General features: G+C 57.1%; 43 protein-coding genes. 27 read left to right on the plus strand and 16 right to left on the minus strand.

What is annotated here, in order from left to right; genetic code table 11:
- Positions 1-180: 180 nt before the first annotated feature.
- Positions 181-891, minus strand: coding sequence for a Crp/Fnr family transcriptional regulator (locus VFU50_00435; protein HEU5231294.1), 711 nt, complete (start codon positions 889-891; stop codon positions 181-183).
- Positions 892-987: 96 nt separating this feature from the next.
- On the opposite strand from VFU50_00435, the gene VFU50_00440 reads away from it, so the two are divergent.
- Positions 988-1671 carry a chemotaxis protein CheB gene (locus VFU50_00440; protein ID HEU5231295.1) on the plus strand — a complete coding sequence of 228 codons (684 nt, stop codon included), beginning with the start codon at positions 988-990 and terminating at the stop codon, positions 1669-1671.
- Positions 1672-1836: 165 nt separating this feature from the next.
- Here VFU50_00440 and VFU50_00445 read toward each other — a convergent pair whose 3' ends face one another.
- Positions 1837-3585 (minus strand): thiamine pyrophosphate-dependent enzyme, encoded by a 1749-nt coding sequence (locus VFU50_00445; GenBank protein ID HEU5231296.1) that lies wholly within the window; start codon positions 3583-3585, stop codon positions 1837-1839.
- A 63-nt stretch (positions 3586-3648) separates the two neighbouring features.
- Here VFU50_00445 and VFU50_00450 point away from each other — a divergent pair, with 63 nt between their 5' ends.
- Together VFU50_00450 and VFU50_00455 are read left to right on the plus strand one after the other, a co-directional pair.
- Positions 3649-4065: a DUF3147 family protein gene (locus VFU50_00450; GenBank protein HEU5231297.1), complete on the plus strand. Its 417-nt coding sequence runs from the start codon at positions 3649-3651 to the stop codon at positions 4063-4065.
- Positions 4062-4544 (plus strand): DUF3147 family protein, encoded by a 483-nt coding sequence (locus tag VFU50_00455; GenBank protein HEU5231298.1) that lies wholly within the window; start codon positions 4062-4064, stop codon positions 4542-4544. The genes VFU50_00450 and VFU50_00455 overlap by 4 nt, the downstream gene beginning before the upstream one ends.
- Positions 4545-4561: 17 nt before the next feature.
- Here the strand turns inward: VFU50_00455 and VFU50_00460 are convergent, their stop codons facing one another.
- On the minus strand, positions 4562-4774 hold the full coding sequence (locus VFU50_00460) for a hypothetical protein (protein HEU5231299.1): 213 nt from the start codon (positions 4772-4774) through the stop codon (positions 4562-4564).
- Between the two features lie 308 nt (positions 4775-5082).
- Between VFU50_00460 and VFU50_00465 the strand changes: the two genes are divergently transcribed.
- The 9 genes from VFU50_00465 to VFU50_00505 all read left to right on the plus strand — a co-directional run bounded on the left by VFU50_00465 (position 5083) and on the right by VFU50_00505 (position 13850).
- The gene (locus VFU50_00465) at positions 5083-6021 is read left to right on the plus strand and encodes a diacylglycerol kinase family protein (protein HEU5231300.1); all 939 of its coding nucleotides are present in this window, start codon (positions 5083-5085) and stop codon (positions 6019-6021) included.
- A gap of 143 nt (positions 6022-6164) precedes the next feature.
- Positions 6165-6602, plus strand: coding sequence for an arginine repressor (gene argR / locus VFU50_00470; GenBank protein ID HEU5231301.1), 438 nt, complete (start codon positions 6165-6167; stop codon positions 6600-6602).
- Positions 6602-7639 (plus strand): N-acetyl-gamma-glutamyl-phosphate reductase, encoded by a 1038-nt coding sequence (gene argC / locus VFU50_00475; protein ID HEU5231302.1) that lies wholly within the window; start codon positions 6602-6604, stop codon positions 7637-7639. Before argR ends, argC begins: the two co-directional genes overlap by 1 nt.
- On the plus strand, positions 7636-8424 hold the full coding sequence (gene argB / locus VFU50_00480) for an acetylglutamate kinase (protein HEU5231303.1): 789 nt from the start codon (positions 7636-7638) through the stop codon (positions 8422-8424). Before argC ends, argB begins: the two co-directional genes overlap by 4 nt.
- Positions 8421-9710, plus strand: coding sequence for an aspartate aminotransferase family protein (locus tag VFU50_00485; GenBank protein HEU5231304.1), 1290 nt, complete (start codon positions 8421-8423; stop codon positions 9708-9710). Before argB ends, VFU50_00485 begins: the two co-directional genes overlap by 4 nt.
- Positions 9707-10732, plus strand: coding sequence for an ornithine carbamoyltransferase (argF, locus tag VFU50_00490; protein HEU5231305.1), 1026 nt, complete (start codon positions 9707-9709; stop codon positions 10730-10732). The genes VFU50_00485 and argF overlap by 4 nt, the downstream gene beginning before the upstream one ends.
- Complete coding sequence (locus VFU50_00495; protein ID HEU5231306.1) at positions 10725-11948, plus strand: argininosuccinate synthase; 1224 nt, start codon at positions 10725-10727, stop codon at positions 11946-11948. The genes argF and VFU50_00495 overlap by 8 nt, the downstream gene beginning before the upstream one ends.
- A 2-nt stretch (positions 11949-11950) precedes the next feature.
- Positions 11951-13348: an argininosuccinate lyase gene (gene argH, locus VFU50_00500; GenBank protein ID HEU5231307.1), complete on the plus strand. Its 1398-nt coding sequence runs from the start codon at positions 11951-11953 to the stop codon at positions 13346-13348.
- Entirely contained in the window at positions 13335-13850 is a 516-nt protein-coding gene (locus VFU50_00505; protein ID HEU5231308.1) for an N-acetyltransferase, read from the plus strand. The genes argH and VFU50_00505 overlap by 14 nt, the downstream gene beginning before the upstream one ends.
- Here the strand turns inward: VFU50_00505 and VFU50_00510 are convergent, their stop codons facing one another.
- Entirely contained in the window at positions 13851-14102 is a 252-nt protein-coding gene (locus tag VFU50_00510) for a type II toxin-antitoxin system Phd/YefM family antitoxin (GenBank protein HEU5231309.1), read from the minus strand.
- Positions 14103-14286: 184 nt separating this feature from the next.
- Complete coding sequence (locus tag VFU50_00515) at positions 14287-15198, minus strand: LysR substrate-binding domain-containing protein (GenBank protein ID HEU5231310.1); 912 nt, start codon at positions 15196-15198, stop codon at positions 14287-14289.
- Between the two features lie 293 nt (positions 15199-15491).
- On the opposite strand from VFU50_00515, the gene VFU50_00520 reads away from it, so the two are divergent.
- The 4 genes from VFU50_00520 (at position 15492) to leuD (ending at position 20078) form a co-directional block, all read left to right on the plus strand.
- Complete coding sequence (locus tag VFU50_00520; protein ID HEU5231311.1) at positions 15492-16688, plus strand: 2-isopropylmalate synthase; 1197 nt, start codon at positions 15492-15494, stop codon at positions 16686-16688.
- An 18-nt stretch (positions 16689-16706) separates the two neighbouring features.
- Positions 16707-17813 (plus strand): 3-isopropylmalate dehydrogenase, encoded by a 1107-nt coding sequence (leuB, locus tag VFU50_00525; protein HEU5231312.1) that lies wholly within the window; start codon positions 16707-16709, stop codon positions 17811-17813.
- Between the two features lie 253 nt (positions 17814-18066).
- Complete coding sequence (gene leuC / locus VFU50_00530) at positions 18067-19482, plus strand: 3-isopropylmalate dehydratase large subunit (GenBank protein HEU5231313.1); 1416 nt, start codon at positions 18067-18069, stop codon at positions 19480-19482.
- Entirely contained in the window at positions 19479-20078 is a 600-nt protein-coding gene (leuD, locus tag VFU50_00535; GenBank protein ID HEU5231314.1) for a 3-isopropylmalate dehydratase small subunit, read from the plus strand. Before leuC ends, leuD begins: the two co-directional genes overlap by 4 nt.
- A gap of 16 nt (positions 20079-20094) precedes the next feature.
- Here the strand turns inward: leuD and VFU50_00540 are convergent, their stop codons facing one another.
- The gene (locus VFU50_00540; GenBank protein ID HEU5231315.1) at positions 20095-21030 is read right to left on the minus strand and encodes a YihY/virulence factor BrkB family protein; all 936 of its coding nucleotides are present in this window, start codon (positions 21028-21030) and stop codon (positions 20095-20097) included.
- Between the two features lie 349 nt (positions 21031-21379).
- On the opposite strand from VFU50_00540, the gene VFU50_00545 reads away from it, so the two are divergent.
- From VFU50_00545 to VFU50_00555, 3 genes are all read left to right on the plus strand, one after another.
- Positions 21380-22597, plus strand: coding sequence for a S41 family peptidase (locus tag VFU50_00545; GenBank protein ID HEU5231316.1), 1218 nt, complete (start codon positions 21380-21382; stop codon positions 22595-22597).
- A 141-nt stretch (positions 22598-22738) separates the two neighbouring features.
- Positions 22739-24991, plus strand: a complete 2253-nt coding sequence (locus VFU50_00550) for a PBP1A family penicillin-binding protein (protein ID HEU5231317.1) — start codon at positions 22739-22741, stop codon at positions 24989-24991.
- Positions 24992-25033: 42 nt separating this feature from the next.
- Positions 25034-25798 carry a PASTA domain-containing protein gene (locus tag VFU50_00555; protein ID HEU5231318.1) on the plus strand — a complete coding sequence of 255 codons (765 nt, stop codon included), beginning with the start codon at positions 25034-25036 and terminating at the stop codon, positions 25796-25798.
- Positions 25799-25814: 16 nt separating this feature from the next.
- Here the strand turns inward: VFU50_00555 and fmt are convergent, their stop codons facing one another.
- From fmt to VFU50_00570, 3 genes are all read right to left on the minus strand, one after another.
- Positions 25815-26744 carry a methionyl-tRNA formyltransferase gene (gene fmt, locus VFU50_00560; GenBank protein HEU5231319.1) on the minus strand — a complete coding sequence of 310 codons (930 nt, stop codon included), beginning with the start codon at positions 26742-26744 and terminating at the stop codon, positions 25815-25817.
- 150 nt (positions 26745-26894) lie between these two features.
- Positions 26895-27275: a hypothetical protein gene (locus VFU50_00565; GenBank protein HEU5231320.1), complete on the minus strand. Its 381-nt coding sequence runs from the start codon at positions 27273-27275 to the stop codon at positions 26895-26897.
- Positions 27276-27477: 202 nt separating this feature from the next.
- The gene (locus VFU50_00570; protein ID HEU5231321.1) at positions 27478-28824 is read right to left on the minus strand and encodes a sugar porter family MFS transporter; all 1347 of its coding nucleotides are present in this window, start codon (positions 28822-28824) and stop codon (positions 27478-27480) included.
- 396 nt (positions 28825-29220) lie between these two features.
- Here VFU50_00570 and pgeF point away from each other — a divergent pair, with 396 nt between their 5' ends.
- Positions 29221-30120, plus strand: a complete 900-nt coding sequence (gene pgeF, locus VFU50_00575) for a peptidoglycan editing factor PgeF (protein HEU5231322.1) — start codon at positions 29221-29223, stop codon at positions 30118-30120.
- Between the two features lie 61 nt (positions 30121-30181).
- Here the strand turns inward: pgeF and VFU50_00580 are convergent, their stop codons facing one another.
- Positions 30182-30523: an HU family DNA-binding protein gene (locus VFU50_00580; protein ID HEU5231323.1), complete on the minus strand. Its 342-nt coding sequence runs from the start codon at positions 30521-30523 to the stop codon at positions 30182-30184.
- Between the two features lie 717 nt (positions 30524-31240).
- Between VFU50_00580 and VFU50_00585 the strand changes: the two genes are divergently transcribed.
- The 3 genes from VFU50_00585 to VFU50_00595 all read left to right on the plus strand — a co-directional run bounded on the left by VFU50_00585 (position 31241) and on the right by VFU50_00595 (position 35419).
- Positions 31241-32230: a hypothetical protein gene (locus tag VFU50_00585; protein ID HEU5231324.1), complete on the plus strand. Its 990-nt coding sequence runs from the start codon at positions 31241-31243 to the stop codon at positions 32228-32230.
- A complete protein-coding gene (locus VFU50_00590) occupies positions 32230-33291 on the plus strand; it encodes an LLM class flavin-dependent oxidoreductase (GenBank protein HEU5231325.1) in 1062 nt (353 codons plus the stop codon). The genes VFU50_00585 and VFU50_00590 overlap by 1 nt, the downstream gene beginning before the upstream one ends.
- 289 nt (positions 33292-33580) lie before the next feature.
- Positions 33581-35419 (plus strand): TonB-dependent receptor, encoded by a 1839-nt coding sequence (locus VFU50_00595; protein HEU5231326.1) that lies wholly within the window; start codon positions 33581-33583, stop codon positions 35417-35419.
- 552 nt (positions 35420-35971) lie between these two features.
- On the opposite strand, the gene tnpA is transcribed toward VFU50_00595, so the two are convergent.
- On the minus strand, positions 35972-36406 hold the full coding sequence (gene tnpA, locus VFU50_00600) for an IS200/IS605 family transposase (GenBank protein ID HEU5231327.1): 435 nt from the start codon (positions 36404-36406) through the stop codon (positions 35972-35974).
- Between the two features lie 200 nt (positions 36407-36606).
- Entirely contained in the window at positions 36607-37149 is a 543-nt protein-coding gene (locus VFU50_00605) for a YsnF/AvaK domain-containing protein (protein HEU5231328.1), read from the minus strand.
- A gap of 217 nt (positions 37150-37366) precedes the next feature.
- Between VFU50_00605 and VFU50_00610 the strand changes: the two genes are divergently transcribed.
- Both VFU50_00610 and ispG read left to right on the plus strand, forming a co-directional pair.
- Entirely contained in the window at positions 37367-38227 is an 861-nt protein-coding gene (locus VFU50_00610) for a YsnF/AvaK domain-containing protein (GenBank protein ID HEU5231329.1), read from the plus strand.
- Positions 38228-38730: 503 nt separating this feature from the next.
- Positions 38731-40002 (plus strand): flavodoxin-dependent (E)-4-hydroxy-3-methylbut-2-enyl-diphosphate synthase, encoded by a 1272-nt coding sequence (gene ispG, locus VFU50_00615; protein HEU5231330.1) that lies wholly within the window; start codon positions 38731-38733, stop codon positions 40000-40002.
- A 601-nt stretch (positions 40003-40603) separates the two neighbouring features.
- Here the strand turns inward: ispG and VFU50_00620 are convergent.
- Complete coding sequence (locus tag VFU50_00620; GenBank protein HEU5231331.1) at positions 40604-41206, minus strand: hypothetical protein; 603 nt, start codon at positions 41204-41206, stop codon at positions 40604-40606.
- A gap of 111 nt (positions 41207-41317) precedes the next feature.
- Complete coding sequence (locus tag VFU50_00625) at positions 41318-41698, minus strand: hypothetical protein (protein HEU5231332.1); 381 nt, start codon at positions 41696-41698, stop codon at positions 41318-41320.
- A 161-nt stretch (positions 41699-41859) separates the two neighbouring features.
- Here VFU50_00625 and VFU50_00630 point away from each other — a divergent pair, with 161 nt between their 5' ends.
- Positions 41860-42603: a response regulator transcription factor gene (locus VFU50_00630; GenBank protein HEU5231333.1), complete on the plus strand. Its 744-nt coding sequence runs from the start codon at positions 41860-41862 to the stop codon at positions 42601-42603.
- Between the two features lies 1 nt (position 42604).
- The gene (locus VFU50_00635) at positions 42605-43954 is read left to right on the plus strand and encodes an ATP-binding protein (protein HEU5231334.1); all 1350 of its coding nucleotides are present in this window, start codon (positions 42605-42607) and stop codon (positions 43952-43954) included.
- 3 nt (positions 43955-43957) lie between these two features.
- Here the strand turns inward: VFU50_00635 and VFU50_00640 are convergent, their stop codons facing one another.
- Together VFU50_00640 and VFU50_00645 are read right to left on the minus strand one after the other, a co-directional pair.
- The gene (locus tag VFU50_00640) at positions 43958-44545 is read right to left on the minus strand and encodes a hypothetical protein (protein ID HEU5231335.1); all 588 of its coding nucleotides are present in this window, start codon (positions 44543-44545) and stop codon (positions 43958-43960) included.
- Between the two features lie 181 nt (positions 44546-44726).
- The coding region (locus VFU50_00645; GenBank protein ID HEU5231336.1) for a hypothetical protein at positions 44727-45068 on the minus strand (342 nt) is incomplete at its 5' end.

Raw genomic sequence — 45068 nt, forward strand, 5'->3', positions numbered from 1 at the left:
CGCGGGAGCGGCGGCGCATAGTTGCACCTCGATTCGGCGCATCCGCTCCCGACCGATGGGTCGTGGGGCGAGATGAAAGCAGAGAGAGAATTGAATTGTCAAGTGTGAGCCGTGGAAAACGTGTTCGGGGGTTGGGGCAGGGTGAGAGTGTGGTGAGAGGTTGGGCAGGCCCGCTTGAACTCAACTCGAACCGGTGAGGCGTTCGTATTCTTGCCTGACGATGAAATAGCACTCGCATGAAACGCGCTCCAGCTTGCGCCGGTTGGTAATCTCGATCTGGCCTTGCTTGTATGCGACCATGCCGCGCTGCTGGAACCTCTGCAGAATCTCATTGACGCCAGGGCGGCGGACGCCAAGCATCTGAGCTAGAAATTCCTGCGTCAACTTGAAGCGGCCGTCTTTGACGCGGTCGGCAGTCATGAGGAGCCATCGGGCACAGCGCTGTTCAATCGAATGGAAACGATTACACGCCACGGATTGCGAAAGCTGCGTGAACAATGCCTGTGTATAGCGTTCAAGCAGCCGCCGTAAACCGGTTCCGTTGGCGAGCTCGTGCCTGAAATCAGGAGCGCTCATTTTCAATGCATGGCCTGGCACTTGCGCAAAAGCCTGCAGCGGACTGGAATCAGCGCCCAAAAGAACCGGCACGCCGACCATACCTTCTTTGCCTACTGTGGCGATCTCTAACGCTGCTCCTTCCTTCATGGTGCTCACCAGCGAAATGACGCCCTCTTCCGGGAAGTAGACGTGAGCAATGGCCTGGTTGGGATCGTAGAGGACCTTGCGAGGAACCAATTCGACGCGATCCATCTTGGACAAGAGCTGCTTCTGAGTTCGCTCGGGAAGGCTGCCAAGCAAATGGTTAGCACTTTGGCGCTTCGGCCGCTTCATGGGGCATTCCTTGCCGGGGGAAAAACCCCGGTGTACAGTATGAGATGTACGGTACCGTACATTGGAGCGAGCGTCCACGGTGCGCCAAATTGCGCCATGGAAAACCATCTCATTGACCATCCGGAACACCCGTGGGCCGCGCGCCAGAGCGATATTGGCCTGATCGCCCTGGTGGGTTCAGCCGGCGCACTACAGTCTTTCCGGACGATTCTCCGTGCATTACCCCCGCATTTTTCAATTCCGGTTTTAGTGTGTCAGCACAGAATGACGCGGAATTCACCGCGGGACATACTGGTTCAAATCCTCCAGTCGGCCTGCTCGTTGCCGGTGATGCAGGCGTGTGATGACATGCTGCTCGCCGGCGGGATGGCATATGTCGCGCCGCCAGACCGACAGCTCACGGTGATCAATCGGCGAACATCCGTTCGAGAATCCCGGCCAACCGACAACTTCAGGCCATCATTCAATTTGCTTTTCGAGTCGTTAGCGGCCGACTACGGCAGCAGGCTGATCGTCGTGGTTTTGAGCGGCTCGCTGAATGATGGAGCGGTCGGCGTCGTAAAGGTAAAAGCGAATGGAGGCAGGGTAATCGTTCAAGATCCTGATGGCGCATCGCACCGCGGCATGGCGAACGCCGCGATTTCGACTGGCTGCGCCGACTTTGTTCTCCCACTGGAAAATATTGCCAGCGCCCTTACAGCCATCGCGATGGTACCGGGCGCAACGGACTTGTTTACGGCAACGTCGCCAGCCTGGACTGGCCGGCGAAGGTCGGTGTGAACTAACCGGTAAGGCGGGGCGGCCTCGCCTGGTGGCCCTGAGGGCCACCCGCCCGAAAATACCCCACTCAAACGAAAACCGCTGGGCCACCCCTCCGTGCGCCGCGATGCTTTAGCACGCGGCGTCGGCGCGATAGGGTTCCCTCGCTACGCTCGGGATGTAAAACTAAACCAACTGTCTGGCGCGATCCTTAAACGCTTCCTGCGCGATTTTTACTGCGTCAGGCTCGCCGCGAACCAGCGATTCGGCAAAATGCAGTGCCTGGCTAGCTTTGATCTTGCCGGGCATGGGCGCGGTCAGCGGATCAACTTGCGCTTCTAACAGAGCGGGCCCGGGAGTGTTCAGCCATTGCTCGACGGCGTCGCCGCAATTTTTGGGATCGTCAACGAAGAAGCCGACGCCGCCGCAGGCACGCGCGTACGCAGAGAAATCAATCGGGTGGAGACTGACACCAAATTCAGGATTGCCGAGAAAGACCATCTGCTCCCATTTGATCTGCCCCAGCACATTGTTCTTGATGACAACAACGCGAATGGGAAGCTCGTATTTCACGGCAGTCACAAAATCTGCCATTAGCATCGAGAATCCGCCATCGCCGACGAAGGCGAAGACCGGACGATCTGGATGTGCGGCCGCTGCGGCAATTGCATAAGGCAATCCGCAAGCCATCGTCGCCAAGTTCCCAGAACAGGAATGCATCTGGCCGCGCTTTGCGGGAATGTGACGCGCCCACCAGGTGGTAATCGTTCCGCTGTCGGAGGTAACAATCGCATTCGAAGGCAGGCGCTTGCCGAGTTCGTGCGCGATCACCTGCGGGCGCATCGGCTTGTCCTTGATCGTGGCGCGCTCCTGCATCAGCTTGTTCCATTCTTTCATCCCTTTTTGGGCTTTCTGGAGGAAGCTGCGGTCAGACTTGCGTTTGAGCAGCTTATTGAGTTCCGCGAGTGAATTCGCGCTGTCGCCGACCATTCCAACTTCCACTGGATAGCGCAAGCCAATGCGCTTAGGATCGAGGTCGATTTGAATCGCCTTCACCTCTCCCGGTTTGGGATAGAACTCGATGTATGGAAATGACGTGCCCACGATGAGCAGCGTGTCGCAGTTCTCCAGCGCTTCCTGCGAGGGTTTGGTGCCAAGCAGGCCGATGCCGCCGGTCGTGTAGGGACTGTCATCAGGAACGCACGCTTTTCCAAGCAGCGGCTTGATTATGGGTGCCGCGAGCAGCTCAGCAGCTTCTTCGAGTTCGTCGGTTGCATGCAGCGCACCCTGGCCGGCCATGATGGCCACGCGTTTGCCCTTATTGAGAATCTGCGCGGCCGCTCTCAGATCGGCTTCCATCGGCAGACGCGCGCTGCGCGAGTAGATGTCCATCGAGTGATGCTTGATGTTGCGCTTCGAGCGCTCTTCGTGCGAGATGTCCTGGATGTCGCTGGGAATGGTTATATGTGACACGCCGCGGTAGGCGAGCGCCGTGCGCACGGCGAGATCAACTGTGCCGACTACATGCGATGGCCCCATGATGCGGTTGTTGTAAACCGTCACGTCCATGAAGAGCTTGTCGAGTTCGACATCCTGCTGCGTGTGTGTGTTGATCAGGTCGTGATACGCCAATCCGGTGATGGCAAGCACCGGCTGCGAATCCAGCTTGGCGTCGTACAAACCATTCAGCAGGTGAATTCCGCCCGGGCCCGACGTGGCGAGACACACGCCTATTCTGCCGGTGAATTTCGAATAGCCGCACGCCATGAACGCCGCCGATTCTTCGTGCCTGGTCTGGATGAAGCGGATATGCTCCTGGCGCTGGCGCAGCGCTTCCATGATGCCGTTGATTCCATCGCCGGGAATTCCGAAGATTGTGTCCACACCCCACTCGATCAGCCGATCAATCAGAATCGCTGCCGCCGTCTTTGCCATGTACTCCTCCTGATGTGTCTGATGCGAGGCGTCAGCGCTATGTGGTCACGCGGAAGACGTGAGATGCAACCCCCGGTACACGGCCCAAAATGGCGGCATCTTACCGATGGTGACGCTTGCAATGCGCAGGAGTACGCAGTGACGCAGCTCATTATTCGATTCATCGTTGGCGGCCTATTCGTTTCGGCATTCGCCCTGATCGGGTCGATGCTGAAGCCGAAGAGCTTTGCCGGATTATTCGGAGCTGCTCCTTCGGTCGCGCTTGCGACTCTGGCGCTCACGATTTCCAAAAATGGAAAGCCGTACGCCGCGATGGAAGCCCGGTCCATGATAGCCGGAGCTGCTGCTCTGCTTATTTACTGCGTCGTCGTGCTGTTTCTGCTGAAGCGCACGCGCATGCGTACGCTCGCTGCCACAAGCTCGGCGCTAGCTGTCTGGCTGGGAGTTGCGCTTGCGCTCTGGTGGGGATTCCTGACGTGAACAGATTCGGAATCAAATTTCATGTTGGCGCACTGAAGACGACCTCGTGGTGGGAGCACGCGATCCGCTTCATCTTCGGCGGAGCCATCACCGTGATTGCCGGGCTGCTTGCGAAGAAATATGGTCCAGCATTTGGTGGATTGTTTCTGGCTTTCCCTGCGATCTTTCCCGCGAGCGCCACAATGCTCGAGCGCCACGAGCGCATGGAGAAGGAAGAGAAAGGCGTGGATCCAGGAAATCGCGGATGCGATGCAGCAGCTCTCGATGCTCGCGGTGCAGCTATGGGGAGTTTGGCTCTGATGATCTTCGCGGTGTTTGTCTGGTTGCTGCTCCCCGGCACGTCGGCGTGGATAATCGCCGGAGCCGGAGCATCATGGTTGGTTGCGGCAGCCACGTTTTGGGCGATGCGCAAATATCGCCGCCGCATTTTTGGAATCTTCATGCCGGCAAAGCAGGCGAAGTCTTCCGCGCTGCTTTAGGGCTGAGAGCTGCAGTCTTACCGCTTGCCTCCCTGCACCGCATTCAGACACTTTGCGTAGAGTTCAAGCAATTGTGCCGCATGATCCTCAGGCTTGGCCGCGTTTGCTCCGGTAAACCCAGGTGTGCCAGATGTGCGGCCATACTGAGTGCTGGAAGCGATGAACTTCATCATGTCGAGCGCAATGTCTTCGTTGCGGCGTGAACCAATCACTGCAGGCATTCCTTCCATGAAACTTCTCCTCAAAAAAGACGTAGCAAATTCGATGCTACCACGCAGTTCTTCACGCGCTCTGTCACGCTACATTCCTCAATCATCAGTTACGAATCGCCCACTCCGTCCACGCATTGTCATGTTGAGCGGAGGAGGCTCCCGCGCGTTTCCGGGGACCCGCGAGCGCGTGGTTTGCGCTCGTGGGTCGGGCGCGGGAAACCGAAGTCGAAACATCTTGTGTTTTTTCTGGCGAGTGATCCGAGAAACTAACTCTCGACCGCTCTGTATTTTTCGGAAATACTGACCTTCTAGAACGAAAGCCTGGAATGCGCAAAGCGCTCCTCATTTACAACCCGTTCTCCGGATTTCGCCGGCATCGCCGCGCGCACCAGGTCGAAGCAGCGGTTCAGGAACTTCGCCGTGCCGGAGTGGACGCGGAAAGTATTCAATCGCGCGGGCCTTCCGCCGCAGGAGCTCAGGCGCAAGAAGCCATCGCTCACGGCTATGACACGATTTTTGCTTGCGGCGGCGACGGCACCGTTCATGACGTGCTGCAGGGGATGGTGGGTGAGCACCGGGCAGCGCTCGGCGTAGTTCCTCTCGGAACTGCGAACGCGTTGGCAGCGGACTTGAAAATCCCGCGCGATCCCGTGCTCGCAATCCAGCGACAGCTCACGTATAAGCCGCGTACCATCGCGGCCGGAGTGATCGAGCACTTCCGACAGGAGACTCCGAAGCTGCAGCGTTATTTCACCGTCATGGCAGGAGTTGGTCCAGACGCTCTGCTCGTATACACGCTTTCGGGTAACACAAAAGCCCGCTTCGGAGTTGCTGCTTATGCTGCTAACGCTTTTTGGGAATATATCCGCTACCGCCACGCTCCTTTTTCAGTAACCATCACCGATGCTGCAGGCACGAACGAAGCGGTTGAATCCGCTCAAATCATGGCAGTCCGCATCCACAATTTTGGCGGCCCGCTCAAGAAGTTCGCGCGCGGAGCGGACCTGACTCGCAGCGATCTGCGCGTGGTCGTCTTTCGTGGGAGCGTTCGGCTCTCCTATCCGCTCTATCTCATGGCAGCTCTGTTCGGCTTACGAGTGCGTATCCCAGGAGTGGAGCTGATCGATGCGACCGAGATCACGTGTCGTCCTCTGCCGGGCAGAGAAGATCACCGGATCTACTGCGAGGCAGACGGCGAATGCCTTTGGCGTTTGCCCGTTCGCCTATCCATCGTTCCCGATGCCTTCAGATTGCTGATGCCCTGAGGACACGATCGTCCCCTCGGACTGTGACGCTAAGCCCTGCCGAACCTGAGACTTGGGCGTACTCACTTTTCCACTGTTGCCGCAAAAACTATTTGACACAGGCGGGTTGTATATTTATACATATAGATGCATATTCATGCATCATGTCCAAGCTTACGAGGCAGCAATTGATATTGCAGCTTATTGAAAACGGGAACGTAGCGAGCCAGGAGGATCTCCGGCGCGGATTAGTGCGTCACGGGCAAAAGGTCACTCAGGCGACGCTCTCCCGCGACATACGTGAGCTTGGAATTGTGAAGACTGCAAACGGCTACGCTCGCGCAGACGTCAACGCCGAAGCGGCGCTGCCCGCGGCCGAGCGGCTGGTGCGGGAGTTCGTGCTCAGCGTGCGCGAAGCGCAGAACCAGCTTGTGATCAAGACGAGCGTTGGCAGCGCGCAGCCCGTGGCTGCGGCCCTCGACGCCGAAGGCTGGGAAGAGATGCTGGGGACGATCGCCGGCGACGACACCATCCTCATTATTTGCGAGAACAGCCGCGACGCCGAGCGCGTCGCCGGCCGCATACGGGAGATGCTTGCTTAATGGGACAGCAACTCCAAACCGCGGTCGTTGGCGCGACCGGTTATGCCGGATTTGAACTCGCGCGCCTGCTCGGCAAACATCCTCGACTCGCTAAGCCTCTACTCTTCACGCGAGAATCGGGTTCTTCCTCCGATCTGACGGACTACTACCCGCACGTTCTCGGCAACGGACAGCTCCGCGTGTATCCCTTCGATTGGCAGAAGCTGAGTGACAGCGGTGTGGATGTGTTGTTCCTCGCTACTCCACACGAGACCTCGCGCGAGTGGGCTCCGGAAGCTCTGAAGCGGGGAATTCGCGTAATCGATCTGAGCGGCGCGTGGCGACTGAAGCAGGAACAGCACCGGACTGTTTACGACTTTCACGACGCGAATCCCGCGGTTGCTAGTCAGGTAAGCGATGCCGCCGTTTATGGGCTTCCCGAGCTGCGGTCGAAACAGATTTCGGGATCGAAGCTCGTCGCAAATCCTGGTTGTTACGCAACGTCGATCATCGTTCCACTAGCGCCCCTCGTCGCAGCAAAGGTGATCGATCGCAAGGCTGGCATAATTTGTGACTCGAAGTCCGGCGTTTCCGGTGCGGGCAAGCATCCCACGGCGACGACTCACTTCGTGGAAGTCGCCGACAATCTCTCGGCGTATGGCGTCTTCACGCATCGGCATCTGGGAGAAATTCTCGAACAGCTCGACTTGCAAGATGACGAGCTGACGTTCACGCCGCATCTGCTGCCGATTCCGCGGGGAATTCTTTCGACGATCTACGTCCGTTTCGAGCAGCCGATAACGCCTGCCGAAGTCGAGTCGATCTACAGGAAGTTCTACGCGAACCGCCCATGGGTGCGACTCTTCGGCACGAAGCTGCCGCAGATTCGCTACTCGCTGTACACGAATTTCTGCGACGTAGGCTTCAACTTGAGCGCCGACGGCAAGCGCGCTGTGATCGTCTCGTGCCTCGACAACTTGATGAAAGGCGCTGCCGGACAAGCAGTGCAGAACCTGAACGTGATGTGCGGATTTGAAGAGCGGGAGGGCCTGAATTGAGAGTCGTCGTAAAAATCGGAGGCGCTGCGCTCGACAACCGCGAACTGGTGAAGAAATGCGCGCGGGCCATCGTCGATCTCGCCGATGGCAATCACCACCAGGTTGCTGTCGTTCATGGCGGCGGCACGGAGCTCACGCGCACACTGCATCAACTCGGCAAAGAAAGCAATTTCATCAATGGCCTGCGTGTGACCGATTCGGAAACGCGCGATGTTGCGTTGATGGTACTGGCAGGCAAGGTAAACAAAGCTCTGGTCGCAGAGATTGCCGCTTTGGGAAAGCCTGCGATCGGCATGTGCGGCGCCGACGGCATGAGCTTCCGCGCGCGCAAGAAGAAGACCAATGGCTGCGATCTCGGGTACGTGGGCGAGATCTGCTCGGCAGACTCGCGCTGGATCGAAGCCATCTGGACTGCTGGCGGCATTCCGGTGATCTCGAGTGTTGCGCTCGGCACTGATGGTCAGTATTACAACGTGAACGCTGATCAAACGGCCGCTGCCTGCGCGGTGGCTTGCAAAGCGCATGCGCTCATCTTCCTGACCGACGTTGCCGGGGTGAAGAGTGCCGATGGCTCCGTCATTCGCTGGCTGCAGATGAAACAGATTCAGGATCTCGTCAAGACCTCGGTGGTTAACGGCGGCATGCTTCCCAAATTGGAAGCCTGCCAGGAGGCCTTGCGCCGTGGCGTTGGACGCGTGCGCATCCTGCCGGCGAGCGAAGCAAATCTTCTTCCCGATTTCTATACCTGCAAGATCGATTGCGGTACTGAGGTGATGGTGGCATGAAGCTGGCGAAGGTGAAAGAGAAAGAGGCACGGCTGCTGCTGCCGACCTACGACCGTCAACCGCTGCTGCTCGAACGTGGCAAAGGTGTACATCTCTACGACTCCGACGGCAAGAAATATCTGGACTTCGTGAGTGGTATCGGCGTGAATGCGCTCGGCTATGGCGATCGTGCGGTGCTGAAGACGATCGCGAAACAGTCGGCGAAGCTGATTCACACGTCCAATCTCTATTACCACGAGTTCACAGCAGAGATCGCGGAGAGGCTCACTCGCATTTCTGGACTCGATTGCGTCTTTCTCTCGAACAGCGGCACAGAAGCGTTTGAAGCAGCGCTCAAGATCGCGCGGGCATACGCGAAGAAAACCGCGAGTTCCGGATCGGAACCGAAGTGGCGAGTGCTGGCGATGGAGAACTCGTTCCATGGCCGCACGTACGGCGCGATGTCCACTACAGGGCAATCGAAGTATCGCGATGCCTTCGCGCCCGTTGTTCCTGGCGTGGAGTTCGTGAAGTTTAACGATGTCGAAGACCTCAAGCAGAAGTTCAACGAGAGCGTCTGCGCCGTCGCGCTGGAAGTAGTACAGGGTGAAGGTGGAATTCAGCCGGTTACGCGCGATTTTCTCGAAACCGCGCGCGCTCTTACTGCAGGCAGCGGCGCGCTGCTGATCATCGATGAAATTCAGAGTGGGATCGGGCGCACGGGCGAGTGGTTTGCATTTCAGCATTACGGAATCAAGCCTGATGTGCTTACGGTCGCAAAGCCAATCGCAGGCGGACTCGCACTTGGTGCGGTTCTCACCACGAACGAGGCCGCGAGCTGTCTCAAACCGGGAATGCATGGAAGCACCTTCGGTGGAGGTCCGCTGGCGTGTGCTGTGGCGTGCACCGTGCTCGACGAGATTGAAAAGCGGAAGCTGGTTAAGTCGAATCGCGAACTGGGCAAGTACTTCGTCAAGCAGCTTGAGAAGTTGAAAAAGAAGCACAGCTCACTCCGCGTTGTGCGGGGACTTGGATTGATGGTTGCGGCGGAACTCGACGACGCAGAGCTCGCCAAGGCAACGGTCTCTACCATGCTGGAGCGGGGCATCATCATCAATCGTACGCATGACACTTCGCTGCGTTTTCTGCCGCCGTACACGATTGGCAAGAAGCACATCGATCAGGTTGTCGATGCGCTGGATGCGACCCTGAAGCAGCTTGGGAAGACGCAGAAGAAGTCGCAGAAGAAATCACACGCGCAGCACGCGCCGGAGCCGGAGCTGGTTGCGCAAGGGAGCGCACGTTGAGCACTCGACCTATGCAGTCCGTTTCCACCGGTCCGCTGCCGGTTATGCAGACCTGGTGTGAGGACCTCATCTCCATCAACGATCTCGGTCCGAGCGGCGTAGCCGCCGTACTTGATCTCGCCGCGCTGGTCAAGGCGCGTCCGGAAGATTTCCGTGGCGCGCTCGCCGGCAAGCAGGTCGTGATGTTCTTCGAGAAACCCTCGCTGCGCACTCGGCTCACCTTCGAGGCTGGAATCACCAGCCTCGGCGGACACGCTTTCTTTGTCGATCAGACAGCCTCGCGCATCGATGCGCGCGAGAGTTTGAGTGACATCGCGCACAATCTCGAACGCTGGGTTGATGGCATCGTTCTGCGTACTTTTGCGCACGCAACTGTCACCAGCATGGCCGAGCACGCCAGCATTCCGGTTATCAACGCCCTCAGCGAACTGGAGCATCCGTGCCAGGCGCTGGCCGACTACCTCACGCTGCAGGAGAAATTCGGCGATCTACACAACGTGAGGCTTGCTTACGTGGGCGACGGAAACAACGTTGCGCATTCTCTGCTGCTTACGGCTGCTTGTCTCGGCAGCACGATTCGTGTAGCAACGCCGGAAGGCTACGGCCCAAATCCGGAAATCGTCAAGCAAGCGAAGGCGATTGCCGCAACCACCGGCGCGACAATCCAAGTCCTTACCGATATCACGAAGACAGTCGCTGGAGCGGATGCGGTCTACACCGACGTTTGGGCCAGCATGGGACAGGAGAGCGAAGCCGCACAGCGCAAGCAGATCTTCGGCGGATATCAGGTGAACGACAAGCTATTCGCCTCTGCCGCGCCGCATGCGCTCTTCATGCACTGTTTGCCTGCGCATCGCGGCGATGAAGTTACTAACGACGTAATCGATTCAGCGCGCTCGGTGGTCTTCGATCAAGCTGAGAATCGCCTTCACGTTCAGAAAGCAATCTTGCTGATGCTGCTCGGCGGCAGCATCCATCGTTTCAACGCCGGGTTGAAGAATCCAAGGAGAATTCATGCCTGAGAAAGTAGTACTCGCATATTCAGGGGGCCTCGACACCTCCATCATCATTCCCTGGCTCAAGGAGAACTACTCCTACGACGTAATCGCCATGGTCGCTGGCGTCGGCCAGGGCGAGGACCTCGACGCCGTTGTCGCCAAAGCGAAGAAGACCGGCGCATCGAGGGTCGTGGTGCGTGACATGCGCGAGGAGTTCCTCACCGATTACGTCTTCCCAGCGATCGCTGCTGGAGCGGTGTACGAGCACAAGTATCTGCTCGGAACTTCGCTTGCGCGTCCTGTGATCGCGAAGCATCAGGTAGAAGTTGCACTGCAGGAGAATGCCACCGCAGTCGCTCATGGCTGTACCGGGAAGGGAAACGATCAGGTACGCTTCGAGCACGCGTATCAGGCTCTCGCTCCGCAGCTCAAGGTCATCGCTCCGTGGCGCGAATGGGATCTGAAGTCGCGTGAAGACTGCCTCGCGTATGCCGAGAGCCGCGGTATTCCTGTGGCTGCGAGCCGCGAGAAGATCCACAGCCGCGACCGCAACCTGCTGCACATCAGCCACGAAGGCGGAGAGCTGGAAGATCCGACCAATGCGCCGCTCGAGACAACGTGGCAGTGGACCAACTCTCCGCAAGAAGCGCCGAACGAGGCCGAGCAGGTTGAGATCGGCTTCGCTCAGGGCGTTCCCGTTTCGGTAAACGGCAAGAGCCTGTCACCGGTCGCGCTGCTGGAAAAATTGAACGACATCGGAGCCAAGCACGGTGTTGGCCGCGTCGATCTCGTCGAAAACCGTTTTGTTGGTATCAAATCGCGCGGCTGCTATGAAACGCCTGGCGGCACGCTGTTGCTGACTGCTCATCGCGAGCTCGAAGCGCTCTGCCTTGATCGCGATCTCATGCACTTCAAGCAGCACCTCGCGCTCAAGTACGCCGAGCTGGTTTACTTCGGCCTCTGGTTCACGCCTTTGCGCGAATCGCTAGATGCCTTCGTGACCAGCACACAGAAGGACGTCACTGGCACGGTCGGGCTAAGCCTCTACAAAGGCAATGTCTCGGTCACGAGCCGCAAATCGGAGTACTCGCTCTATCGCACCGATCTGTCATCGTTCACGATGGGCGAGAGCTACGACCAGAAGGACGCGGCCGGATTCATCCGTATCCTTGGCCTGCCGGCGCGCTCGCGTGCGATCCTGCGCAAGCAGACTCCAGAAGAAGAGGCGGTCTCGGCGTGAAGATGTGGTCAGGCCGGTTCCGCCGGCCGTTGAATCCGGACTTCGAGCAGTGGCAGCGGTCGTTTCCGTTCGACAAACGACTTCTCCCGCAGGAGATCGCCGCCAGCAGCGCGCACGCACGTGCGCTCGCGCGCGCAGGTGTGCTCTCCGCCGCGGAGCTGAAATCGCTGCTGGAGGCGCTGGACCACATCAAGCACGCGGCGGTGAGCGATCCGCAATTCGTACAGGACAGCGAGGCTGAGGATGTTCATCACTTTCTCGAGCGTCGTCTGGTCGAGCTTGCCGGTGAAGTTGGACTCAAGCTGCACACTGGCCGCAGCCGAAACGAGCAGATCGCGACCGACCTGCGCCTGTTTGTGCGTGACGCCATCGACGAGCTTCAGAGCAAGCTGGTTGAGTTTGTCGAAGCGATTGCCGAGAAGGCGACAGCAGCAGGCAATGCCGCGATGCCGGCGCACACGCACTTGCAAGCGGCTGAGCCGGTACTAGTCGCTCATTGGCTGCTGACGTACGCCGAAATGCTGTTGCGCGATCACTCGCGCCTCGGTGACTGCCGCGCGCGCTTGAACTTCTGTCCGCTCGGTTCCGGTGCAGTCGCGGGAGCGACGCTTACGCTCGACCGCGAAGGCATGGCTGCGGAACTCGGCTTCACGGCTCCCACTTTCAACAGCATCGACGCGACCAGCGATCGTGATTTCGCCATCGAGTTCGCGCAGGCTGCTTCCATTTTGGGAATTCATCTGAGCCGCTGGGCGGAGGAGACGATCCTTTTCTCCACTCGCGAGTTCGGATTCGTGCGCTTGCCCGAAACGTACTCGACCGGCAGCAGCGCCATGCCGCAGAAGATGAATCCTGATGCGCTGGAGCTGGTCCGTGGTAAAGCCGGACGGCTGGCAGGAGCTGCGACAACGCTGCTTATGACTGTTAAAGGCCTGCCGCTCGCCTACAACAAAGATCTGCAGGAAACGCAGGAACCGGTCTTCGATGCCGCTGATACTTCATTGCAGTGCGTGAAAACGGCAATCGGCGTTATGCGCGACTGCGAGTTTGATTTTACGCGCATGGGCGCAGCAGCCGAGTGCGGATTCATGAACGCTATGGCTGCGGCAACGTATCTGTCATCAAAAGGAGTTCCATTTCGGTCTGCTCATGAGGTTATTGGCAAAGCAGTCAGCTTTTGCCTGGATCGTGGCTGCGAATTATCTGATGTGACGCTCGACGAGCTCAAGCAGTTCAGTCCAGCGTTTGATCAGGATTTCTATTCCGCCGCCACTCTCGATGCCGTCCTGGGTTGTCATGATGTTCAGGGCGGCACTAACCCCGCGCGCGTGCGCGCGGCGCTAGTTCATCTCGATGAGCGCGTTCGCGCGCTTCAGGAGGCACTCCATGCTCACGCGTAGAGCGATCCTGCCGGATGTTGAGCAGATCCATAAACTCATCGCGAATTACTCACCTGACGGCACGCTGCTGCCGCGCACCCTTGCCGAGCTTTCGGAAAACGTGCGCGATTTCACTGTCGTCGAAGAAGACGGCGAGATCATCGCCTGTGGCGCGCTGCACTTCTATGGCCGCCACCTCACTGAGATCCGCTCGATCGCAGTCTCGCCCGAGCACAAAGGGAAAGGCGCCGGCCGCGTGCTGATCGAGGCTCTGCTCGAGGAAGCCGAGCACCACAAGATCCGGTGCGTGTGCCTGTTCACACGTATTCCGGAATTCTTCGCTAAGTTCGGATTTGACTATGCGAGCAGAGAAGTACTGCCCGACAAGATCTACAAGGATTGTCTGAAGTGCCCGCGACTCCACGCGTGCGATGAAGTCGCCATGTATCGGGGATCGCTACCAAAGGTGGCGCCGGTGAAACTTGAGGATATTCAAGTGCCGCTGCACGCGTTGCGGGCTTGATCATCTACGGCCGACGTCGCGCTCCGATTTCCACTTCTCCCAGTCAAACGGGCCGAGTTTCAGTGCCTCGGCTCGCTTTCGAATGCGTACCATCGCTTCCTCAGCATTACTCGTCTGCGCCTTTCGAATAGTGGGCACCAGCCGCGCGATTGATTTGCTATTGCGAGTAATCAGTATCTCCTCGCCTTGGCAAACGTCATCCAGAATCGCCGAGAACCTCGTTGCAGCTTCTGCCTCATCAATCTCTCGCATGGGAATAGCTGCCTCGCCGAAATCCTTATTTCTTTTTCTGGGTGCCAGCCAATTTTGCCTTTAGCGCCTCGCGCTTCTCGCGCATCTTCACGAGTTTCTTGCGGCGTCGGTTATCGCGAGCCTTATCTCCGTTGATTAATGACATGAGTGCTCTCCTTTGGTTTGAAGAACTGTATCAGATTGACTAGCGCTCCACCGCGTACATGTAGTCCTCACGCGAGTGCGCGAATGACTGCGCCACTCGCAGGAAGGCCTTCGCGGCATGCGAAAGCTGCGAGCGCTTGCGATAGACGATACGCAGCTTGCGCTCGAACTGCAGTTCCGGAACGGGAACGTTGACAAGCTTCGTTCCAAGATCTTCCTCAACAGAAATGCGCGGCAGAAGCGCGACTCCATTTCCCATCGCCACAAATTTCTTGATCGATTCAATCGTCGGCAGCTCGACATTCATGTTGAGCGGCGTCTTCGATTTGCGGAACGCGTCGATGACCTTGAGCCGATATGGAGACTGTACGTTGTGGGCGATGAAGACTTCGGCTCCTAGCTGCTGGATCTTTACTCGCTCCTGACCTGCGAGCGGATGCTTGCGGTGAACAATGAACGTAAGCTGGTCGGAATAGACCGAGATCGATTGCAAATCCGGCGAATTGGGCCTGAATGAGACCACACCAAGCTCAGCGTTGTGGTTGAGCAATTCGTCGGGAATCCGGCTCGCGAGCGAACGCTGGACAGCGATCTTGATGGTTGGATATAACCGCCGAAATTCATCCAGAACCGGGAGGAGATATAGGCACGTGAACTCGTTCGCCGCGATACTAAGGCGGCCTCGATTCAGCTCTCGGAGTTCGGTGAGTGCTCCCTGAGCCTCCAAGCGCAAATTGACGAGTTTCTGCGCGTACTCGAATACGACTTGTCCGGCATCCGTAAGCGTGCCGTCGCGCGACGAGCGATCGAGCAGCGCCTCACCCAATTCCTCTTCGAGCTTACGAATGGTCTGGCTGATCGCCGGCTGGCTGCGGTTCAGCTTGTGCGCGGCGCGCGAAAAGCTGCCTTCCTGAACGACGGCAATGAAGGTTTGGAGTTGGAAGAGGTCCATGGGGTGCGGCAGTCAGCATTCAGCAGTCAGCACTCAGCATTGGCGATTGTCTGTATGTTGCCCATTTCTGATTCCCTACAGTTTCGGCGCGGGTACGTTTAAAGCGATCGGCAAGACCATTTGTCGGTGTTGCTGATTGCTGACCGCTGATTGCCGAATGCTTATATTCCCATAAGCTTCTCAAATACTACCATTCAGCATTATGATTCCATAAAAATTATAAGCTTGGATTATAATTATCCGAGTCGTAGAACAGTGGGTTGGCTGTACGAAACCCGACCTGAGGAAGGCCTATGGAACGAATCACGATCTTCGACACGACGTTGCGCGACGGCGAGCAATCCCCTGGATGCAGCATGAACATCCCCGAGAAGTTGCGGATGGCACAGACACTCGATGCTCTCGGTGTGGACATCCTCGAAGCCGGATTCCCAATCGCCTCCGATGGCGACTTTTCCGCCGTGCAACTGATCGCGCGCGAGATTCGTCGACCCACGATCGCCGCGCTAGCCCGTTGCAAGAAAGAAGACGTGGAGCGTGCGGGCGAAGCTCTACAGGATTCCGAGCGCAGCCGCATCCATCTGTTCCTTGCTACCTCCGACATCCATCTCGAGTACAAGCTGAAGATCTCGCGTGAAGAATGCGTGAAGCAGGCGCGCGAGGGCGTGTCTTTGGCCAGGACTCTGGTGGATGAGGTCGAGTTCTCGCCCGAGGACGCGACACGTTCGGAATTCGACTTTCTATGCGAAGTCATCGAAACGGCGATTGAATGCGGAGCGACGACCATCAACATTCCCGATACGGTCGGCTACACGCTGCCTGCAGAGTACGGAGCGCTGATCGCGAGTCTCCGAACCAAGGTCAGCAGCATGGATAAAGCCGTACTCTCCGTGCACTGCCATGACGATCTAGGGCTGGCGGTCGCGAATACCATTGCGGGAATCGACGGCGGCGCGCGGCAGGTGGAGTGCACAATCAACGGCATTGGCGAGCGCGCAGGCAACGCGGCGCTGGAAGAAGTCGTGATGGCAATGCGCGTTCGCTCCGATCGTATGCCGTATGAGACCGCGATCAATACCAGGCTGCTCTATGCAGCCAGCCAGCAGCTTGCGCGGACGATCAGCTTCGGACCGCAGCCTAACAAGCCCATTGTGGGAGAGAATGCCTTTGCGCACGCGGCCGGCATTCATCAGCACGGTGTTCTTTCCAACCCACTCTGCTACGAAATCATGACGCCGGAATCAGTCGGCGCTCCGGGAACCAAGCTGGTTCTTGGCAAACACTCGGGACGGCACGCGCTCAAAGCACGTTATTCCGAATTGGGATATGAGCTCAGCTCGGCCGAATTGCAGGAAACATACCTTCGCTTCATCGAGCTGGCAGACCGCAAGAAGAGCGTTTATGACCAGGATCTACTTGCGTTGCTGCCCGCGGATCGTAGATCTATGCGCGCCAATGTATCCGCAGGTCAGGCAGCTCAGGCAGTGTAAGAGAGGAACACGGGACGAATGAGATTGAAAGTCGCAGTTTTGCCGGGAGATGGAATCGGTCCTGAAGTTATGCAGGTAGCCGTCAAGCTGCTGCGTACGTTGGCAGATATCGGCGGCTTTGAACTCCAGACCCAGGAGTATCCGATTGGCGGTGCCGCGATCGACGCAACCGGCTTTCCACTTCCCAAAACGACACTCGATGAATGTCTCGACAGCGACGCCGTGCTACTCGGCGCTGTAGGCGGTTCGAAGTGGGACAAGCTTCCACAGGACCGTCGTCCCGAGGCAGGATTGCTGCAGTTGCGCATCGGGCTTGGCGGCTTTGCCAATCTACGTCCGGCCATTGCGTATAACGCTTTGACCGAGTGCTCTCCTCTTCGCCCAACGATTGTTGCCGGAGCGAACGTACTGTTTGTCCGCGAACTTCTCGGCGGCCTCTATTTTGGTGAGCCGCGCGGTTGTGATGCATCTGGTGCGCGCTCGGCATGGAATACCATGCGCTACAGCGAGGCGGAGATCGAACGTGTCGCACGTGTTTCTTTCGAGCTGGCAAAGCAACGCTGCTTCAAATTGACATCGGTGGATAAGGCCAACGTATTGGAAACGTCCCAGCTTTGGCGGAGCGTGGTCACTCGCGTTGCGGAGGCGTATCCGGAAGTCTCACTTGAACACGTGTATGTCGATGCATTTGCAATGCATCTGGTCTCGAATCCGCGGCGATTTGATGTAGTGCTTACAGAAAATTTGTTCGGCGACATTCTTTCAGACGAAGCCGCCGCCATTACGGGCTCGCTTGGGATGCTCCCCTCGGCCAGTGTTGGCGGGGCGGTGAATCTGTATGAGCCAGTACATGGTTCCGCTCCCGACATTGCTGGAAAGAACATTGCGAATCCGCTTGGCGCAATTGCGTCGGTCGCGATGATGCTGCGTCATACCTTTGCTATGCACCGCGAGGCAGAGGAGGTCGAACTGGCGATTCGTTCCGTTCTGGAACAGGGATATCGCACGTCAGACATTCATCGTGCGCCAACTGAGCAGCAGGTCTCGACGACCGAAATGGGAAGCCTGGTGGAAGAGGCGCTTGCAGGGGCGGTGATTCGGCGTCAGGCGTATCACGCGGTATAGGGTGCAAGAGCGACCTTTCGAGGGGCAGGAAGCCTTTTAAACTGTCATCCCTCGCGCCGCCGCGTCTTGTGCGGAAGCCAGGAAAACCTGCTTTGCGGCGGGGGGGGGATCTGCTGTTTCCACTGCATGGGCGCACAGCAGGTCCCCCAGGGCCGCAAAGCTGAATTTCTCAGAGCCCTTTGAGCTTCGCTGCGGCCTGAGGGATGACAGTGTCCAGAGAAACGCAACGGTGGTTATTCACTAGTCGACAACAATGCCCAAAACTTTATTTGAAAAACTTTGGGAGCGGCACGTCGTTCGGCAGAACGATGACGGACGCGCTCTGCTCTACATTGACCTGCATCTCGTGCACGAAGTCACCTCGCCGCAGGCTTTTGAAGGACTGCGATTGAATGGACTCCGTTTGCGCCGCCCGGAACTGACAGTGGCCACAGTCGATCACAACGTTCCCACGACAGCGAACCGAGCTGTCATCGCCGATCCGATCGCTGCGCAGCAGATCGAAACGCTGCGGCGCAATTGCCGCGATTTCGGCGTTCGTTTCTTCGATATCGACGCGGCAGAGCAGGGGATTGTTCACGTGATCGGCCCGGAATTGGGACTCACGCAGCCGGGCATGACGATCGTCTGCGGCGATAGCCATACCAGCACTCACGGCGCATTCGGGGCGCTGGCTTTCGGAATTGGGACCTCTGAAGTCGAGCACGTCATGGCTACGCAGTGTCTTTGGCAGAAGAAGCCAAAGACGATGCAGATCGTTGTTGACGGCGAGTTGCCGCTGGGTGCGACTGCGAAAGACATCGTTCTCGGCATCATCGGACGCATCGGCTCGGACGGCGCGACTGGGTACGTGATCGAATACCGTGGCTCCGCGATCCGCGCGCTCTCGATGGAAGGCCGCATGACGATCTGCAACATGAGCATTGAGGCTGGTGCGCGCGCCGGCATGATCGCTCCCGACGAGACCACTTTCAACTACGTGCGTGGACGCCGATTCGCTCCAAAGAACTTCGACAGGGCCGTCGAGCATTGGCAAACGTTGCGCACAGATGAGGGCGCGCCGTTTGATCGAACGGTCACTATCGACGCCGCGACACTGGAGCCTTACGTGACGTGGGGGACCAATCCGGGAATGGTCGCTCCCATCACAGGACGCGTTCCCGACCCGAACGCCGCGCAATCGGAAGCTGATCGTGCGGCGACAGCTCGGGCACTCGAATACATGGATCTGAAGCCGGGCACAGCAATGCAGGACATTGCGGTCGATCGCGTTTTTATCGGCTCATGCACGAACGCTCGTATCGAAGACCTCCGCATTGCAGCCGAATATGCGCGCGGATATCGTGTGCATCCCCGCGTGCAAGCCATGGTCGTTCCGGGGTCGCAACAGGTAAAGCGCGCCGCCGAAGCGGAAGGGCTCGACCGCATCTTCCGCGCTGCCGGCTTCGACTGGCGAGAGTCCGGCTGCTCGATGTGCCTTGGCATGAATCCGGACATCCTCAAGCCGGGCGAACGCTGTGCTTCCACCAGCAATCGAAACTTCGAAGGACGCCAGGGACGCGGAGGCCGCACCCATCTCGTCAGTCCACAGATGGCTGCGGCAGCGGCGATCACCGGACACTTTACTGACGTCCGCAAGTGGCAGTTCAAGGAGGCGCAGTCGGCATGAAACCATTTCGGGAACACACCGGAGTCGTAGCTCCACTCGACCGCAGCAACGTCGATACCGATCAAATCATCCCTAAGCAATTCCTGAAACGGATCGAGCGGACAGGCTACGGCGAGTTTCTCTTTTACGACTGGCGCTACACGCCTGAAGGCAAACCTCAGCCCGACTTTCTCCTGAACAAGCCCGAGTATTCAGGCGCGTCGATTCTGGTTGCGGAGAAGAACTTCGGTTGCGGTTCTTCACGCGAGCATGCTGCATGGGCTCTGCTCGACTACGGTTTTCGGGTGGTGATCGCGCCTACGTTTGCGGATATCTTCCATACCAACGCCGGTAACAACGGCATTCTGCTCGTCAAGTTGTCGGAGGCTCAGGTCGACGACCTGCTGCAGCGCGCAAAGCGCACGCCGGGATACAAACTCCATGTCTCGCTAGTCGACAAAATCGTAAAGGATGACCAGGGGTTCTCAGCCAAGTTCGATATCGACGATTTCCGGCGCACTTGCCTGCTCGAAGGACTCGACGAAATCGGCCTCACCCTCAAACACGACGCCGAAATAGCAGCTTTCGAGCAACTTCGCGCGGAACGAGCCTGGTAATTGCAGGCTATTTGTTTTACGCAGCCTGCAAGTCTTTCTGAAATTCCTGGGCTCGCTGTTTGTCTCGTTCCTCCTGCTTGGCTTTTTCAATCTCGGCGTGCGCGATTGCCGAGTTCACCTCTCCGCCCAGGAGGAGAGCGAATCCGGAGACATAGAGCCAGAGCATCAGAATCGCGACTCCCGCTAGAGAGCCGTAGGTGTTGCTGTAGGAGTTGAAGAAGTGCAGGTACACGCGCACCGCGAATGACGCTGCCAACCAGATGACCAAACCTGCGCCCGCACCTGGCGAGATCCATGTCCAGTGTGGCTCTTCCAGGTTCGGCCCAAAATAGTACACAAGGGCGAAGGCCAGCAGCATGGCTCCGAGCAAGACCGGCCATTGCACGATTTTCCAGAGATACACCAGCGCGACGCCGATTCCTACGTGAGCGGCAACCACGTCTGCCAGCTTGCCGCCATACGTCACGAGCACGATGGCGAAGATAACCAGAGCCGAAGAAGCGATGGTCAGCCCGATCGACGTCAACTTCTGACGGACGTACGAACGTGTTTCTTTTACGTGATAAGCGCGGTTGAGGGTGTCAATGACCGCGCTCATGCCGCTCGATGCCGACCAGAGCGCAGCCAGCGCGCCAATGATTACTTTTCCGCTTCCCCGAGCTTTGATTACTTCATTCAACGTTTTCTGAACCAATTCGCTGGCCGAGGATGGCACCGCGCGGGCGAGATTTGCCATAAGATCGGTACGAATTTGCGTGCCTGCCGCGGCGAAATAGCCGAGGACGGAGATAAGGAAGATCAGCAGCGGAAAGAGGGCGAGAAAGAAGTAGTAGGCCAGCTCTGCTGATTGTCCTGAGAGGTCGTCTTCTGAGACGCTCTTTCCAACCTGCTTACCCAGGCTAAGCGGCGTGAGTCCGCCGAACTTCCATTGTGAAGGTCTGGTCTCTTTCATAATTGTCCTGATTGTGTTCCTAGGGAAAGATGCGGGGCGGTTTGGGGCTGTTGGCGGGAATCGCAAGCTGGCGGGGGAAGAGCGTGAAGGTGGACGGGGTGGACGGGGCGGACTGCGTGGACCAGGTGGACAGAATAGGACGCTGTTAAAGTTGCGAACCTTGTGCCTGGGTAACCTACTTGTAATCAGGCACTTGCGAACGCTCTACGGTTGCGCCTTCTGAGCCTTGCTCAGCTGCTGCTGCTAGCTCCCGTAGCAAAAAAGCAGAAGAGACCTGCTCAAATCCGGGAGCATCCAAAGCTATAATGAACAGTGCGAGCCGCTGAAGTTCGGTTTGCAAGAAGGTTAAATGTCGAAGCAGCTCAAGATTGGTGTTCTTTCCCTGTCGTTTTTCATTGTTCTCGTCGTCGTGCTCGGTGGACTTGGTGTTCATGCCTCCAGCAACGACGGAGCTTACCGCCAGCTGGGCGTTTACAGCGAAGTGCTTTCCCGGATTCGTACTGAGTACGTGGAAGAGCCAAACTTTTCCGCTGTCACCAGCGGTGCTCTGCATGGACTGCTCGAGTCGCTCGACGCGGATTCCAGTTATCTGAATGCTGACGAGTACAAGTTCTATAAGACGCACCAGAATGAAGGACGCGCGAACATCGGCGCGACTATTTCGAAGCGTTTCGGCTATGCGGACGTTGTTTCGGTAATTCCCGGTGGCCCGGCGGACAAGGCAGGGGTGCAGCCAGGAGACATCATCGAGGCTATCGAAGGCAAGAGCACGCACGAGATGTCCCTAGCGACCATCGAGGAAGAGGTTTCGGGCAAGCAGGGATCGAACATCAACTTCGCTATTGTGCGTCCGGGTAAGGCTGAGCCGCAGAAGATTACGGTCACGCGCGACAACGTCGTGATTCCGGTTACGACCGACAAAACGGTGGAAGACGGAATTGCGGATATCACGCCAGTAACGCTAACCAAGGGCAAGGCGCAGGAGATCGCGGCGAAGATTCGCGACGAGCAGAAGAAGGGCGCGAAGAAGCTCATCCTCGATCTGCGCAATGTTTCCGACGGTGATGTGAACGAGGCCGTGGCGGTTGCGAATCTGTTCCTCAATCACGGCGTGATCACTTATCTGCAAGGACAAAAATATCCCAAGCAGACCTTCACCGCTGATCCACAGAAGGCAGTTACGAACCTGCCGCTTGTGGTTCTCGTGAACCGCGGGACCGCGGGTCCGGGAGAGATCGTTGCCGGCGCAATTCTTGATAACAACCGCGGCGATGTAGTCGGGGACAAGACCTTCGGCAGCGGTTCGGTGCAGAAGGTGATCGACATTCCAGATGGCTCAGCACTGATCCTCTCTGTCGCCAAGTACTACACGCCGAGCGGGAAGGTGATCGAGGATCCGGATCCGCAGCATGCGGGCATCACTCCAAACGTTCTGGTTGCGAGCAGCCTCGACGATCTTTCGATCGACGATGAAGACGTTACGCCAGCGGCACAGGAGAAGCCGAAGCAGCCTAAGGATGATGATCAGCTTCGCAAAGCCGTCGAGTTGCTGAAGACGCGCAGCTAAGCAAAACATTCGAGTTCTACAACCATCGTGCGCCGGAGACCTTCCGGCGCATTTCTTTTCTGGCCCATTTTTGTACTGCGTTTCCTCGCTATCCGGCGATAATAAGCAGAACAGCTCAGCAACTTTGAATCAGCGTAGCGGATGAAGATTGAAATCAATCTCGCGACCAGCCGGGAATCTGCCCTTACAACGGTGGTTAAGTCTGGCGGGGTCGGATTCCTGTTCATGGCCGTGATTGCGGCGATGGTGGGGACTTTTGCTGGATTGTTTCTCGTCTACACCACCGATCTTCCTCAAATCGATCAACTCGAGCGTTATCATCCGAGTGCCACAACGGTACTCTACGACGACAAGGGCCGCGAGATTGGCTCATTTGCGCTGCAGCGGCGCGTGATCGTCACGTATAACGACATTCCCAAAGTTCTGCGCGAGGCCGTGATTTCGATCGAAGACAAAGACTTCGAGCGCCACTGGGGCGTGGACCTCTGGCGAGTGCTCGGCGCAGCCTACCGCGACTTCCGCTCCGGCGGGCGCGTGCAGGGAGCGTCGACGCTCACTATGCAGCTCTCGCGCAATCTTTTTCTCTCCGCCGACAAGAACCTCGGCCGCAAGATTCAAGAAGCCATGTTGGCGGTCCAAATCGAGCGCCGCTTCACAAAGCAGCAGATCTTTACCATGTACGCCAACCAGATATTCCTGGGACATGGCGTGTATGGATTCGAGGCCGGCGCGGAGTTCTATTTCGGGAAGCATGCGAAAGATCTGACGCTGGACGAAGCGGCGCTGCTCGCCGGCATTCCCAAAGGGCCGAACATCTATTCTCCGCTGCGCAATCCGGAGCGTGCGCTCCACCGGCGGAACATCGTAATTAACTCGCTGCTGGAAGATGGCAAGATCACCGCCGCCGAGGCTGCGAAAGCAAAGGCTGCTCCCGTTCGTCTGCACATCCAGAATGCTCCGGGTACGATCGCGCCGAATTTTGTCGAAGAAGTCCGGCGGTATCTCGAAGCAAAATACGGTACAGAAGAGGTGCACGAGGGCGGATTGCGCGTGTACACATCGCTCGACCTCGATTATCAGAAGGCCGCAAATCGCGCCGTGCTGGACGGACTCGCCGCATACGAACATCGCCACGGCTGGAAGACTGGGCATGGCAGCGTTTTCGATTTGGGACAAACAGTCTCGAACTATACAAACCCAGATTGGGACCAGCCGATAGAGGCCGGTAGCTATGTCCATGGAGTGGTGGTTGCAAAAGCTCCTGGATTCTTTTTGGTGAAGCTCGGCCATTATCTCGGTCGATTGACGGCACAGGACCTTGCGTGGACGAAAACCAAAGATCCCGCCAGACTTTTCAAGCCCGGCGACATCGTCTATGTGCGCGCGCTCGAAACTCCGCCGGCAAAGCCCGAATTGGGATCGCCTCCATTGCGGCTCGCGCTCGAAGAGGAATCGGGAATCGAGGGCGCGCTGATTGCCATCGACAATTCGACCGGCGATGTAAAAGCGCTGGTTGGCGGCAGGGATTTTGACGAGTCGAAGTTTGATCGTGCAACCCAGGCTTTACGTCAGGTTGGGTCTTCGTTTAAGCCGTACGTCTACACGGCAGCGATCGACCGCGGGGCCAAGCCCGATGACACGATTCTTGACGCGCCCGCCAGCTTCTCGGCTGCTTCCGGACCGTGGTCTCCTCACAACTACGACAACAGATTCGAAGGCGAAATCACGCTGCGTCATGCACTGGCAGAATCGCGCAATATTCCTGCAGTGAAACTCGCAGCGCAGGTCGGAATGCCCGAGGTGATCTCGTATGTTCGCCGCTTTGGTATCAGTTCCAGAATAGAACCGTACCTGCCTGTTGCCCTTGGAGCGGCGGAAGTCACACTGGAAGAGCAGGTTTCGGCTTACACCACATTTCCCAACGACGGCGTCCGCGCAATGCCGCGCTTCATTCGCAAGGTCGTCGATTACGAGGGCCACACGCTAGAGGAGAACTATCCAGAGGTAAAAGACGTGATCAGCGTGGATACGGCTCGCACCATGACCAGCATGCTGCAAACCGTGATGCGGCATGGAACGGCAGCTGCTGCCGGCGCAAGGTTGAAACACCCGCTCGGGGGCAAGACCGGCACCACCAATGACTATACCGACGCCTGGTTCATCGGCTTCTCCCCGTCGATTACATGCGGAGTATGGGTAGGCTTTGATGAAAAGAAATCTCTCGGAGAAGGCGAAACCGGCTCGCTCGCGGCTCTTCCAATCTGGGAAGAGTTCATGCGAACTCCGATTGGAGAACGTCCACAGGAGAGCTTTCCTGGCAAATCATTGCATGTACCGGTTGTGATGAAAGCTCAGACGGCAATAACCAAGGCTGTTCCCACTCTGGCCAGATGAAGAGCTGCTTGATATTCCTTAGCTATTGGTCAATAAGCTGAGATGCTGCGTTTCTTAAAGCTACTCACGCAATCGCTGCTGCTCTTGCTGATTGCGCTGTTCTCCGCCCTAGCAGCTATGCGGCTTGCGATTCACGGCAGGGAAGTGCGCGTCCCCGATCTGCGGAATATGTCGATGGTGCGAGCAGAGGCAGCCGCCAATAGCAGTGGGCTCATCGTTTCAGTCGAAGACAGGTTTTACAGCCCGTCTGTGGGCGAAGGGGAAGTGATCTCGCAATTTCCCGCACCGGGAAGTCGAGTGCGGCGAGGATGGCGAATTCGCGTGGCCGAGAGCCTCGGACCGCAGCGCGTAACGATTCCCGATCTGAAAGGCCAAACTGAGCTGGCGGCAACGTTGAACCTGCATCAACGCGGTCTTGAACTGGGAACGATCTCGCCCGTTGCGTCCACGACAGCTCCACCCGGCGAAATTATCGCGCAATCACCTCCACCGGATGCCACGGAAGTCGCAGAGCCGAAAGTGAACGTGCTAATCGCCGAACCGCCGGCAAAACCCTCGTTCGTAATGCCCGACTTCGTCGGACGGGATTTATCCCTCGCCAAACAGAAGATCGCGAACGCCGGATTGGCGCCGGCGCAGGTCTCAGTGATTCCTGCAGTTCCGGCCACCGCAGACGAAGTCCCGGCTGTAAGCATGCCGACGGCTCCAGTGAGAGTTCCCAACTCAGGAAAGATCGTGAGTCAGAGTCCCGCTCCAGGCGCTCGTGTGACCGCAGACACTCAGATTCGCCTACGGATCGGCAGATAGCGCAAGGATTTGCGCATCACGATCCGAGCTTTTCTCTTTCCTGCGGTCGATAACCGCGGACAAAATCGCCGACCGACATCTTGCGCTTTCCTTCCGGCTGTACTTCGAGCAGCTCAAGCGCACTCTCGCGGCAACCGATCAGCATTCGATCGCCTTCGGCTAACATTTCGCCGGGAGAAAGATTTTGCAATTCCCGAATTGGTTTTGCCGCAGCAATCGTGAGCTTCTTGCCGCGAAGGCTGGTGAAGCATCCTGGCCAAGGCTGGAAGCCGCGCAGCCGGTTGTAAATCACCTCGGCGGAAACCGTGAAGTCTGCTTTTCCATCTTCTTTCTTCAAAATCGGAGCCAGAGACGCCTGGCTGTGATCTTGCGGGCGTGGAGTAAGCGTGCGTTTCTCGAGGCCGAGTAGTGTTTCTCTCATCAAGTCAGCGCCGATCTCAGCGAGGCGCCGTCCGTAGGTAATTGCCGTATCCTCAGGCTCGATCGGAAGTTCGCGCTGTAGGAGGATGTCGCCGGTATCAAGACCCTCGTTCAACAGCATGGTCGTCGCGCCGCTTACGCGTTCGCCATTCGCGATGGCCCACTGAATCGGCGCTGCGCCGCGATATTTCGGCAACAGCGATCCGTGCAGATTGATGTTTCCGTATTTGGGCAGCGCCAACATCCAAGGTGGAATAATTCGCCCATAGCCCACGACAATAATTGCATCGGCTGCAATGCTCTCCAGCAATGCGCGAAAGTCAGCGTTGTTCTTGATTTTGTCGGGCTGCCCCATTGGGAGTCCGTGCTTTTCAGCTGTTTGCTTCACCGGAGAAGGCGCGAGCTCGAGTCCTCGTCCTTGCGGCCGATCAGGCTGAGTAACCACCAGAGCGATCTGGTGGTTCTCGATCAAAGCTTCCAGAGTGGGAACCGCAAATTGCGGCGTGCCGCAGAAGACGAGCTTCATGGGTTCTAAGCTACTAGCTGCTAGCTCCTAGCCGCTAGCTTTGTGTGGTGCGGGAAACGGGTTCGCTCATTTCCTAGTAGTTGAGAAGACACCACAGCCGGGATGTGAAGAAACAAGCTAGCAGCTAGTAGCTCCCGGCTAGTAGCTTCGTCACGCTTCCACCCGCGGCATCATCGGGATCAGGCGAGTGTTTTTGAACTCAGACAGAACGGCATTCAGATGGTCTAGGGTTTCGTCCAGAGAGAGCGTGTACATTTCCCGCCCATTGTCGTAGCCGGTTTCAATCGCGTTCTTGAGATAGTGGCCGGCGATCTGGATCGCGAGTGGATCGGTAATCGCTTTGCCGGTTTGCTCTTTGTACTTGACCCAGGCGAGATGCGGGAGGGAAATCCACACCGAGCGGCCGCCAGCGAGGAACTTGATGTCGATCGCGTCGGCGTGGCGGGTGGCAATGGCAACGATTACCGCCTGATACATGCAATGAATCGGCTCGCCTGACCAGCGATCGATAGCTGTGAAATCGTCGTACATGGCAGAAGAAAAAATATAACACGCGGCTTTGGTGGACTCTGGTCTCCCGGCTGAAACATAGCCATTCTCCGAACGTGGAGCCGGGCGCCCCCGCCCGGGTGTCTCCTGGCGTGTAGAGAATGTCTAGTTGGATCGACGAGTCGGGCCAACTACCAAACACCCGGGCGAGGGCGCCCGGCTCCACGTTGGCTACGTTTACAGCTCAAGGATGTGCGATTCCCTTCGAACTTTCCATTCGCTTCTGCATGTCTTCCAGCGTGATGCCTTTCGTCTCCGGATAGATCAACAGCACCACGAAGAACTGCACGATCATCATGAAGCAGAAGAACATGAACGGATATGCTCCGGAATGCGCAGCCATGTGGGGGAAGATGCCGGAGATGAGCGCGTTCATCACCCAATGGGTGAAGCTGCCCAGGCTCTGTCCTTTGGCGCGTACCAGATTGGGAAAAACTTCTCCGAGATAGACCCAGATCACCGCCCCTTGCGAGGCTGCAAAGAAGGCAATGTAGCCGATGAGCAGCCAAACCAGCAGGTTTTCGTGCTTATGAGCTGCGAAGATCGCCGAGACGCCCGCCAGGCAGAGAGCCGTGCCCACGGCTCCAATCAGCAGCAATTTCTTGCGGCCGACTTTGTCGATTACGGACATCGCAATTACGGTGAATACGAGATTGGTTGCGCCGATGGCGACCGCCTGAAGATCACCGGACACTTTCCCGAAACCCGCGCGCGCAAAGATGTCGTTCAGGTAATAAAGAATCGCGTTGATGCCGGAGAGCTGATTGAAGGCTGCAATCGAAATCGCCAAGAAAATCGGCAGCGCGTATCGCCGCCGAAACAGCGCTTCTTTGCCCAGTTGTTTTGCTTCGGCAATGGAATCGACGATCTCACGCAGCCGGTGCTCGTAATTTTCTTCGCCGATGGTTTGCAACGATTTTCTGGCTTCATCGACGCGTCCGACATCAGCCAGCCACCTAGGACTACGAGGGATGCCGAACAACATCACGAAAAAGAGGAATGCAGGAATGGCAGAGACGCCGAGCTCCCATCGCCATTCCGTCGATCCAAAGCTCGCCAATCCGATCAGATAATTTGAAAGATAAGCCAGCAGGATTCCCAGAACGATATTGAACTGAAAGAACCCTACCAGACGTCCGCGCCAAGCGGCAGGCGAGATCTCCGCGATGTACATCGGGCCGAGGACCGAGGATCCGCCAATTCCCAACCCGCCGATGAATCGGAAGGCGACCAGCGAGGACCAGTTCCACGCAAAGGCGCAGCCCAGCGCCGAGATGAAATAGAGCACGGCCATTACACGGAGGCTGTCGCGACGTCCGTAGCGATCGCCGGGAAAGGCCGCAAGCGCAGCGCCGATCAAAGTGCCAACGAGCGCCGCGGCGACAGTTACGCCAAGTGAGTCCGGGGAGAGGTGATATTGCTCAGTAAGTCCGCGCGTCGTGCCGGAAATGACAGCGGTATCGAATCCGAAGAGCAGACCGCCGAGTGCGGATACTACAGTGCTTTTAAGTAGAGATGAGTTCAGTGTCATCGTGGAGAGTCGAGCGCCAATCGTACCCGGCTATTATGACGGCGGCAAGGCGGCAGATTTGTGTTCAATCCTCTAGCGTGCCGAAAACATCCCTGATCTGAATTCCAGATTGTAAGAATCGAGCGTGAGCCTTGTTTGCTGCGCGATTTCGTTCCAGTTCGCGAATTGCAAAATCGAGAGCGCGGTCGATAGTCTCACAAACCGTTTTAGCCCATAGCAGCCGCCTTGCCTGCCTGATCTTATCTGGATCAATTCGAAGATCTTTGAGTGTCTTTGGGGATGTGGATCTCTTCACGCGATTCCCTCTTGCACCAAGAGAGAGGAAGCAATACAGAATCCTCTCACGGACTTCGATTCACACTTCTCAGAAAAATCGGTCAACAATTAGACTAGCGGGTGCCTTCCTCCGCCCGCACGAAGCGTAATATTGCTGCCAGCCAGCTAGAAATTCTCCGAGCTGCCAATCTGAGTGCTCTTGAGGGCATTTGTCACGGGTTCAGCACACGCCTTGGCGGTGTTTCCGACGCCTACGGTGGCGCTCAGCTTAATCTTGGCTTTACGGCATCAGATAAGCGTGAGTCCGTGGAGCGTAATCGCCGCGCTTTCCTCCAAGCCGTAACCGGTCGCGAGCGCTCCTTTCCTCCGCTCGTCACGTTGCGGCAAATTCATTCCGGGTTGGTCCGCATTCTCAAGAGCAAAGATTCGATTCCCAAATCGGCCCTCAGGGGCGATGGCATCATCAGCAGCCATAGTGACGTGCTCCTTGCAATCCAGGTGGCCGATTGCGTGCCGGTTTTGGTGGCCGACGCGCAGCGTAGAGCGGTTGGAGCTTTTCATGCGGGCTGGCGCGGCACGGTGAAGCGGATTGTCGAGCGCGGAGTCGGGAGCATGAGAGCGGTGTTTGGATGCGATCCCGAGAATCTTTACGCCGCGATTGGGCCGTGCATTCACGCTTGCTGCTATGCGGTCGGGGACGAAGTCATCGACGAATTCACATCGCAGTTTGCTTATTCGAAGGAGTTGTTTTCCGAGGTTTATGATCGCGATCCAATCAAAGAGAAGTATCCTCTCTTATTCCTCACCGCGAGAGCTCCCGGACACAGCAATATCGGGCCGCAGATTCATCTGGATTTAGTCGAGGCAAACCGGCGTCAGCTTGTCGATGCTGGTGTTCCCGCAGGTCACATCTGGGCGGCGGAGGAGTGTACGTCCTGCCGTACGGATCTGCTGTTCTCACATCGTGCCGAGGCTGGCTACACGGGACGGATGATGGGCGTGATTGGCGTCCTCAGCTAAAAGCAAGAGCGAACACGAAGGTCACGGAGGGTACAGAGAGGTCACAGAGTGCTGTGCGGGATTATCCGGAAATTGGGCCGGTTCCTGCAGAAGGGGCGGCTGCCGATCCGGCGCTGGCTGTTCCAGCCGGAGCGTTGACCAAATCTTTTAACTCCTTGCTGGGCTTGAAGAAAGGAATCTTCTTTGCCGGCACATCGACGCGGTCGCCAGTCTTAGGATTGCGCCCTATGCGCGAGTTGCGCTGGCGGGTGCGAAAGCTGCCGAATCCCCGAATCTCGATCTTGTCGCCCGCGCGCAGGGAATGGACGATGCTGTCGAAGATGGTTTCAACGATCACTTCGCTGTCGCGGCGAGTGACGTCGGTTATACGGGCAACTTCTTCGATCAGATCAGCCTTCGTCATAAGTTGTACATTCCACCTGAGATGCGGCAATCCGTCAAGTGCTAAGACTGGGCTCAGAAGTTTTCTTTATAGCGGTAATTCGTTGCACCTCTAGCAGCAGCGACCGTCTTATTCGCGAGCGATTCGGATTGCCGAGGTTGCAGTAAGGGTTCGCCTACGCAGCCGTACCGTAGCTTCGGGAGTCCAAGTGTTTACTTACCGCCAAATCCGTCTCTTTGCTTTCGCTTTGTATAAAAAACAGCGATATATACAGTGATTTTTCCGTTCCGACGAACTAATACCACGAATTCTGCCCAAAATCCGCGAGTTTCGACTGAGCGCAGGGATTTAACAGCGATTCGCACTATTTGCATCGTAAGCCAAGGAATCTAACGGATTTAGTGTGCCATGCGGCGGCAACCGCAAAAAGATCAGGGATTTAGCAGCGATTCTTTCGTCCCATAATGAAACTCGCTCAGATCGGTCTATCCGTGCTCGACGGAGTAAATTAGTGGTAACGCCGGCCGTGTGCTTGCATGCTGAGATTAGCGGCAATTGATCAATGGTTGAGATTAAGATTGAACGAGGTGGAAGAGCCGCTTAAACAATGAGCGGCTTTGATCTTTTCTGGTCCGATTGAGCTGGAACGTCCCATCCGGTAAGGATGAGATGCACGGGTTTGTATGATCTGCCCGCCTGAAGCCTTGCTCGGTTGCACGATTAGCATTTGAGGATGGAATGACCGCTTTAAAACGCCCAATCGCCATTTACTACGAACATCCACACTGGTTTGATCGGCTATTCGCCGAATTGGACCGCCGAGGGACGCCGTACGAGCGCGTCGACGCGACGCACCACCATTTCGACATCCAGCCGAATGGCAATCGCCGCTACTCGCTGGTTTTCAACCGCATGAGCCCGTCGGCGTACACGCGCGGACACGGACACGGAATCCACTATACGGTCAGCTACCTCGAACATTTGGAGCGGCTGGGCACCCGCGTCATCAACGGCTCTCGCGGATTTCGCTATGAGATTTCCAAGGCTTCGCAACTCTCGTTGCTGCACTCGCTCGCGCTGCCCTTCCCGCGTGCCCGAGTCATTAATCATGCAGAAGAGGCTCCGGCGGCAGCCGAGGGATTTCGCTTTCCTGTAATCCTTAAGCCGAACGTGGGAGGCAGCGGTAAGGGAATCGTTCGCTTTGACGTTCCCGAGGCTCTGGCACAGGCCGCGCGAAACGGGCAGCTCTCCCTTGGTCTCGACAGCACGGCTCTTATCCAGGAATTCATTCCCGCGCGCGACGGTCATATAACCCGCGTGGAAGTAGTCGGCGGTAAGTATCTGTACGCGATTAACGTGTACATCACCGGCGAAACTTTCGATCTCTGCCCAGCGGACATCTGCAAGACCACTACGGGCGTGGAACTAAATCTCGCCACGTGCGCAGTGGAAGCGCCCAAAGCCGGACTGCGTGTCGAAGGCTACACACCGCCGCAGCAGGTGATCGAAGACGTGGAGCGCATCATGCAGGCCGCCGGAATTGACGTTGGCGGCATCGAGTACGTGATCGACGATCGCGATGGCCAGCGCTACTACTACGACGTGAACGCGCTTTCAAACTTCGTTTCCGACGGCCCGCGCGTGATCGGCTTCGATCCGTTTGTGAAGCTCGTGGATTATCTGGAACACGAGGCGCAGGAGTCGCTCAAGAAGGAGGCAGCAGCGTAATGCGATACGGATATTGGCTTCCAGTTTTCGGCGGATGGCTGCGCAACGTGGAGAACGAAGGCATGCAGCCCACATGGGACTACGTGAGCCGCCTCGCGCGGCGCAGTGAGCAGATCGGCTACGGCCTCACGCTGATCGCCGAACTCAATCTCAATGACATCAAGGGTGTCGATGCTCCGGCGCTCGATGCCTGGTCCACGGCTGCAGCGTTGGCCGCAGTAACGAAGGAACTGGAGCTGATGGTCGCAGTCCGCCCGACGTTCCATCTTCCAGCATTGCTGGCCAAGCAGGCCGCGAACATCGACCACATCAGCAACGGGCGCGTTTCACTGAACGTTGTTTCGTCCTGGTGGGCCGAGGAGGCTCGCAAATTCGGCGTGCACTTTGAGCAGCACGACGATCGCTATGCCCGTACATCAGAATGGCTAGACATCGTTGACTCCGCCTGGAAGCAGGATCATTTTTCCTATTCCGGGAAATACTATTCCGTTCAGGACACCGTGGTGCAGCCGAAACCTGTGGCCAAGCCTCGTCCCACGATCTATGCCGGAGGAGAGTCGGAAGCGGCGAAGAACCTGATCGCCTCGAAGTGCGATGCCTACGTAATGCATGGCGATCCGCCGGACCGCATTCGGGAGAAAGTGAGAGATCTCGCGCAGCGCCGCGAGAAGTTCGGACTCGGCCCGATGAAGTACGGAGTGGCGGGCTATGCCATCGTTCGCGACAGCGAAGCCGAAGCCCAGCGCGAGCTGGCTCGCATCACCGACGTAAAGCAGAGCGCCGCCGGCTACGGCAACTACCAGCAGTGGCTGGCCAATACGCAACTCGAACAACGGGTCTCGCTCGAAGACTATTCGGTCTCAAATCGAGGCTTGCGTTCAGGTCTGGTAGGGACTCCGGAGCAGGTACGCGAACGCGTTGCGGAATTCGAGGACGCTGGAGTCGATCTCCTGCTCCTGCAGTTCAGCCCGCAGTACGAAGAGATGGAACGCTTTGCGGCTCAGGTGATTGGAAACGAAGCGGCGCGTGTGCAGATGCCGGCTGCGACCGGGGCGGCGTAGAACGCGATCTCTTTGTTGAGGTTGTGAAGTCGTTGAGGTCTGAAGTCCACACAGCACGCCGAATTTTTCAGATACTGTCATCCCTGCGAGCGCCGCGATGCTGCAGCGACTTGAAAAAGTTTGTTTTGCGCTCGCGGGGATCTGTTGTTCTTTGCCAGGCAAAAGCAGATCCCCCTCAGCGCGGTTGAGGTAGTTGAAGACCTACGCTCCATCGCGGCGCTGAGAGGGATGACAGTGTTCTTGGAGTACATGTCCGAGTAATCCCGATCACCTACGAAAGTCCACCAGCGTGAAAGCAAGAAGAACGTTGTTTGCTCTCATACTCTGTGCAGGCGCAAGCTTTGCACAGCAAGACACTGACCCAGCAGCAAAGCCACAGGCGCAGCAGGAAACAGTCATCGTAACCGGCACGTACGAGCCTGCGCCGCTGCAGGCATCGGATCGCACTGTTGACGTAATCGACACAGGCGAATCCCCGCTGCTTTTCCGCAACTGGGCCGATGCGCTCCGACTGGATCCTTCCATTGATCTGCAGCAGCGTGCGCCGGGAACACAGGCGGATCTCTCCATTCGCGGCAGTTCGTTTGGCCAAACACTTGTACTTGTGGACGGCATTCGTGTGAACGATGCCCAATCCGGACACCACAACCTGGATCTTCCAATTCCATTTGAATCGGTGGAAAGAATCGAAGTGCTGCACGGCAGCGGTTCGACGCTGTACGGAGCCGACGCGGTTGGAGGCGCCGTGAATTTCATCACGGCTCCGCCAATCCGGAGTGAGGTGCGCGTCGGCGCAGCGGCAGGGAACTACGGCAGCAATTCCCAGAATGGATCGGCAGCGCTGCTCGGCAGCAACTGGTCGGAGCAGCTTGCGTTCACGCGAGATTTCTCTTCCGGCTTCATGCCCGATCGCGACTACCGCAACTTCGCTGCCTCTTCGGAAACGCGATTCAAATCGGCCTTAGGGAATGGCGATCTTCTGCTCGGACTGAGCGATCGACCATTCGGGGCCAATCAGTTCTACGGCAACTTCAACTCGTGGGAGCGCACGAAAGGATGGTTTCTTGCGGCTTCACAGCAGATCGCATCTTCTACGCAGCTTGTGTTTGCGTATCGCCGGCACACGGATGAGTTCATCCTGCTGCGCGATCATCCCGAAGTGTACGAGAACAATCACATCACCCAGAGCTGGCAGGGAGCGATTCGCGCCCACTACAAAATCAGCGAGAACAATCGCCTGTATTACGGCACCGAGGTTTTCGAAGATGCGATCGACAGCAACAACCTCGGCAATCATTCGCGCACTCGCGGCGCAGGTTACGTGGACTTCGATGCACGTGCGTTGCGCCGCTGGTCGGTTTCCGGCGGTGTGCGCGAAGAATTCTTCAGCGGATCGCTCACGCAGTTCACTCCTGAGCTGACCAGCGGCTTTGCTATCAGTTCCAATTTGAGACTGAAGGGCTCGATCAGCCGCGCCTTCCGTTTACCGTCCTACACGGACCTGTACTATCACGATCCAGCGAACGTTGGAAATCCGAGCCTGCGTCCCGAAACCGCGGTGGGAATCGAAGGCGGAGTGGAATGGACCTCCGGCTCGCGCTGGGCAGGCAGCGCAACGGCATTTCAGCGCCGCGAGCACGATGTAATCGATTACGTGCGTCCCAATTCGGCATCCATTTGGCAGGCAGTCAACATTGAGGACATCACGTTCACAGGTTTCGAAGGAGTGATTCGTGCGCGACTGGCCAACTCGCAGTCTCTGGCGCTGGCGTACACCGGGTTGTACGGAGCTCAGCAGAGCCTCGGCGGACTGCAGTCTCAGTATGTCTTCAACTATCCGGTAAACCAGGTGACCGCCAATTGGCTGGGATCATTGCCGCACGCGATCGCTTTTCGTCTGCGTGCGGGTATGACGCAGCGCTACCACACCGATCCGTATCCTCTCGTCGAGGTGGCGCTCACCCGTGACTTTCATTGGGCGCAGCCGTACGCGCAGATCAGCAACGTGACGAACACCGGATATGAAGAGATCCAAGGAGTTCCCATGCCGGGGCGCTCCTATCTGATTGGTCTTCAATTGCGGTTGGCTCATGCCCCGCCATCTCAGAGACCGGCGATTAGAAATTAGCGGGCGCGAAGTCGCGGAGCCACGACAGAAGTCCCGCCGAATGGCGGGACGCATGAATGTAGCCCACCATGCAGCGAAGTGCAATGGTGGGTTGCGGTGAAAAGAGGCGGTCGAGTCCGGCTTTCAGCCGGACGATTGAGAATTGGTGTTATGCCTCGGCCTGAGATTTACAGATGTGCGAAAACACGGCTTCATGTTTCCGCCGCGGTGCTCGTGGTTTGCTGCTGCCGAGATTTTCAATCGTCCGGCCAGAGGCCGGACTCCACTGCATTCTTTCATCGCAACCCACCATTGCGCTTCGCTGCATGGTGGGCTACATTCGTGCGTCCCGCCGTTGTGCGGGACTCTTTCCGAAATCGATCATTCTCTCTGAACCGAAAGGTTCCTTTCGTTGCATTGTGGACTCGATCGTGTTCAACCCGTGGAGTCCCGCGTTTTGTGCGGGACGACTGAGAGTAGCCCACCATGAGCGAAGCGGAATGGTGGGACAACAATCGTCACGATTTGGAGTGCGGCTTCCAGCCGGACGATTGACAATTCCCACCCAACTAGTCACCGCGCCGGAAGCACGATGCCGTGTTTTTCCAGCAACAGCCTCCATTCAGTTGCGAAATCCATCTTCCGATGATGCCGCTCTTGATTGGCGATGTAGTGTTTGACCGAATCCAAGAGCGACAAGCTGACGGTAAACGCCGCATAGCCCTCCTGCCATTTGAAATCCGCGCGCAAGAGATCGCTCATCCAGCCGCTCGATCCTGCTTTGACGATCTTGATAGCCGTAGCAACCGGCATCGCTGGTTTCAGCGACAGCAACAGATGCGCGTGTTCTGCCATGCCGCCAACGGCAAGCGCACGAAAGCCATTTTCGCGGGCAATGCCGCCCATGTAGCTCCACAAGCGCGGCTTTACATCATCGGGGATTAGAGGTTTGCGAAATTTGGTTGAAAAAACGACGTGGAAATAGAGGCAGCTAAATGTGTGGGCCATTTGAGATGTGCAAAAACGAGCGGCATTGTACCAATTCTCAATCGTCCGGCTGGAAGCCGGACTCCGTCGATTCCTTGCACCTCAACCCACCATTCCGCTTCGCTGCATGGTGGGCTACCTTCATGCGTCCCGCCGTTCGGCGGGACTTCGTGGGTTTCCGATAGTTCCGGATTGACGCAATCCATATTTACTTCGTCGCTTCACGCTGCTTCTTTGTTGATGGGCGCGTCGCCCTCTCGTCGAACGCTTACTTCTTCGTGATTCACCGGCACGGAAATGACTTTCTTCTCGTCAATACGACGCCGTGAGACTTTCACCTGCTCATGGAGCACTGTCTGTTTGCTGACGATCACTCGTTCTTCGCTCACCGGAATTCTGATGGCCTGCTTACCTCGGAGAACCTCGAGCGTTCTTCCGTCTTTCGATCGGCGTTCGACCACGAGTTCCTCGCGCGTGACTGGAACAGCGATCATCTGAGTTTCCGTAATCACTTCTTTTCTGATCAGGAGATCGCCTTGTTCTACTCGCTCCTTGTCCACGCGAATGCTCTCGCCGAAGAGATCGAGGACGTGCTGCTGATCGGTCTCGCTTACAACTGTTGAACCAGGAACGGTGCGAATGTACTCGCGATCGTGCTCGGGATGTGAGAAGCGCGAGGAGATTGCCTCGAACCAGTGTCTCAGCGTCGAGAGAATTGCCTCAAAGCTGTGCAGGATGCTTGCGCGAAGTTCGTCGCCACTCATAGCGACTCCTTGGTATGAGGTGTGAGCTTGCGTGCGTAGCAAGTGAGATGCAACGAACACGAGAGACGCGGTCTCTCTCTCAATTGCGGTTGTGCTCACGAAAGGCAGTGAAACCGGACATAGCCTCCGCCGCGCGCCGCATCACATCGACTATTCCTGAAAAAGCTCAAACTCTGGCCGTCAACACCCAAACTACATGCAAAGGAGTTCTTTCCGTATGGCTCGTGAAGTAAACCCATCGAACCAGCAATCCAACATCATCCCCGGCAGTACGGCCGCCGGCTTGTTTCGCAGCGAACCTCAGGCAGAGCGTGCCATCGATGCTCTGACCGCCGCGGGATTTTCCAAGAAGGACATCGGAGTCGCCATTGCCTCCGACGGCAAAGCTGACACCCGCAGTGGAGTCACGCAGAAAATCCGTTCTCTGTTTTCGTCAGACGAGCGCCAGGAGTACGACAGCGGAAACGATCTCGACGTGCTCGAGCACATGGGATTGCGAGACGCAGACGCAAACTTCTATCGCAATTCGCTGTACCGCGGCGGCATTCTCGTTACCGTAAATGCCGGAGCTCGCTCGCGAGAGGCGGATTCCATCCTTCATAACCTCGGGGCTGAAGATATCTCGAAAGGCGCGGCCACACAGGCCAGCGACGGCGCTGTTCGCGGCGATCAAGGCACTCAGCACATTCAACTGCTTGGCGAAATGCTGCGTGTGTATAAGGACCGCGTCCATCGTGGCTCGGTGACTCTGAAGAAAAACGTAGTCACCGAACATCAGCAGGTCGAGGTGCCCGTCACGCGAGAAGAAGTGGTCATCGAGCGCCATCCGGTAAATGCCCAGCAAGCCAGAACGGGAAGCTTCGAGCCTGGCAAAGAAGTTACGGTCAATCTCGAAGAAGACCGCGTGCGCCTCGAGAAACAGCCTGTGGTGCGCGAGGAAGTCAACGTCGGCAAGCGTCAGATACAGCAGACTCAGCGCGTTGGCGGAGATGTGAAGCACGAAGAGCTGAAGATCGACCGTCAAGGTGATGTGAACGTAGATCGTGAGAGCGAACAGCCGCGCCGCAAAGTAGGATAGGTCGCATCAGCAGCGTCGTCAGTCCCGCCCAACGCGGGACGCACGAAGGTAGCCCACCACGGAGCGAAGCGGAGTGGTGGGTTGCGATGCAGGAAGCCATGGAGTCCGGCCTCTGGCCGGACGATTGAAAATTCCGAATCTCAACAAAACACGATCACCATGCCGGAAGGGCGATGCCGTGTTTGCTACAGCTTGAAATTCTGAGGCGGTATGAATAGCACCGGAGTCTCAATCGTCCGGCTGAAAGCCGGACTCCAAATCGGGATGATTGTTATCCCACCATTGCGCTGCGCTGCATGGTGGGCTACTCTCGATCGTCCCGCACAAAACGCGGGACTGCTCAGGATTAGATTTAGTACGCATTCTTAAGAACTGCATGAAAAACGCAGCGCGAGTTATGGCGCTGGCATTAGATTTACCGGTTTACGCGACTTCATTTGTCTTGGCGCGTGACCCTCTTCACCAATCGGAGATCTGTCCAGGTTTGCTAAACTTAAGTTTCCATGTCACAGATTCAGCGCAGGAAGACTCCGGCGGTCCTGATCGGCAACGTGCGCGTGGGCGGGGATGCCCCTGTTGTCGTGCAGTCGATGACCAACACCGATACGGCTGATGTTCAGGGCACGATTAAGCAGGTTGCTGCTTTGGCTCGCGCCGGTTCCGAATTGGTCCGCGTGACCGTGAACAACGACGCTGCGGCGCAAGCTGTGCCGCACATCGTCGAGGGGCTCGATCGCATCGGGGTTCACGTACCCGTGATCGGCGACTTCCACTACAACGGGCATCTTCTCCTCAAGAAATATCCTGCCTGCGCGCGCAGTTTGGCGAAGTACCGCATCAATCCCGGCAACGTCAGCATCGGCAAAAAAGATGACGAGAACTTTCGCACGATGGTCGAAGTTGCCGTCGAGAACCAAAAGCCAGTGCGCATCGGAGTGAACTGGGGATCGCTCGATCAGCAACTGCTGACGCGCATGATGGACGAAAACTCACGGAGTCCTGATCCGCTTGATGCGCGCGACGTAACCATGGAAGCGATGGTCGTCAGCGCGTTGAATTCCGCAGCCATGGCTGAGAAATACGGGCTGCGTGCCGATCAGATCATCATCAGCGCAAAAGTTAGTGGCGTACAGGACCTGCATGACGTGTATCGCGGTGTGGCGTCGCGCTGCTCCTATGCTCTGCATCTCGGATTGACCGAAGCCGGAATGGGAATGAAGGGTATCGTTGCAAGCTCTGCCGCACTGGCTCCCCTCTTGATGCAAGGCATCGGCGACACCATCCGTGTCTCGCTCACCCCGGCTCCCGGCGGAGATCGCACGGAAGAAGTGCTCGTCGCCCAGCAGATTTTGCAGTCACTCGGGATTCGCAGTTTTGCTCCGCAGGTGACGGCATGTCCAGGATGCGGACGTACTACCTCGACGTTCTTCCAGGAAATGGCGGAGCAGATCCAAAGCTATCTGCGCGCGAGCATGCCGGCATGGAAGCAGAAGTACCCCGGCGTCGAAGAGATGAAACTTGCAGTGATGGGCTGCGTTGTGAACGGACCCGGTGAATCAAAGCATGCCAACATTGGCATTTCATTGCCAGGAACGTTCGAAGAACCCAAAGCGCCGGTTTTTGTCGATGGAAGATTGATGACTACGCTGCGCGGCGATCACATCGTGAAGGAGTTCATCCATATTCTGGATGAATACGTTGAGACTCGCTACGGCGCCGCTTCTACATCCGCTTCATCCGCCGAGAGCAAGGCCGAGTTCGCGACCAAGGCCTAGTCTCGCGGAGACGCCCTGCCTTCGCCTGACATTCCGTCACCAGATAGAGGGCGTCGATAACTGGCGGCCGTTTAGCCGCCTCCGGTCCCGTCAGAAGCGCAACTGAGACCGGTTTATGAAAACGGTAGTAAGTCTACTGCTGAAGCCCAACTACTACCTTGTTGCCACGTTACAAACCTACCGCACCGCCAGTGTTCCGTATGCCACACCGACCCATACCAGGAAGAGCGCGCAATTGATCCCAATCCGGAACAGCGTGTTGTCGATCAAAGAGTTGTACTTTGCGTCGAACATTTCCGTATCTCCTCTCGCATCTATAGACGGCCTGGGGCCGCTGTCGTTAGTGAATACGCGAAAAAATGTTGTGAGGTTCCATTCCGGGAGGAGAAAGATTTGTTCGATTTTTGTGCTAACGCCTGGGAAGCTTCGTCGTCCGCGGCGCGGCAGGAACAGAATCGCCGGCGGTAGCCGGTGGAGAAACCGCGGTTTGCGGCGGCGTTTCTCCAGACTGAATGCCGGATGGTGAGTCCGGAGCTGGCCATCCGGCCATCTCCGGCCCACCGCCTACCGGCGGCGGTTCTGTTCTTTGTTGTACGCAGATCTACTTCCCGAACGTGTACCCGAGAGCCAAGCTATAACGAACCACATTGGGAGATGTGAACTCGACGTTGTTTTTAACGTAGTAGTAGTGGATCTCGGGAGCGATGTAGACAGAGTGAGTCGCGTACAAGCGTAGCGCTCCGCCGAGATGAGTAAGAAAGTGATTGCTGCTGACAAAGTTTTGACACTGTCCTGTCGTCGGATTGATGCTCACGCAGCTGTCCTGGTAAAAGCGCGTGCTCTGGCCGCCAATTCCTGCCTCGAGCGCGAAACCTACTCGTGTCACCTTGCGCGCGTAGACGGCATTTATGTCCCAGAAAATCGGACGATAGTCCAAAATGCCCTGATACAGGCTCTTTGACGCTCTCCAGGAGACGTTTCCGCCGACGCCAAGATTATGGACGAGTGTGAAATCGGCGCCAAAGCTCGGATACACGCCGCCGCTGAGGGATTGAGGCGCATGGCTGAAATCGGTGATATCGAAATTCGAAGCCGATTGTGAATGTATGCCGCTGATTCCAAACTGGGCATCGAATTGTTGCGCGTGGGCGGAAACGGCGAGGGCAAAGCATGAGCACAGGAACAGCAATGCAAGTTTTCTCACATAACCTCCGAACTCGAATCAGAATAGCGCGATTCAGCGCCGTCGCGGCGCACACGGCCATTTACCACTGAGACACATTCTTGGCGAAAAATGTTGCGCGCTGGCGCGAGATTACCTGACGCGGCGGCTGCGGTCGAGGCGATCGGGATGAAGTTCGATGACTTTGGGACGCGTGCTGGATGCGTCTTGTGTCACTTCGAACCGGTATCCACCCAAAACAACAAGGTCCGGTTTCGAGGGAAGGCTTGCAGGTGGCCCAATTCGGGAACGTTTTGGCTCCCCGGATGCGGGCATTACTTTCACAGCGAGGTAAATCATCAGGAGGAAGCCGGCGATGACCCAACATAGCTGCAGCCAGAAGAGGGCATTAGCGAGTCGTTCCAAAATGCCAGGATGCAACCGGCACCTCCGCGCAGGGTTGGAATAAAAACGAGCGGAGATGATCAGGCATTCATCTCCGCTCACGTCGCCGAGGACGACCAGGAGAGACACTACGAAGCGTTAGAGCTCATCCTCGGCATTGCCCAGCCGGAGTCGGCATGTGGATGCCGCTTCCGTGCTGTCTATAAGACGCCTTTTCCGCGGGAATGAAGCTTAAAACGTGCCACTTCGATGTAAAGAAAGGTAAACTCTTCCGGCTGCCAAAAAGAAACATGACACAATTCTCACAGGCCAACATGCTGGAAAAAATTCTCATCATCGATGATGACGCCGAGCTCTGTGAAATGCTGTCGGAGTATCTCCGCAAAGAAGCATTCGAAGTGGAGAGCGTTCAACACGGCACACGCGGTCTGGAACGAGCGCGCACCGGCAACTACGATTTGATCGTGCTCGACGTCATGCTTCCCGGCATGAACGGCTTCGATTTGCTGCGCGAATTGCGGACGACATCTGAAGTTCCCGTCCTGCTATTGACTGCGCGCGGAGACGAGCTTGATCGGATTGTCGGACTCGAGATAGGTGCGGACGATTATCTGCCGAAGCCCTTCAACGCTCGTGAGCTCTTGGCGCGCATCCGCGCCGTTGGACGTCGCAACGCCCGCACGACGAATTCACCCAAGCATCCGGTCAACGTCGGCGATGTCGAACTGGATCCTGGAACGCGCACCATCACGCTGAATGGCAAAGTTCTTGAGGTAACGACGGTTGAATTTAACTTACTCGAAATGCTGCTGAGGTCTGCCGGCAATGTAGTGAGCCGCGATGATATTGCCTCGACCGTTTTGGGACGCGAGTTGAGCCCATTCGATCGCAGCATTGACGTACACATCAGCAAGCTACGCAAGAAGCTGGGGAATTTGCCCAATGGCCGCGAGCGCATCAAGACTATTCGCAATACCGGGTATATGTATGTTTCCATGGCCAGAGTTCCGGTAAAGGAGAAGCAGCTCCGGTAATATGCGCAGCCTGTTTTTCAAGATCTTCGCCTCGTTCTGGCTTTGCACGGTACTGATCTTCGGAGTTTTCATTGCCACCACACAGCGGCCAACTGAAGACCAGCTTCGCGCCGCGATCCACCGCGGCCTCAGCCCTGCAATCCTTTCTAATGCTGAGCTTTTGATTCACGCCTATGAGAGCGGCGGATGTCCCGCGCTCCTCGCAGGTCAACGCTCGGTCGAGCCCGGACGCATGCCTCTCGATCTGCTCAATGCAAACGGTGACGTGCTCTGCGATTCTCGCCACCGCAAAATGAATCTTGCGCCCTTTCCACAGCCGGGCGCCGTAGATTTCAGGACCATCGACAAACAACGCTTCGGCATCACCGGCTTGCTGGAAGGCAAATTGGCAAGCTATTTCGCGGTTTTTGAATTACGGCGCATCGAGCCGCCGCTCGGGCGTGGTCCCATTTTGAAACGACTCAGCCTCGCCATCATCATTTCCGGTCTGATTTGCGCTCTGCTGGCCCGCTACCTGACGCGGCCGATTACGCGTTTGCGAGCTGCGGCGCAACGGATCGCCGCAGGTGACCTCAAAGCCCGCGCGGGCAAAGGTTCGCGTCAGCTCGACGAAGTTGGGCAGCTTGTTAAAGACTTCGACTACATGGCGGAACGGCTCGAACTGCTCATCGGAGCGCAGCAGCGGCTGATCAGCGATGTCTCGCACGAATTGCGTTCGCCGCTAACACGTCTCAAGCTGGCTCTCGATCTCGCGCGTGGTGAAACGCACAACGATCTATCGCCCACTTTGGATCGCATCGAACGCGAGGCCGAGCGCCTGAGTGGTCTCGTGGGAATGCTACTCACATTATCGCGTCTTGAGGCTGGCGAATCGATGCCGCAGACGAGCATGGTCCAGCTTCCGGACTTGTTGGCCGAGATCGCGGCCGATGTCGAGATCGAAGCACAATCGCGAGGCTGCTCGATTGCGCTCGAGCGCATGCAGGAATGCTCTGTCGAGGGCAATCAGGAGCTATTGCGCAGTGCGTTCGAAAACGTGGTGCGGAATGCGATTCGCTACACCGAGCCGGGGACGTCGGTAAGGATCAGTACGAAATGCGAGGGCAACGAAGTGAAGATTGTCGTGCAGGACCACGGTCCTGGAGTTCCTGAGTCAGAACTCGATAATCTGTTCAAACCTTTCTATCGCGTCGACACTTCGCGCGAGCGGAGGACAGGCGGCGTCGGTCTAGGCCTCGCCATTGCAGAGCGTTCGATCAAACTCCACAATGGCAAGATCCGAGCCGGCAACCTGAAAGGAGGAGGATTTCAAATTGAAATCTCCCTCCCGCTCGCGGTCGTGACCGTTTAAGCCTTATCCAACTCTGCGGATACGCTCGTCCCGCTTCTGCTGATCGCGTGCGTGAGTGTCGGTTGCTCGAAGCGCAGGATCCGTTCTATCGATATTGCCGCGAGCGCGCGTGCGGCTCACGAGAATTCCGATAAGGAACAGTCCAACAATGATTCCAAGCGCGATCCAGAACCACTGCGTTGTGCCTGCGGTTCCCGGATTGGTAATCGTATTCGAGCGGCCCTTGGCAGTATTGTTGCCCGTATCATCCTTGGCCATGCCATTGTTGTCGCTGTTGTCACCAGGATTGCCGACTGCTGGGCTGGCGTTCTGATTTGGGTTTACACCCTGTGCGTTGGCATTGCCCTCTTTGGTCGCCGCGTTCGCGGGATTGGAATTCCCAGGCAGTGCCTGGTTTGGCGTTGATGCCGTGCGGCCCGCAGCTCCGCGTTGTGCTGACGGGGATGTGCCGTTGCTGTTCGGGGTCGCGTTTACGGTGTTGCTATTGGGTTGAGTTCCGCTCGCGGGCGCCTGGTCGGTTGCAGTCGCCTGTCCAAATGCCATCGCAGCGCTCACAAGACAAGCTGCGAGTAGCGTAAGAATTCGTTGCATAAACCTCTCCTCCGGGATATCAGGATGCGCAGATACTGCTAAGTAAGAAAGGTGGAGCGCATCGCCCGTTGCCACACGGATTCAGCAGCTGACGATTGAGGAGAGCTGCACTCGGGGTCCAGCCACAAATAGACGTACTAGTCCCGAAGCACTTCTTGGATGAGTTTTGTTGGTCAGAGCCTCAGAAACTTCGGTACATGTCGTAAATACCGTATCCTGCCAGCACCACCAGCAGCGCGATGGACAATGCGCCGCAGGCGCGCACAATCGGCTGCAGCTTGTGCATTCTCCTCTGTAGTTCGAGCTGCTCTTGAGCGAGCTGCGTCTCGCCTTCGCTTAAGAAGAGCTGATCGTCTTCATGCATGCTGAGCGTGCTGCGGTAAATGAGAAGAACCACCAAAACCAGGGTGATTCCGCCCCACAGGATGAGCAACATGATCATCGGCGATAGTCCAGACATATTCACCTCGACCGGGTTCGATCTGGTTCGCGAATTCGTTGCCCGGAGCGTTCTGGCCGGGTC

The sequence above is a fragment of the Terriglobales bacterium genome (genome assembly GCA_035764005.1).
In the GTDB taxonomy this organism is placed as follows: domain Bacteria; phylum Acidobacteriota; class Terriglobia; order Terriglobales; family Acidobacteriaceae; genus Gp1-AA112.

What these genes read in the sequence shown, in the direction of transcription:
- VFU50_00435 (HEU5231294.1), bottom strand. Translation starts at nt 891, where the DNA reads ATGAAGCGGCCGAAGCGCCAAAGTGCTAACCATTTGCTTGGCAGCCTT.
- VFU50_00440 (HEU5231295.1), top strand. Translation starts at nt 988, where the DNA reads ATGGAAAACCATCTCATTGACCATCCGGAACACCCGTGGGCCGCGCGC.
- VFU50_00445 (HEU5231296.1), bottom strand. Translation starts at nt 3,585, where the DNA reads ATGGCAAAGACGGCGGCAGCGATTCTGATTGATCGGCTGATCGAGTGG.
- VFU50_00450 (HEU5231297.1), top strand. Translation starts at nt 3,649, where the DNA reads ATGCAACCCCCGGTACACGGCCCAAAATGGCGGCATCTTACCGATGGT.
- VFU50_00460 (HEU5231299.1), bottom strand. Translation starts at nt 4,774, where the DNA reads ATGGAAGGAATGCCTGCAGTGATTGGTTCACGCCGCAACGAAGACATT.
- VFU50_00465 (HEU5231300.1), top strand. Translation starts at nt 5,083, where the DNA reads ATGCGCAAAGCGCTCCTCATTTACAACCCGTTCTCCGGATTTCGCCGG.
- argR (HEU5231301.1), top strand. Translation starts at nt 6,165, where the DNA reads ATGTCCAAGCTTACGAGGCAGCAATTGATATTGCAGCTTATTGAAAAC.
- argC (HEU5231302.1), top strand. Translation starts at nt 6,602, where the DNA reads ATGGGACAGCAACTCCAAACCGCGGTCGTTGGCGCGACCGGTTATGCC.
- VFU50_00485 (HEU5231304.1), top strand. Translation starts at nt 8,421, where the DNA reads ATGAAGCTGGCGAAGGTGAAAGAGAAAGAGGCACGGCTGCTGCTGCCG.
- VFU50_00495 (HEU5231306.1), top strand. Translation starts at nt 10,725, where the DNA reads ATGCCTGAGAAAGTAGTACTCGCATATTCAGGGGGCCTCGACACCTCC.
- argH (HEU5231307.1), top strand. Translation starts at nt 11,951, where the DNA reads ATGTGGTCAGGCCGGTTCCGCCGGCCGTTGAATCCGGACTTCGAGCAG.
- VFU50_00505 (HEU5231308.1), top strand. Translation starts at nt 13,335, where the DNA reads ATGCTCACGCGTAGAGCGATCCTGCCGGATGTTGAGCAGATCCATAAA.
- VFU50_00510 (HEU5231309.1), bottom strand. Translation starts at nt 14,102, where the DNA reads ATGCGAGAGATTGATGAGGCAGAAGCTGCAACGAGGTTCTCGGCGATT.
- VFU50_00515 (HEU5231310.1), bottom strand. Translation starts at nt 15,198, where the DNA reads ATGGACCTCTTCCAACTCCAAACCTTCATTGCCGTCGTTCAGGAAGGC.
- VFU50_00520 (HEU5231311.1), top strand. Translation starts at nt 15,492, where the DNA reads ATGGAACGAATCACGATCTTCGACACGACGTTGCGCGACGGCGAGCAA.
- leuB (HEU5231312.1), top strand. Translation starts at nt 16,707, where the DNA reads ATGAGATTGAAAGTCGCAGTTTTGCCGGGAGATGGAATCGGTCCTGAA.
- leuC (HEU5231313.1), top strand. Translation starts at nt 18,067, where the DNA reads ATGCCCAAAACTTTATTTGAAAAACTTTGGGAGCGGCACGTCGTTCGG.
- leuD (HEU5231314.1), top strand. Translation starts at nt 19,479, where the DNA reads ATGAAACCATTTCGGGAACACACCGGAGTCGTAGCTCCACTCGACCGC.
- VFU50_00540 (HEU5231315.1), bottom strand. Translation starts at nt 21,030, where the DNA reads ATGAAAGAGACCAGACCTTCACAATGGAAGTTCGGCGGACTCACGCCG.
- VFU50_00545 (HEU5231316.1), top strand. Translation starts at nt 21,380, where the DNA reads ATGTCGAAGCAGCTCAAGATTGGTGTTCTTTCCCTGTCGTTTTTCATT.
- VFU50_00550 (HEU5231317.1), top strand. Translation starts at nt 22,739, where the DNA reads ATGAAGATTGAAATCAATCTCGCGACCAGCCGGGAATCTGCCCTTACA.
- VFU50_00555 (HEU5231318.1), top strand. Translation starts at nt 25,034, where the DNA reads ATGCTGCGTTTCTTAAAGCTACTCACGCAATCGCTGCTGCTCTTGCTG.
- fmt (HEU5231319.1), bottom strand. Translation starts at nt 26,744, where the DNA reads ATGAAGCTCGTCTTCTGCGGCACGCCGCAATTTGCGGTTCCCACTCTG.
- VFU50_00565 (HEU5231320.1), bottom strand. Translation starts at nt 27,275, where the DNA reads ATGTACGACGATTTCACAGCTATCGATCGCTGGTCAGGCGAGCCGATT.
- VFU50_00570 (HEU5231321.1), bottom strand. Translation starts at nt 28,824, where the DNA reads ATGACACTGAACTCATCTCTACTTAAAAGCACTGTAGTATCCGCACTC.
- VFU50_00580 (HEU5231323.1), bottom strand. Translation starts at nt 30,523, where the DNA reads ATGACGAAGGCTGATCTGATCGAAGAAGTTGCCCGTATAACCGACGTC.
- VFU50_00585 (HEU5231324.1), top strand. Translation starts at nt 31,241, where the DNA reads ATGACCGCTTTAAAACGCCCAATCGCCATTTACTACGAACATCCACAC.
- VFU50_00590 (HEU5231325.1), top strand. Translation starts at nt 32,230, where the DNA reads ATGCGATACGGATATTGGCTTCCAGTTTTCGGCGGATGGCTGCGCAAC.
- tnpA (HEU5231327.1), bottom strand. Translation starts at nt 36,406, where the DNA reads ATGGCCCACACATTTAGCTGCCTCTATTTCCACGTCGTTTTTTCAACC.
- VFU50_00605 (HEU5231328.1), bottom strand. Translation starts at nt 37,149, where the DNA reads ATGAGTGGCGACGAACTTCGCGCAAGCATCCTGCACAGCTTTGAGGCA.
- VFU50_00610 (HEU5231329.1), top strand. Translation starts at nt 37,367, where the DNA reads ATGGCTCGTGAAGTAAACCCATCGAACCAGCAATCCAACATCATCCCC.
- ispG (HEU5231330.1), top strand. Translation starts at nt 38,731, where the DNA reads ATGTCACAGATTCAGCGCAGGAAGACTCCGGCGGTCCTGATCGGCAAC.
- VFU50_00630 (HEU5231333.1), top strand. Translation starts at nt 41,860, where the DNA reads ATGACACAATTCTCACAGGCCAACATGCTGGAAAAAATTCTCATCATC.
- VFU50_00635 (HEU5231334.1), top strand. Translation starts at nt 42,605, where the DNA reads ATGCGCAGCCTGTTTTTCAAGATCTTCGCCTCGTTCTGGCTTTGCACG.
- VFU50_00640 (HEU5231335.1), bottom strand. Translation starts at nt 44,545, where the DNA reads ATGCAACGAATTCTTACGCTACTCGCAGCTTGTCTTGTGAGCGCTGCG.